Source organism: Promicromonospora sukumoe, from assembly GCF_014137995.1.
Taxonomy (GTDB): domain Bacteria; phylum Actinomycetota; class Actinomycetes; order Actinomycetales; family Cellulomonadaceae; genus Promicromonospora; species Promicromonospora sukumoe.
Genome location: NZ_JACGWV010000001.1, coordinates 338,196 through 395,866, shown reverse-complemented (window position 1 = coordinate 395,866; position 57,671 = coordinate 338,196). Strand labels below are relative to the sequence as shown.

51 protein-coding genes, 1 other RNA gene and 1 pseudogene (2 of these 53 cut by a window edge) are annotated in these 57,671 nt (G+C 68.8%); 25 read left to right on the top strand and 28 right to left on the bottom strand.

The window, feature by feature from the left end; all coding sequences use genetic code 11:
- On the bottom strand, nt 1–490 hold the 5' portion of the coding sequence (locus tag FHX71_RS01810) for an ROK family transcriptional regulator (protein ID WP_182614154.1). 665 nt of this gene lie to the left of the window's left edge; the window shows 490 of its 1,155 coding nt (coding positions 1–490); the start codon lies at nt 488–490; the stop codon falls past the left edge of the window.
- Nucleotides 491–798: 308 nt separating this feature from the next.
- On the opposite strand from FHX71_RS01810, the gene FHX71_RS01805 reads away from it, so the two are divergent.
- Nucleotides 799–1,785: a DUF4349 domain-containing protein gene (locus FHX71_RS01805; protein ID WP_182614153.1), complete on the top strand. Its 987-nt coding sequence runs from the start codon at nt 799–801 to the stop codon at nt 1,783–1,785.
- Between the two features lie 79 nt (nt 1,786–1,864).
- On the opposite strand, the gene FHX71_RS01800 is transcribed toward FHX71_RS01805, so the two are convergent.
- The 5 genes from FHX71_RS01800 to FHX71_RS01780 form a co-directional block, all read right to left on the bottom strand.
- Nucleotides 1,865–2,269 (bottom strand): RidA family protein, encoded by a 405-nt coding sequence (locus FHX71_RS01800; protein ID WP_182614152.1) that lies wholly within the window; start codon nt 2,267–2,269, stop codon nt 1,865–1,867.
- Between the two features lie 32 nt (nt 2,270–2,301).
- The gene (locus tag FHX71_RS01795; RefSeq protein ID WP_182614151.1) at nt 2,302–3,549 is read right to left on the bottom strand and encodes an alanine racemase; all 1,248 of its coding nucleotides are present in this window, start codon (nt 3,547–3,549) and stop codon (nt 2,302–2,304) included.
- Between the two features lie 233 nt (nt 3,550–3,782).
- A complete protein-coding gene (locus tag FHX71_RS01790) occupies nt 3,783–5,417 on the bottom strand; it encodes an N-acyl-D-amino-acid deacylase family protein (protein WP_312876890.1) in 1,635 nt (544 codons plus the stop codon).
- Complete coding sequence (locus FHX71_RS01785) at nt 5,414–7,399, bottom strand: beta-N-acetylhexosaminidase (protein ID WP_182614150.1); 1,986 nt, start codon at nt 7,397–7,399, stop codon at nt 5,414–5,416. Before FHX71_RS01785 ends, FHX71_RS01790 begins: the two co-directional genes overlap by 4 nt.
- Before the next feature lie 147 nt (nt 7,400–7,546).
- The gene (locus FHX71_RS01780; RefSeq protein WP_182614149.1) at nt 7,547–9,427 is read right to left on the bottom strand and encodes a propionyl-CoA synthetase; all 1,881 of its coding nucleotides are present in this window, start codon (nt 9,425–9,427) and stop codon (nt 7,547–7,549) included.
- A gap of 137 nt (nt 9,428–9,564) precedes the next feature.
- Between FHX71_RS01780 and FHX71_RS01775 the strand changes: the two genes are divergently transcribed.
- Entirely contained in the window at nt 9,565–10,314 is a 750-nt protein-coding gene (locus FHX71_RS01775; RefSeq protein WP_220489418.1) for an SRPBCC family protein, read from the top strand.
- A gap of 8 nt (nt 10,315–10,322) precedes the next feature.
- Here the strand turns inward: FHX71_RS01775 and FHX71_RS01770 are convergent, their stop codons facing one another.
- Nucleotides 10,323–10,859 carry a TetR/AcrR family transcriptional regulator gene (locus tag FHX71_RS01770; RefSeq protein WP_182614148.1) on the bottom strand — a complete coding sequence of 179 codons (537 nt, stop codon included), beginning with the start codon at nt 10,857–10,859 and terminating at the stop codon, nt 10,323–10,325.
- 204 nt (nt 10,860–11,063) lie between these two features.
- Between FHX71_RS01770 and FHX71_RS01765 the strand changes: the two genes are divergently transcribed.
- A complete protein-coding gene (locus FHX71_RS01765; RefSeq protein ID WP_182614147.1) occupies nt 11,064–12,416 on the top strand; it encodes an NAD(P)/FAD-dependent oxidoreductase in 1,353 nt (450 codons plus the stop codon).
- Nucleotides 12,413–13,828: a DHA2 family efflux MFS transporter permease subunit gene (locus FHX71_RS01760; RefSeq protein WP_312876889.1), complete on the top strand. Its 1,416-nt coding sequence runs from the start codon at nt 12,413–12,415 to the stop codon at nt 13,826–13,828. Before FHX71_RS01765 ends, FHX71_RS01760 begins: the two co-directional genes overlap by 4 nt.
- A 65-nt stretch (nt 13,829–13,893) precedes the next feature.
- Here FHX71_RS01760 and ssrA read toward each other — a convergent pair.
- The 5 genes from ssrA to ftsE all read right to left on the bottom strand — a co-directional run bounded on the left by ssrA (nt 13,894) and on the right by ftsE (nt 18,038).
- Nucleotides 13,894–14,262, bottom strand: a transfer-messenger RNA (tmRNA) gene (ssrA, locus tag FHX71_RS01755).
- A 136-nt stretch (nt 14,263–14,398) separates the two neighbouring features.
- The gene (smpB, locus tag FHX71_RS01750) at nt 14,399–14,881 is read right to left on the bottom strand and encodes an SsrA-binding protein SmpB (RefSeq protein WP_182614146.1); all 483 of its coding nucleotides are present in this window, start codon (nt 14,879–14,881) and stop codon (nt 14,399–14,401) included.
- 90 nt (nt 14,882–14,971) lie between these two features.
- Nucleotides 14,972–16,348: a peptidoglycan DD-metalloendopeptidase family protein gene (locus FHX71_RS01745; RefSeq protein WP_182614145.1), complete on the bottom strand. Its 1,377-nt coding sequence runs from the start codon at nt 16,346–16,348 to the stop codon at nt 14,972–14,974.
- Entirely contained in the window at nt 16,348–17,259 is a 912-nt protein-coding gene (gene ftsX, locus FHX71_RS01740) for a permease-like cell division protein FtsX (protein ID WP_182614144.1), read from the bottom strand. Before ftsX ends, FHX71_RS01745 begins: the two co-directional genes overlap by 1 nt.
- Nucleotides 17,260–17,261: 2 nt before the next feature.
- Entirely contained in the window at nt 17,262–18,038 is a 777-nt protein-coding gene (ftsE, locus tag FHX71_RS01735; protein ID WP_182614143.1) for a cell division ATP-binding protein FtsE, read from the bottom strand.
- A gap of 197 nt (nt 18,039–18,235) precedes the next feature.
- On the opposite strand from ftsE, the gene FHX71_RS01730 reads away from it, so the two are divergent.
- Nucleotides 18,236–19,279 (top strand): NAD(P)-dependent alcohol dehydrogenase, encoded by a 1,044-nt coding sequence (locus tag FHX71_RS01730; protein WP_182614142.1) that lies wholly within the window; start codon nt 18,236–18,238, stop codon nt 19,277–19,279.
- 48 nt (nt 19,280–19,327) lie between these two features.
- Here the strand turns inward: FHX71_RS01730 and prfB are convergent, their stop codons facing one another.
- The 3 genes from prfB to FHX71_RS01715 all read right to left on the bottom strand — a co-directional run bounded on the left by prfB (nt 19,328) and on the right by FHX71_RS01715 (nt 21,526).
- Nucleotides 19,328–20,437, bottom strand: a complete 1,110-nt coding sequence (gene prfB / locus FHX71_RS01725; RefSeq protein WP_182614141.1) for a peptide chain release factor 2 — start codon at nt 20,435–20,437, stop codon at nt 19,328–19,330.
- A 68-nt stretch (nt 20,438–20,505) separates the two neighbouring features.
- Nucleotides 20,506–20,934: an ankyrin repeat domain-containing protein gene (locus tag FHX71_RS01720; protein WP_376770115.1), complete on the bottom strand. Its 429-nt coding sequence runs from the start codon at nt 20,932–20,934 to the stop codon at nt 20,506–20,508.
- 49 nt (nt 20,935–20,983) lie between these two features.
- The gene (locus tag FHX71_RS01715; RefSeq protein WP_246402120.1) at nt 20,984–21,526 is read right to left on the bottom strand and encodes a hypothetical protein; all 543 of its coding nucleotides are present in this window, start codon (nt 21,524–21,526) and stop codon (nt 20,984–20,986) included.
- A gap of 219 nt (nt 21,527–21,745) precedes the next feature.
- On the opposite strand from FHX71_RS01715, the gene FHX71_RS01710 reads away from it, so the two are divergent.
- Complete coding sequence (locus FHX71_RS01710; RefSeq protein WP_182614140.1) at nt 21,746–23,062, top strand: glycoside hydrolase family 10 protein; 1,317 nt, start codon at nt 21,746–21,748, stop codon at nt 23,060–23,062.
- A gap of 67 nt (nt 23,063–23,129) precedes the next feature.
- Here the strand turns inward: FHX71_RS01710 and FHX71_RS01705 are convergent, their stop codons facing one another.
- From FHX71_RS01705 to FHX71_RS01680, 6 genes and pseudogenes are all read right to left on the bottom strand, one after another.
- Nucleotides 23,130–23,537 carry a pilus assembly protein gene (locus tag FHX71_RS01705; protein WP_220489414.1) on the bottom strand — a complete coding sequence of 136 codons (408 nt, stop codon included), beginning with the start codon at nt 23,535–23,537 and terminating at the stop codon, nt 23,130–23,132.
- 164 nt (nt 23,538–23,701) lie between these two features.
- On the bottom strand, nt 23,702–24,085 hold the full coding sequence (locus FHX71_RS01700) for a TadE/TadG family type IV pilus assembly protein (RefSeq protein ID WP_182614138.1): 384 nt from the start codon (nt 24,083–24,085) through the stop codon (nt 23,702–23,704).
- Nucleotides 24,082–24,285, bottom strand: a complete 204-nt coding sequence (locus FHX71_RS01695) for a hypothetical protein (RefSeq protein WP_182618401.1) — start codon at nt 24,283–24,285, stop codon at nt 24,082–24,084. Before FHX71_RS01695 ends, FHX71_RS01700 begins: the two co-directional genes overlap by 4 nt.
- Nucleotides 24,286–24,351: 66 nt before the next feature.
- On the bottom strand, nt 24,352–25,269 hold the full coding sequence (locus tag FHX71_RS01690) for a type II secretion system F family protein (RefSeq protein ID WP_182614137.1): 918 nt from the start codon (nt 25,267–25,269) through the stop codon (nt 24,352–24,354).
- Nucleotides 25,266–26,123 carry a type II secretion system F family protein gene (locus tag FHX71_RS01685; protein ID WP_182614136.1) on the bottom strand — a complete coding sequence of 286 codons (858 nt, stop codon included), beginning with the start codon at nt 26,121–26,123 and terminating at the stop codon, nt 25,266–25,268. Before FHX71_RS01685 ends, FHX71_RS01690 begins: the two co-directional genes overlap by 4 nt.
- Nucleotides 26,123–27,328: pseudogene (locus tag FHX71_RS01680) on the bottom strand (TadA family conjugal transfer-associated ATPase); the annotation flags it as partial. The pseudogene FHX71_RS01680 and the gene FHX71_RS01685, both read right to left, overlap by 1 nt.
- A 327-nt stretch (nt 27,329–27,655) precedes the next feature.
- On the opposite strand from FHX71_RS01680, the gene FHX71_RS01675 reads away from it, so the two are divergent.
- The 9 genes from FHX71_RS01675 (at nt 27,656) to FHX71_RS01635 (ending at nt 37,855) form a co-directional block, all read left to right on the top strand.
- Nucleotides 27,656–28,210 (top strand): hypothetical protein, encoded by a 555-nt coding sequence (locus FHX71_RS01675; protein WP_182614135.1) that lies wholly within the window; start codon nt 27,656–27,658, stop codon nt 28,208–28,210.
- A gap of 225 nt (nt 28,211–28,435) precedes the next feature.
- Complete coding sequence (locus tag FHX71_RS01670; protein WP_182614134.1) at nt 28,436–29,413, top strand: nucleotidyltransferase domain-containing protein; 978 nt, start codon at nt 28,436–28,438, stop codon at nt 29,411–29,413.
- A complete protein-coding gene (locus FHX71_RS01665) occupies nt 29,410–29,946 on the top strand; it encodes a hypothetical protein (RefSeq protein WP_182614133.1) in 537 nt (178 codons plus the stop codon). Before FHX71_RS01670 ends, FHX71_RS01665 begins: the two co-directional genes overlap by 4 nt.
- Nucleotides 29,943–31,235 (top strand): HesA/MoeB/ThiF family protein, encoded by a 1,293-nt coding sequence (locus FHX71_RS01660; RefSeq protein ID WP_182614132.1) that lies wholly within the window; start codon nt 29,943–29,945, stop codon nt 31,233–31,235. The genes FHX71_RS01665 and FHX71_RS01660 overlap by 4 nt, the downstream gene beginning before the upstream one ends.
- A complete protein-coding gene (locus FHX71_RS01655) occupies nt 31,232–31,696 on the top strand; it encodes a Mov34/MPN/PAD-1 family protein (protein WP_182614131.1) in 465 nt (154 codons plus the stop codon). Before FHX71_RS01660 ends, FHX71_RS01655 begins: the two co-directional genes overlap by 4 nt.
- On the top strand, nt 31,693–32,964 hold the full coding sequence (locus FHX71_RS01650) for an SAVED domain-containing protein (protein ID WP_182614130.1): 1,272 nt from the start codon (nt 31,693–31,695) through the stop codon (nt 32,962–32,964). The genes FHX71_RS01655 and FHX71_RS01650 overlap by 4 nt, the downstream gene beginning before the upstream one ends.
- Nucleotides 32,965–33,647: 683 nt before the next feature.
- Nucleotides 33,648–36,251 carry a tetratricopeptide repeat protein gene (locus FHX71_RS01645; protein WP_182614129.1) on the top strand — a complete coding sequence of 868 codons (2,604 nt, stop codon included), beginning with the start codon at nt 33,648–33,650 and terminating at the stop codon, nt 36,249–36,251.
- A 373-nt stretch (nt 36,252–36,624) separates the two neighbouring features.
- Nucleotides 36,625–36,849 (top strand): hypothetical protein, encoded by a 225-nt coding sequence (locus tag FHX71_RS01640; RefSeq protein ID WP_182614128.1) that lies wholly within the window; start codon nt 36,625–36,627, stop codon nt 36,847–36,849.
- Between the two features lie 16 nt (nt 36,850–36,865).
- Entirely contained in the window at nt 36,866–37,855 is a 990-nt protein-coding gene (locus tag FHX71_RS01635; RefSeq protein WP_182614127.1) for an ATP-grasp domain-containing protein, read from the top strand.
- Nucleotides 37,856–37,878: 23 nt separating this feature from the next.
- On the opposite strand, the gene FHX71_RS01630 is transcribed toward FHX71_RS01635, so the two are convergent.
- From FHX71_RS01630 to FHX71_RS01610, 5 genes are read right to left on the bottom strand one after another with little or no spacing between them, the layout of a single operon-like run.
- Nucleotides 37,879–39,099 (bottom strand): bifunctional folylpolyglutamate synthase/dihydrofolate synthase, encoded by a 1,221-nt coding sequence (locus tag FHX71_RS01630; RefSeq protein WP_312877081.1) that lies wholly within the window; start codon nt 39,097–39,099, stop codon nt 37,879–37,881.
- 16 nt (nt 39,100–39,115) lie between these two features.
- The gene (locus tag FHX71_RS01625; protein WP_182614125.1) at nt 39,116–39,919 is read right to left on the bottom strand and encodes a class I SAM-dependent methyltransferase; all 804 of its coding nucleotides are present in this window, start codon (nt 39,917–39,919) and stop codon (nt 39,116–39,118) included.
- A complete protein-coding gene (locus FHX71_RS01620; RefSeq protein ID WP_182614124.1) occupies nt 39,916–40,413 on the bottom strand; it encodes a dihydrofolate reductase in 498 nt (165 codons plus the stop codon). Before FHX71_RS01620 ends, FHX71_RS01625 begins: the two co-directional genes overlap by 4 nt.
- On the bottom strand, nt 40,413–41,141 hold the full coding sequence (locus FHX71_RS01615) for an N-formylglutamate amidohydrolase (protein ID WP_182614123.1): 729 nt from the start codon (nt 41,139–41,141) through the stop codon (nt 40,413–40,415). Before FHX71_RS01615 ends, FHX71_RS01620 begins: the two co-directional genes overlap by 1 nt.
- 44 nt (nt 41,142–41,185) lie before the next feature.
- The gene (locus FHX71_RS01610; RefSeq protein ID WP_182614122.1) at nt 41,186–42,694 is read right to left on the bottom strand and encodes a coproporphyrinogen-III oxidase family protein; all 1,509 of its coding nucleotides are present in this window, start codon (nt 42,692–42,694) and stop codon (nt 41,186–41,188) included.
- A 747-nt stretch (nt 42,695–43,441) separates the two neighbouring features.
- Between FHX71_RS01610 and thyX the strand changes: the two genes are divergently transcribed.
- The 4 genes from thyX to folP are packed head-to-tail and all read left to right on the top strand — an operon-like array spanning nt 43,442 to nt 47,425.
- Entirely contained in the window at nt 43,442–44,179 is a 738-nt protein-coding gene (gene thyX / locus FHX71_RS01605) for an FAD-dependent thymidylate synthase (protein ID WP_182614121.1), read from the top strand.
- A 48-nt stretch (nt 44,180–44,227) separates the two neighbouring features.
- The gene (locus tag FHX71_RS01600) at nt 44,228–45,493 is read left to right on the top strand and encodes an MFS transporter (RefSeq protein ID WP_182614120.1); all 1,266 of its coding nucleotides are present in this window, start codon (nt 44,228–44,230) and stop codon (nt 45,491–45,493) included.
- Nucleotides 45,490–46,665 (top strand): chorismate-binding protein, encoded by a 1,176-nt coding sequence (locus FHX71_RS01595; protein ID WP_182614119.1) that lies wholly within the window; start codon nt 45,490–45,492, stop codon nt 46,663–46,665. The genes FHX71_RS01600 and FHX71_RS01595 overlap by 4 nt, the downstream gene beginning before the upstream one ends.
- Nucleotides 46,649–47,425 (top strand): dihydropteroate synthase, encoded by a 777-nt coding sequence (gene folP / locus FHX71_RS01590; RefSeq protein WP_312876888.1) that lies wholly within the window; start codon nt 46,649–46,651, stop codon nt 47,423–47,425. The genes FHX71_RS01595 and folP overlap by 17 nt, the downstream gene beginning before the upstream one ends.
- A gap of 87 nt (nt 47,426–47,512) precedes the next feature.
- Here the strand turns inward: folP and pyrE are convergent, their stop codons facing one another.
- Together pyrE and FHX71_RS01580 are read right to left on the bottom strand one after the other, a co-directional pair.
- On the bottom strand, nt 47,513–48,073 hold the full coding sequence (pyrE, locus tag FHX71_RS01585) for an orotate phosphoribosyltransferase (protein ID WP_182614118.1): 561 nt from the start codon (nt 48,071–48,073) through the stop codon (nt 47,513–47,515).
- 101 nt (nt 48,074–48,174) lie between these two features.
- Complete coding sequence (locus FHX71_RS01580) at nt 48,175–48,870, bottom strand: hypothetical protein (protein WP_182614117.1); 696 nt, start codon at nt 48,868–48,870, stop codon at nt 48,175–48,177.
- 1,092 nt (nt 48,871–49,962) lie between these two features.
- On the opposite strand from FHX71_RS01580, the gene FHX71_RS01575 reads away from it, so the two are divergent.
- The 6 genes from FHX71_RS01575 to FHX71_RS01550 all read left to right on the top strand — a co-directional run.
- Entirely contained in the window at nt 49,963–50,469 is a 507-nt protein-coding gene (locus FHX71_RS01575) for a hypothetical protein (RefSeq protein WP_182614116.1), read from the top strand.
- Between the two features lie 163 nt (nt 50,470–50,632).
- Nucleotides 50,633–52,936, top strand: a complete 2,304-nt coding sequence (locus FHX71_RS01570) for a hypothetical protein (protein WP_182614115.1) — start codon at nt 50,633–50,635, stop codon at nt 52,934–52,936.
- A 203-nt stretch (nt 52,937–53,139) separates the two neighbouring features.
- Nucleotides 53,140–53,322 carry a hypothetical protein gene (locus FHX71_RS01565; RefSeq protein WP_182614114.1) on the top strand — a complete coding sequence of 61 codons (183 nt, stop codon included), beginning with the start codon at nt 53,140–53,142 and terminating at the stop codon, nt 53,320–53,322.
- Nucleotides 53,323–53,616: 294 nt separating this feature from the next.
- Nucleotides 53,617–54,720, top strand: a complete 1,104-nt coding sequence (locus FHX71_RS01560) for an EcsC family protein (protein WP_312876887.1) — start codon at nt 53,617–53,619, stop codon at nt 54,718–54,720.
- 166 nt (nt 54,721–54,886) lie between these two features.
- Nucleotides 54,887–55,915: an SHOCT domain-containing protein gene (locus FHX71_RS28755; protein WP_220489410.1), complete on the top strand. Its 1,029-nt coding sequence runs from the start codon at nt 54,887–54,889 to the stop codon at nt 55,913–55,915.
- A 356-nt stretch (nt 55,916–56,271) separates the two neighbouring features.
- Nucleotides 56,272–57,671: the 5' portion of a PT domain-containing protein gene (locus FHX71_RS01550; protein WP_182614113.1), read on the top strand. Its footprint extends 1,195 nt past the window's final position; the window shows 1,400 of its 2,595 coding nt (coding positions 1–1,400); its start codon is at nt 56,272–56,274; its stop codon lies beyond the right edge, outside the window.

Sequence of the window (57,671 nt, the reverse complement as noted above, 5' to 3'; positions counted from 1 at the left end):
CGACGCCGATCACGGGGTGGCCGGCCGCCGCGACGAGGCGGCGGACGAACCGCGTGAGCAGGTCGACGAGCTCGTCGCCGGTGCGCCCGTCGATGTCGAGCTGCCGGCGCACCATGATCTCGCCGGTGAGGCTGAGCACGGCGCCGCGCATGTGGCCGTGCTCGGTGAGGTCCACCGCCACGATCTGGTAGGCGTCCGTCCGCAGTCCGACCAGGATCGCGGGCTTGCCCACGCGCTGGCCGGGCCGCGTGCCGAGCTCCTCGACCAGACCCTCGGTGATGAGCACCGAGACCAGGTCGGAGATGGTCACGCGGGTGAGCGAGGTGGCTCGTGCGAGGTCGGCCCGGGAGGTGGGCCCCTCGTGGAAGAGGTGCTGCAGCACCAGGGACCGGTTGTGCGCCCTGGCGTGCTCGGGAAGCACCTTGGACGTCGCGCGCAGACGTGCGCCGAGCCCTCGCCCGGTGCCGTTGCGTTCTGTCGCCGTCGCCATGTTTGTTAGTAGACCTCCTTAACAGAGTGCCTGTCCATTGCCGGGTGTGACCCGTAACAAGACTGTTACTTGGGTCACTTCACCCCCGGCGGCGGACTTCACCCTGTACGGCTGTGCGGATTACTTCATCTGCCTGACGAATCCGAGCCTGCCCCAACTGGGCGAGAGGAGCACGGCGTGACCGGAACGTGATCAAGAACCACGCATAAGCGGTGAAAAATCGGGTCACCGGGGCCACAAGTTCACAAAGGGATCACAGTTCTCAGGTGAGGCGGCTTCCGGCACTTCCGGACTCCTACGCTCGTCGCATGATGCGCAACCGGTCTGCCCAGGGGGACGCGGGCCCGCCCGCGCGCCGACTCGTCCACGCACTCCTGGCAACGGTCGTCGGCGGCACGCTCGCCGTCACGCTCGCGGCCTGCTCCGGCGGAGGAGCCGGGGACTCCTCCGGCTCGGAGTCCGGCGCCGACGGCGGCGCGGCGCGCAGCGAGATGGCCGCGCCCGACGCCGTGGAGGGCGCGGCCGACGCCGCCACGGGGGCGATCGGCGTCGCCGAGGCCCGCGAGGAAGCGGTGGACCGCGAGCTCATCACCACGGGTGACGCGACCCTCGTGGTGGACGACCCGTTCGACTCCGCGGAGCAGATCGCCGGCCTCGTGGAGGAGGTCGGCGGCCGGGTCGAGGCACGCGACGAGCGGGCCGAGACCGACGACGAGCTGGGCAGCGCCTCGATGACGCTCCGCATCCCCGCCGACCGGGTCTCGGCCACGCTGGACGCGCTCGACGAGCTCGGCGAGGTGCGCGACCGGCACATCGAGACGGTGGACGTCACCGGCACCGCGCAGGACCTCGACGCCCGGATCGAGGCGCTCCGCACCTCGACCGACCGGCTGCGCGAGCTCATGGCCGACGCCGACCGCACCGCCGACCTCATCGAGATCGAGGCCGAGCTCGCCACCCGGCAGGCCGAGCTGGACTCCCGGGTCTCCGAGCGGAGCCGGCTCTCGGACGAGGTGGCGATGTCCACCCTGCACGTCGAGATCCTCGCGGAGGGCACGCCGGCGGCTCAGGCCAAGCCCGGCGGGTTCGTCGGGGGCCTGACGGCGGGGTGGAGCGCGCTGGTGAGCACGTTCAACGTGGTGGTGCTGGTCCTCGGCGCGATCATCCCGTGGCTCGCGCTGGGCGGCCTGGTGCTGCTGGTGGTGGTGGGCGTCCGCCGTCAGGTCGCCAAGACCCGCTCCGGCTCCGGCCCGACGCCGCCCGCCGTCGACCCGGAGCCGGCCCCGGCGGAGTAGCTCTTCCCGCCCCTGGCACGACCACGGCCCTGACTCGCCGCCTCCCGGGCGGTGAGTCAGGGCCGTGGTGCGTGTCAGGTCAGTCGGTGATCGCGAGCGCGTCGATCTCCACGAGCATCTCCTCGCGGGGCAGCCCCGTGAAGACGGTGGTGCGGCTCGGCAGCACGCCACCCGGGCAGTGCTTGGTCACGAACTCGCCGTAGGCCTCGTTCATGATCGGGAAGTCCTCGCGCTTGGTGAGGTAGACCCGGAGCATCACGACGTCGTCGAACGTCGCGCCGCCGGCCTCGACGATCGCCCGGACGTTCTCGAGCGTGCGGGTGGTCTGCGCGGCGACGTCGCCCTGGAACACGTACTCGTTCGTCGCCGGGTCCATGGGGCCCTGGCCCGAGACCTGCACGAACGGCCCCTTGCGCACGCCCTGGTGGAAGGTGTGCGCGGGCGCCGGGGCGTCCGGGGTCGAGATGGCGGTCTTCGCGGTCATCTGGTTCTCCTTGCGGGTATCTCGGTGGTGGGTCAGAAGCTCAGGGTGACCTGCTCGGCGACCTCGTCGCCGCGGGTCACCAGAGCGGTGCGGTACTTGTCGAGCGTGGTGCACGGGTGCGAGATGCCGAACCCGACCACGTCGCCGGGGCGGAGCGGGCCGTCGGCCGTGCCGTCCGCGTCGGCATCGAGCGAGAGGTAGGCGTGCTGGTCGTTGAGGGCGGTCACGACGACGCCAGCCAGCTCGCGGGCCTCGCCCAGGCGGCCGTCGGCGTCGGCCCGGCGCACGACGAGCGGCGTCGGCAGGTCGATGTCGAACGACACGTCGCGGCGGCCCATGCCGCAGATGACGAGGCCGGGCTCCGGCGCGGACAGCACGGACGCCCAGACCGTGATCGCGGGGCGCAGGGGCTCGGCGCCCAGGCGGGTCCACGGGTCGGTGCGCAGGTAGTGGCCGTGGTCGTGGGTCACGTAGGCGCCGGAGCGCAGCACGACGCGGGCCGGGAGGGTCGCGGCACCGGCCGCGTCGCCGCCCGCGGCGTCGTCCGCGGGAACGGGGAGCGGCTCGCCCAGGCGCCGCGTGACGACGTCGGCGAACGCGCTGCCTCCGGCGCTCAGCACCACGGGCCCGTCGACGAGGCCCGCGACCCGCGCCCCCACCTCCCGCAGGCCGTCGCACCACCGGCCGACGGCGGCCAGCTCCTCGGCGCTGGTGCCGCCCGCGACGGGCCCCTCGTAGCCGGCCACGCCGACCAGGCGGAGCCCGGCGTCGTGCACGCGGCCCGCGAGCGCCACGGCGTCGGCCACGGTGCGCACACCGGTGCGGCCGCCGGGGACGCCGAGCTCGACGAGCACGCCGAGCCGCGCGGCGGCCTCCGGGGCGGCGCCGGCGAAGCCGTCGGCGAGCAGCTCGACGCCGTGGTCGGAGTCGACGTAGACCCAGACCTCGTCGGCGGTGCCGTCGGTCAGGGCGGTGCGCAGCCAGGCGATCTCGCGGGGGTCGACGAGCTCGTTCGCGAGGAAAGCGCGGCGCCCGGCGCCGGGGAGGCCCCAGCCGAGCGCCGTCCGGAGCTGGGCGGGGGTCGCGACGGTGGCGCCCCAGGCGCCCGCGGCGACCTGGCGCTCCCAGATCTGGCGGGACATGTGCGTCTTGACGTGCGGTGCGTGGTCCACGCCCGCGGCGGCGAAGGCGCCCGCCACGGTGGCGATGTTGTGGTCGAGGGCGGGCTCGTCGAGCGTCAGCAGGGGCCAGGAGAACGAGGGGTCGTCGATGCGCAGCACGACCCCATCCTGCCGTGCGGGCCGAGGTGCCGACGACCTGGTCCGCCGTCGGGACGGGCCGCCGCTCCCGTTCGAACCGGCCGCTGCTCCCCTGTGGGCCGGATGCTTCTCTCCTTCGAGACCTAAGTTTCTTCGCTTTCCGGAGCCGGAAAGCGAAGAAACTTAGGTCTCGAAGGAGATGGGGGTCACCCGCCTTGGGCGTCGCGCACGGGGCGGGGCCCAGCGAGCCGAGGTCACGGGGCCGGGCGGAGGCCGCGGCCCGGCGTCTCGCCCGTGAGGGCGCCGGCCGCCAGGACCGGGACACCCGCGACCAGCACGTCCTCGATGCCCGACGCCGGGGTGCGGGGCTGCTCGTACGTTGCCTCGTCGCGGACGCGGCCCGGGTCGACGAGCACGAGGTCCGCGACGGCTCCGGGCACCAGCTCCCCGCGCCCGGTCAGGCCGAACCGGCGGGCGGCCCGCGCGGAGAGGTGCTGGGCGGCGTCCCACCAGGTCCACGAGCCGCGGCGCACGTGCTCGTCGAGGAACCGCGCGAAGGCTCCCCAGCCGCGCGGGTGCGGGCGTCCGCCCCAGTAGATCGCGTCGGACCCGGCGAGGTGGCCCTCGTACCCGGCGAGCGCGCGCACCGACTCGGCCGAGTTGGTGGGCGGCTGCGCGAACACGCAGCTCGCGCGCAGCGCGGTGGTCGTCAGGATCTCGACCACGGTGTCGGGGGCCGGGCGCCCGAGCCGGGCGGCGACGTCGGGCAGGGTCATGCCCTCGGCCCACTCCATGCCGGGCACGGAGGCGAAGGTGATGCGGGGCCAGAGGTCCGTCAGGCCGGCGAAGTGGTCGCTCAGGCGGCCCGCCAGTGCGGGGTCTCGGAGGGCGGCGACGGTCGCGGCGGCGTCGGCGAGCGGGAGCCACGTGGGCAGCGCGACCATCGAGAGGATGGAGCATCCGCGCAGGTAGGGGTAGGAGTCGTAGGTCAGGTCGAGCCCCTCGGCACGCGCCGCTCCGACACGTTCCAGCAGGTCGTGCGCGGGTCCGTGCAGGTGCGAGACGTGCGTGGCGACGCCGGACGCGCGGGCGATCCGCACGAGCTCCGCCAGCCCCTCGGCGCCCCGGTCCTCGTACCCGCGCATGTGGCTCACGTGCGGCAGCCCGCGCGCCGCGACCACCTTGGCGAGGGCGACCAGCTCGCGCTCGTCGGCGTACGCGGCCGGCACGTACTCCAGCCCGGTCGAGAGGCCGCAGGCGCCGTCGTCCAGGGCCTGCTCCAGCAGGCGCACCATGGCCGCGATCTCCTCGTCCGACGCCGCGCGCTGCGCCGCCCCGAGCACCCCGTACCGCAGGGTGCCGTGCGGCGCGAGGTACGCCACGTTGAGCGGGACGGTGCGGTGGTACGTCGTCAGCAGGTCGCCCACGGAGCCACCTGCGAAGACGGGATGGTCGCCGTCGATCGCGGCGAAGTACGTGCTCGCCCAGTCGTAGGTCGCACGGTCGGACGGCGCGAAGGACACGCCGTCCTGCCCGGTCACGACCGTGGTGATGCCCTGGCGGAGCATCGCGAGCTGCACGTCCGGGTCGAAGACGGCGGCCTCGGCGTGGGTGTGCGCGTCCACGAACCCGGGCAGGGCGACCCGGCCGTGGGCGTCGAGGGTCGGCGTGCCCGGGTCGCCGGGTCGCCCGGTGTCCGGCAGCCCGACGGCGTCCTGGCCGGTTCCGCCGTCACCCGTGCCGGTGCCGTCTCGCCCACCGCCGGGCCGGGTGCCCGCCCGGGTGATCGCGGCGATCCTGCCGCGCGCGACGTGGAGGTCGAGCGGCTCGGACAGGGACCCGTCGGGCTGCGGCAGCCGGGCGCCGCGCACCAGGATGGTGCCGGTCACGCGTCCCCCTCCGGGGTCCGCTCACCTTCCAGGACCTGCGCGTCCTCCGAGGTCCGGGTGTCCTTCGAGGCCCGCTCGGTCTCCGGCGTCCGCTCCCCCGCCGAGGTACCCGCGCTCGCCGGCGTCCGCTCCCCCGCCGAATCCTCTTCCGGCGCGGGCTCCGGCAGGTTCTCGACGCCGCCGTCCTCCCGCCAGCCGCCGAGCCCCGCCCAGCCGCCGACGGCGGTCTCTGCCGCCAGGTCCCGCGGGTAGCCCTGGACGCCGGGTCGCGTCTGCCAGGGGTGCGGGCCGGCGAGCGGCCGGTACTCCACGCCGTACGCGTCGAGCCGCGGGAGGTGACGCCGCTCCAGACGCTCCAGGAACTCCTTCGACGCCGCCGACCCGGGCTCCCGTTCGCCCCGCGGCGACCAGGCGACCTCGGCGAACGCGGCCAGCCGCGGGAACGCCGCGTAGTCGACACGCCGGGCGCTGTCCAGGTGCTCGGTCCACACCTGGGCCTGCGCGCCGAGCAGCCGCCCCTGCTTTCGTTGAGTGCTGGATATCTGCCCCTCCGAGGCCTGCTCACCCAGCGAAAAGCCCGCACTCAACGAGGGTGGGAGAGGATCGAACGAGTAGACGTCCTCGACCGTGCGCAGGAAGCCGACCGGGATCGGCTCCGCCGGGTGCTCGCCGGCCCGGTGGTCCAGGTAGAGCACCTGCTCGGGCGCCATGACGACGTCGTACCCGGCCGCGAGCGCGGCAGCACCCTGGGCGTACCCGCGCCAGGACGTGACGATGACGTCGCGCGGCAGCATCGGCGAGACCGCCTCGTCCCAGACGACGGCGCGGCGGCCCGCGGCGGACACGTGCTCGGCGAGGCGGGCGACGAACCAGCCGTGGAGCTGCGCGACGTCGACGGCGCCCGCCGCGTCGAAGAGGCCCAGCGACCGGGCGCGCTCCACGATGGCCGGCGACTCGCGCCAGAGGGTGGGCGGCACCTCGTCGCCGCCGAGGCCGATCCACGGCGCGTCGAAGATCTCCAGGACCTCGTCCAGCACGTGCCGGAAGAACGCGAGCGACCCCTCGGACGGGTCCAGCACGTCCTGGCTGATGCCCCAGGTGGTGCGCACCCCGCTGCGGTCCTTGCGTGTGCCGAGCTCCGGGTAGGCGGCGACGGCGGCCTCGACGTGGCCGGGCACGTCGATCTCGGGCACCACGGTGATCCCGCGGTCGCGGGCGTAGGCGACGATCTCGCGCAGGTCGTCCTGCGTGTAGAAGCCGCCGTGGGGGCGGCCGTCGCGCGAACCCGTGCGCCAGGTGCCGACGGTGGACTCGCGGCGCCACGCGCCGGTGCGCGTCAGCTCGGGGTAGCGGTGCACCTGCACGCGCCAGCCCTGGTCGTCCGTGAGGTGGAGCTGCAGCACGTTCAGCCGGTGGGCGGCGGCCAGGTCGACGAACCGCAGCACGTCCGCCTTGGGCAGGAAGTGGCGGGCGACGTCGAGCAGCACCCCGCGCCAGGCGAACCGCGGGTGGTCCTCGATACGGACCACCGGCAGGGCGGGCAGCGTGCTCGCGCCCCGGTAGTCCGCGGGCGCCCGGCGGTACGCGGACGGTCCGGCGAGCTGCCGCAGGGTCTGCGTCGCGGCGTGGGCCCCGGCGAGGTCTGCGGCCTCCACACGTACGACGGCGCCCGACGGCGCACCGTCCACCTCGATCCGGTAGCCCTCGGCGGGCAGGTCGGGTGCGAGCGCGAGGACGACGTCGGCGGGCCGCCCGGCGGAACCGTCGCCGGCGCCCTCATCCGCGCCGACGTCGGAAGGGCCGGTCACCGGCACCAGGTCGATCCCGAAGGCCTCCTCCGTGACCCGCCGCCACCAGCGAGCGGCCGGCCGCAGGGCCGGGTCGGCCAGGACCCGCGCGCCGTCCCGGAGCAGCGCCGAACCGCCCAGCACCTGCGTCGACGCAGGCAGGGGAACAAGGCCAGGATCTCCGGGCGAGTGCACGCCGCACACCCTAGCGCGGCGCCTCCCTTCCAACGCGGCGGCCCGCGTCGAACGTAGAGCCAGTCGCTCTCTGAGCGTTCATGCGGCGACCAACCCTACGTTCGGCAGCTTCGGCAGAGCGTCAGCACCAGCACCCGCGGCACAGCGTCACTCCCGGCGAAGCACCGGCTCCAGCGCCGTCAGCACCGCCGGGTCCTCGATCGTGGACGGCACCACGGGGTGCTCGCCGTCGGCGAGCTGGCGCATGGTGCGCCGCAGGATCTTGCCCGAGCGCGTCTTGGGCAGCCCGGCGACGATCTCGACGTCCTTGAACGCGGCGACGGGACCGATCTGGTCGCGCACCGCGGCGACGAGCTCGGCCGCGACACCCTCGGGGTCCACCCCGGCCTTGAGCACCACGAGCCCGCGCGGCACCTGGCCCTTGAGCGGGTCGGCGGCCCCGATGACGGCGCACTCGGCCACGGCGGGATGCCCCGCCAGGACCCCCTCGATCGCCCCGGTCGAGAGCCGGTGCCCGGCCACGTTGATGACGTCGTCGGTGCGGCCCATCACGTAGACGTAGCCGTCGTCGTCCACGTAGCCGCCGTCGCCGGACAGGTAGTAGCCGTCGAAGGCCGCGAGGTAGGAGGAGACGTATCGCTCGTCGTCGCGCCACAGCGTCTGCAGGGTCCCGGGTGGCAGCGGCAGGCGGATCGCGAGGCTCCCCTCCTGGTTCGGTCCCGCGACCGAGCCGTCCGGCAGCAGCACCTGCACGTCGAACCCCGGCACGGGGACCGACGGCGACCCGGGCCGGGTGGGCATCGGGTCGAGCCCGCGCAGGTTCGCGACGACGGCCCACCCCGTCTCGGTCTGCCACCAGTGGTCGATCACGGGCACCCCGAGGATGCGGCCGGCCCACTCGTAGGTGCCGGGGTCGAGCCGCTCCCCCGCGAGGAACAGGTGCCGCAGGGAGGTGGTGTCGTGGGCGGCCACGAGGATGCCCTCGGGGTCCTCCTTCTTGATGGCGCGGATCGCGGTCGGCGCCGTGAACAGGCCCTCGACCTGGTGGTCGGCGACCACGCGCCAGAACGCGCCGGCGTCGGGCGTGCCGACCGGCTTGCCCTCGTAGAGCACGGTGGTCGCGCCCGCGATCAGCGGCCCGTAGACGATGTAGGAGTGGCCGACGACCCAGCCGACGTCGGACGCGGTCCACCAGACCTGGCCGGCCTCGATGTCGTAGATGTTCCGCATGGACCAGGCCAGAGCGACGGCGTGCCCGCCGTTGTCGCGCAGGATGCCCTTGGGCTTCCCCGTGGTGCCCGAGGTGTAGAGGATGTAGAGCGGGTCGGTGGCCGCGACCTCCGCGCACGGCGCGGGGTTGGTCCGCCCGGCGTGCATCGCGGTCGCCCAGTCGATGTCGCGCCCCTCCACGAGCGTCGCCTCGGCCTGCGGCCGCTGGAGCACCACGCACGACGACGGCGCATGGTCGGCCAGCTCCAGCGCCCGGTCCAGCAGCGGCTTGTACTCCACGATCCGGCCGGGCTCGATGCCGCAGGACGCCGACACCACGACCTTGGGCCGCGCGTCGTCGATCCGGACGGCCAGCTCGTTGGCGGCGAACCCGCCGAACACCACGGAGTGCACCGCGCCCAGCCGGGCGCAGGCCAGCATCGCGATGACCGCCTCGGGCACCATGGGCAGGTAGATCACCACGCGGTCCCCCGGCTCGACGCCGAGGTCGCGCAGGGCGCCGGCGAACGCCGCGACGTCCTGCAGCAGGGTGGCGTAGGTGATGGTCGCCGTGGTGCCGGAGACGGGGCTGTCGTAGATCAGCGCGGCCTGGTCGCCGCGGCCCGCGATGACGTGCCGGTCCAGGGCGTTGTAGCAGGTGTTGAGCCTGCCGTCGGGGAACCAGCGGTAGAAGGGCGCGTGCTCGGCGTCGAGCACGCGGGTGGGCTTGCGGAACCACGAGACCAGCGCCGCCTGCTCGCCCCAGAACCCTTCCGGGTCGGTGAGGCTGCGCCGGTAGACGTCCGCGTAGTCGGCCATGTGGTGCCCTTCCGCTCCAGTTCACGGACCCCGGTGTCCGCGCCGCTGCCAGTGTGCCACCGGTCAGGGACGAATGCCGATGACGCCGGGACGTTCGACCCTGGGGACCCGGCGGCCGCCCGTGGTGTGGTCGGTGCATGGAGCACGACCGCCTCACCGGCGAGGCGCCCGACGGCGGCCACCGGACCGGCCGCGGCCCGCCGCACCGGCGGACCTTGGCCGCGGCGGCCGTGGCGACGGCGGCGGTCGCGGCCACCGTCGCGAGCCGGTCCCGGCTCCGGAACTGGGGCGCGACACCGGAGGAGATAGGCAGCAGGCTGCCGGGCGACGAGCTGCTCGCCGCCGACTCCGCGTCCACCCGAGCGATCACCATCGGTGCCCCGTGCGCCGAAGTCTGGCCGTGGCTGGTGCAGATCGGCCAGGACCGCGGCGGCTGGTACAGCTACGACTGGCTCGAGAACCTGTTCGGCCTGGGCATCCACAGCGCCGACGAGCTGCACGGCGAGTGGCAGTACCTGGCGGTGGGCGACGTCGTCCGGGCCACCCCGCCCGGGGCGATGGGCCTGCCCGAGGGGTACGCGTTCCGCGTCGCCGTCGTCGAACCGCCCCACGCCCTGGTGCTGCGTCAGCGACCGCCCGAGCACCCCTGGAACGCCACCTGGGCGTTCGTGCTCGCCGACGACGAACCCGACCGCTGCCGGCTGCTGGTCCGCAGCCGGTCGGTGCGGTCCCCCGGCCTGGCGGGCCGCCTGAGTGCGCTGGCCGGAGAGCTGATGGACCCCGTCGCGCTGCTCATGACCCGGCGGATGCTGCTCGGCATCCGCGACCGCAGCGAGCGGGCGCACGCGGTGGGGCTGCCGTCGTCGGTCACCCGGAGGAGATCCTGAGCCGGCCCCTACCGGTCCGGCAACGGGTGGACGGCGCCCATGGCGAGGTCGAGGAGCTCTGCCACGGAGCGTCCGCCGTCGCGGGCGACCCACTCGAGGCGGGCGTACTCGAAGCACGAGACGGCTGCGGCGGCGAGGGCGCCCGCGCGCAGTCGCTCGTCGTCGGACGGTGTCGTGGCGAGCCGGGCGGTGAGCGCGGCGGTGAGGAGCTCGTTCCACTGCGCCTGCTTGCGCAGGTGGCCGCCGTACAGCACCGGGGTGTCGTAGATGAGCCGCATCATCGGCAGTGACCGACCGGGATCGTCGAGCATCTGGATCACCTCGTCGAACGACCGACGCAGCGCGAGCCAGGAGCCCTCGTCGGACGGACGAGCCTCGAGGCGGTGGGCGATACCGCTGCCGGTGTCGTCGATCATGTGGGTGAAGACGGCTTCCTTCCCCGTGAAGTAGCGGAAGAAGCTGCGCGGCGACAGCCCCGCCGCCGAGGCGATCTGGTCCACGGTGACGGCTTCATATCCGTCTCGGAGGAAGAGGTCGATGGCCACTGCCATCACCTCCGCACGCACCACCTGCCGCTTGCGATCTCGCAGGCTCGGACCTTGTCGCTCCACGCCCCGACCATAGCAGACAGCGTTACTTACGGCAGTAAATGTTGGTTCTGGCAGTCACTGCCACTTTGCGTTACGGTGGCGACCCGAGCAGGGAGAGAACGACTCCCCTGACAGCGACGCACGAGAACCGAGGTGGACATGACTCCTGAGACGATCACCGTCGACTACCTGATCATCGGCGCGGGTGCCACGGGTATGGCCTTCGCGGACGCCCTCCTCAGCGAGAGCACCGGCACGATGGCCGTCGTGGACCGCAACCACGCCCCGGGTGGCCACTGGACGATGTCGTACCCGTTCGTCAGGCTGCACGGCCCGTCGAACGTCTACGGGGTCCACTCCCGGGCGATGCCGAGCGACTCCGTCGGCGCGAGCCTCGCCTCGCGCAACGAGGTGCTCGACTACTACGACCGCATCATGCGTGACGTGCTGGTGGCCTCGGGCCGCGTCACCTACCTGCCGATGCACGACGTCGCCGACGTGCGCGCCGGCCGGCCGGCGACCGCCCGGGCGCGGTCCCTCGTCACCGGCGCCACCACACAGATCGTCGTCAGGAAGCGGATCGTCGACGCCTCCTACGTGAACGTCACCGTGCCCGCGATGATGCGCCCGGGCTACGACGTCGAGGACGGCGCGCCGGTCGTACCGGTCAACCGGCTCGTGGAGCTCGGTGGCGCACCCGAGCGGTTCACCGTCGTCGGGGCGGGGAAGACCGGTCTCGACGCCTGCCTCTGGCTGCTGAACCAGGGCGTCACCCCGGACCGCATCCGCTGGATCGCCCCGCGCGACGCGTGGCTGGTCAACCGCAGCCACGAAGGAGCCGAGTCGCAGTTCCGGGAGCTGACGAGACTGCACGAGCACGACTCGGTCGACGGCGCGACCGGGGCGCTGGAGGAGCTGGGCCTCGTGCTCCGCCGGGACCCCGCCGTCACGCCTGGTGCCTTTCGCTGTGCGACGGTCAGCTCCACCGAGCTCGACCAGCTGCGACAGATCGAGGACGTGGTGCGGCTGGGGCGCGTACGCCGCATCGACTCGGCCGGTGCACATCTCGAAGGCGGCACCATCCCGACACCGCACGGGACGGTCTACGTCGATTGCTCGGCCGACGGGCTGACGCAGAAGCAGCCCCGGCCCGTCTTCGACGAGGGCACCATCACGCTGCAGCCGCTGCTGCCGTGCCTCGTCGCGCCCAGCGCCGCCGTCATCGCGAAGCTGGAGTCGCTCGACCTCGACGACGCCACCCGCAACCACCTCGCGCCGCCGGCCCAGAACCCCCGTACCGCCAGAGACCTGCTGTCGTTCTACGGCACCCGCATGGAGCGCCTGCACCGGTGGTCCTCGTCGCCCGCACTCTTCGAGTGGCTGGTCGGGTCACGCCTCTCGGCAGCGCTCTTCGACCTCCACGAGATGGCCGACCCGGACAACCGAGCCACGGTCGCGGCGCTCGCCGGGCACCTGGACGACGTGCTGAAGCGGGACGACGACCCCGCGTGACCACCTCAGCGACCCAGACCGGGCACGCGCCACCGAGCCGCCCCGGCGTGCTGATCGGAGTCCTGGTCAGCGCCGCGTTCGTGATGATCCTCAGCGAGACCGTCCTCACCGTCGCGCTCCGTGAGCTGAGCGTCGAGCTCGCCGTCCCCGCCACGACCGTGCAGTGGTTGACCAGCGGCTATCTGCTGACGATGGCCGTGGTCATCCCGACGACCGGCTACCTGCTCGACAGGTACACGCCGCGTCAGGTGTTCCTGGCGTCGTCGTGGATCTTTGTCGCGGGGACCGTCATCTCCGGTGTCGCGCCCGGGTTCGAGGTCCTGCTCGCCGGACGCATGGTGCAGGCGGTCGGCACCGCGCTGATCCTTCCGTTGCTGATGACGACGTCGTTGCGACTCGTCCCCGAGAAGAGCCGTGGCGCCACGATGGGCACGATCACCGTCGTCGTCGCCGTCGCGCCGGCGATCGGTCCGACGATCGGCGGCGCGGTGCTGTCCGGGCTCAGCTGGCGCTGGATGTTCTGGCTGGTCCTCCCGCTGTCCTTGGCCGCGCTCGCGGCGGGTGCGCGATGGCTGCACCTCGACACCGTCAGGCGTCCGGCACCGCTGGACGTCACGTCGGTGCTCCTCGCGGCGATCGGGTTCGGCGGCCTCGTCCACGGCCTGTCGACGATCGGCAAGGGCAGTGGTGGCGGTGTCCCCCCATGGATCACCGTCCTTGCGGGCCTCGCGGCGCTCGCGCTCTTCGTGGGCCGCCAGCAGCGGCTGCAACGGCACGACCGGGCACTGCTCGATCTGCGGCCCTTCGGACGACGCCCGTTCGTCGTCGCGCTGGCGCTGACCGTCCTGATGCTGTTGACCCTGATCGGCGTCGCATCGGTCCTGCTGCCGCTCTACCTGCAGACGGTGCTCGGCGCGAGTCCGCTGGTCGCGGGACTCTCCGTGCTGCCGGGAGGGCTCCTGCTCGGCCTGCTCGGTCGGCCGGTAGGCGCGTTGTTCGACCGGCACGGAGCCCGGCCGCTGGTGGTCCCGGGAGCGGTGCTCATGGCGTTCGGCCTGGGGCTGTTCTCGATGATGGGTCCCGGGACCCCCCTGCCGGCCGCGATCGGGTTCCACCTGGTGCTGATGCTCGGGATGTCACTCATGCTGACGCCGCTCATGGCAGAAGCACTGGGATCGCTGCCGGCCGAGCTGTATGCGCACGGCAGCGCGAGCCTGTCGGCGACGCAGCAGGTGGCCGGCGCGATGGGTACCGCCCTCTTCGTCTCGGTCGCCACCCTGGGCTCGGCTTCGGGCAGCCTGTCCCCCGACGCCGCGGGGATGCAGGTGGCGTTCACGGCCGCCGCCGGCGTCGGGATACTGACGGTGCTCGTGTCGCTGCTGGTGCGGCGCAGGCCCGCTCCGGCAGATTGAGGAAGACCGCGACCCGGACATGACGAAGCGAGGCGCACCCCGTGGGGTGCGCCTCGCTTCGTGGAGGGTGGAGCTGCCGGGAATCGAACCCGGGTCCGGTATCGCTTTTCGAGGACTTCTCCGGGCGCAGTCTGCTATGGATTTTCTCGGCCCCCGCGCTCGCGCAGACACGTTCGCGGACAGGCCCAGCCATCTAAGTGTTCCCGTAGCCCCGATGACGAGAGCTACGAGCAGAGGCTTCCTAGATGACGCCGGCTACTGGGACGGAAGCGTCTCCCAGGCCGACGGAGTTCGGGCTCGCTCAGGCGGCGAGGGCGAACTCGTTGCGCGAGTTATCGGCAACTATTGGTTTACAGGCATCGTTTACGAGATAAGCCTGCATCCTCGGCCCGCTTCTCCTCGAAGTACGACCACCGTCGAAACCGATCAGCCCCTATGGTGTTGTCAATCGTCCTGCTCGTCCCGTCCGGGCCAGGCCCGTGCGGAACATCTCCAGCGTAGTTGATCAACGCCCCGTTCGGGAACGTTATTTCCGTAACAGCCGGACAAGGGCCGACGGGCGGCTCAGACCTAGCTGAGCATCTCCTTCTGCCGTATCGCCCGCTGCGCCTCCCGCATGTCCTGCTGCTCGCGCAGCGTCTGGCGCTTGTCGTACTCCTTCTTGCCTCGGGCCAGGGCGATCTCTACCTTGGCGCGGCCGTCCAGGAAGTACAGCGACAGCGGGATGAGGGTGTGCCCCTTCTCCCGGGACTTCGACTCCAGGCGCGCGATCTCCTCGCGGTGCAGCAGCAGCTTGCGCCGGCGCCGCGGCGCGTGGTTGTTCCACGTGCCCTGGAAGTAGGCGGGGATGTGCACGTTCTCGAGCCAGGCCTCGCCACGGTCGATGTTGGCGTAGCCGTCCGTCAGGGACGCACGGCCCATCCGGAGCGCCTTGACCTCGGTCCCGGACAGCACCAGCCCGGCCTCGAAGACGTCCTCGATCACGTAGTCGTGACGGGCCTTCTTGTTGTTCGCCACGATCTTGCGCGGATCATCGACGTTCTTCTTGGCCATGGTCTCCCTCCGGGTTCTGCGAGCGCGCGGAACCCGCTGCGGGTGGCGCGACGTCCCAGTTTACGCGCCCGGTCCAGCGGGACCAGGCTTTTAGAGCCAGGTCATCGGGTCGACGGTCGAGCCGTTGATGTAGAGCTCGAAGTGCAGGTGGCACGCCGTGGACGTGCCCGTGGTGCCCGAGTAGCCGATGAGCTGGCCGCGCGAGACCCGCTGCCCCGCCGAGACGGCGAACGACGTCAGGTGGTTCGAGCTGCTCATCACGCTGGACCCGCTCGACGAGTAGCCGTGGTCGATCAGCACCTGGTTGCCCAGGCCGGCCAGGGTGCGCGCGTACAGCACGGTGCCGTCGGCGGCGGCCAGGATCGGCGTGCCGCAGTAGGCGCGGAAGTCGGTGCCGGCGTGCAGGCGGGAGTAGTTCAGCACCGGGTGGAAGCGCATGCCGTACGGCGAGGTGATGAACGGGTTCGCCGTCGGGTAGCTGAGGAACGACATGGTCCCGGCGCCGCTGTTGCCGCCACCGCCCTCGCCGCCCGACGAGCCGCCACCACCGGAGGAGCCGCCCGAGGAGCCCCGGTCGTCCTGCTGCTGGGCCAGTCGCTCGTCCCGCTCCTGCTGCTTGCGGATGATCGACTTCAGGTCGGACTCGATGGAGCTGAGCTCCTGCTCGTTCGACTGCATGCTCTCCAGGGCGGCATCCTTGCGCCGCTCGATGCGCGCCTTGAGCCGCTCCTGCTCCGCGATGAGCCGCTCGATCTCGGCCTTGCGCTCGACGGCGGCCTGCTTGGCCGCCTCCTTGGACTCCACGTTCTCGTCGGCGAGCCGCTTGAGCTCCGTGACGACCTCGCGGATGGCGGTCAGCCGCGCCTGGAGGTTGCGCGCCGTCGCCTCGGCGTCCTGCAGCTCGGCGAGCGTGCGCGCCCGGATGCGCGCGGCCGACGACGACACCGAGTACCCGTCGATGAACTCCTCGGTGCTCTGGGCACCCGTCACCAGCCCGATGGTCGAGTTGCTGCCGGACCCCCGGAACTCCTCCCGGGCCATCTGCGCGATGTCGCCGCGCGCGGCGTCGACCTTGCCGGAGCCGTCCTGGAGCTTCTGGGTGACCTGCGCCTCCTCGAGCTGGGCGTCGGCGAGCCGCTGGGCCAGGATCGCGGCCTCCCGCTCGGCCCGCTGCAGCTCGGCCTCGGCCACCGCGAGCTCCGCCTCCGCCACCGGCAGCCGGCCCTCGACCTGGTCCAGCTCCAGCACCGCGTCCGCGAGCTGGGTGTCCGTGTGCTCCAGCTCGGACTCGAGGCTCTCGCGCTCCTTCTCCTTGGCCGCCTGCTGCCGCTCCGCGGCGGCCCGGCGGTCGTCGAGGTCGTCGGCCTGGACGGCGGACGAGCCCCCGAGCAGGAGCACGACCGCGAGCGCCGCGGCGACGGTGCCGCGGACGGAGACCCTGGGCTGGAGGTTTCGGGGAGTGGGCATCAGATCCTCGTGTACCGGTTCAGCGTGAAGAAGGACGAGAGGGCGGCGAGCGCGACCGCCACGACGACGAGCAGCGGCGCGACGCGGAACACGTCGACCTCCGAGACGTAGGCGACCCAGTCGACGGACCGTTCCAGCCAGTCGCTGACCATGAACCGCACGGCGAGCCACAGTCCTCCCCCGGCGAGCAGCGAGCCCAGCACGGCGGCGAGCGCGCCCTCCAGCAGGAACGGGAGCTGGATGAACAGGTTGGAGGCGCCCACCAGGCGCATGATCTCGGTCTCCTTGCGCCGCGAGACGGCGCTGAGTCTGATCGTGGTGGTGATCAGCAGCACCGCGGCCAGGAGCATGACGCCGGCCAGCCCGGCCGCGAGCAGGGTGGCGACGTTGAGCGTGCGGAACAGCGGCTCGAAGACGGCCCGCTGGTCCTCGACAATCTCCACGCCGTCGCGCCCGGACAGGACGTCGCTGACGACGGCGAACTGCTCGGCGTCGGTCAGTTTGAGCCGCAAGGAGGCCTGCATGTCGTCGGCGGTGAGCTGCGTGCCCTGGTAGCCGTCGGGGTAGCGCTCGCTGAAGGCGTCGAACGCCTGCTGCTTCGACTCGAAGTAGACCTTGCTGACCTGGCTGGACAGCTCGGTGTCGATGACCTGGCGCACCGCGTCGATCTGGCCGTCCGTGGCCTCGCCCGTGGCGCAGGTGGGCGACACCGAGCCCTCCGGGCAGAGGAACACGGAGACCTCGACGAGGTCGTACCAGTCGTCCTTGAGCTTGCCGATCTGCGCCTGGAGCAGGGCCGCGGCACCCACGAAGGTCAGCGACACGAAGGTCACGAGCACAACGGCCACGACCATGGTGGTGTTCCGGCGCAGGCCGCTGAAGACCTCGCCGAGCACGAACTGGAAGCGCACGGTCAGGACCCCCGCACCGTCTGGACGGGCGCGCGGGTTCCACTGCCGGGGGCGTCGAGCACGGGCGAGGCTCCGACGTCGGGCAGGATCGCCTCCCGCTCGCCGTAGCCGCCACGCGCCTCGTCGCGGATGACGACGCCGTCCGAGAGCTCGACGACGCGGCGGCGCATCTCGTTGACGATCTCGTCGTCGTGCGTGGCCATGACGACGGTGGTCCCGGTGCGGTTGATGCGGTCCAGCAGGCGCATGATGCCCAGCGAGGTGGTGGGGTCGAGGTTTCCGGTCGGCTCGTCGGCCAGCAGGATCTGCGGCCGGTTGACGATGGCGCGCGCGATCGCGGCGCGCTGCTGCTCACCGCCGGAGAGCTCGGTCGGCATCCGCTTGCCCTTGCCCGCGAGGCCGACCATGTCGAGCACCTCGGGCACGGTGTCGCGGATGACGTGCCGCGGCTTGCCGATCACCTGGAGCGCGAACGCCACGTTCTCGTGGACGGTCTTGTTCTGCAGCAGCCGGAAGTCCTGGAACACCACGCCGAGCTGGCGGCGCAGGGTGGGCACGCGCCAGCCGGAGAGGTTGGCGACGTCGCGCCCCGCCACGTAGACGCGGCCGCGGGTGGGCCGCTGCTCGCGCAGCACGAGGGAGAGGAACGTCGACTTGCCCGAGCCCGAGGCCCCCACGAGGAACACGAACTCGCCACGCTCGACGTCCACGGAGACCTGGTCGAGGGCAGGCCGAGCGCCGCGCGCATAGACCTTCGACACGTTCTCGAACCTGATCACGAGCCCGACCCTAGGTGGCACATCCCGTGGCGTGTCGGGCAGACACGCCGACGAGACCCACCCCGTACGCGCTCGGTGCGCGCAAAATCCATGCAAATCACTCGGAAACGGCAAACTGCCGCGCACGTCCCCGTGCCGGTCCCGGGCCGATGGGTTCTCATGGAGGAACCGGCCCCCGGCAACAGGAGCGTGAGCTGATGCGTGCTGTCGTGTTCGAGAAGTTCCAGACCTTCCCGACCCTCAGGGAGGTGGAGCGGCCGAGCCCCGGCCCGGGCGAGGTGCTGCTGAAGATCGCCGGCTCCGGGGCGTGCCACTCCGACGTCGCGCTGTACAAGGAGTTCGCCGAGGGGCAGCCGGGCTCCTTCGCGCCGCCGTTCGTGCTGGGCCACGAGGCCTCCGGGTGGATCGAGGAGCTGGGGCCGGGCGTCACCGGGTTCTCGAAGGGCGACGCGTTCCTCGTGTACGGGCCCAACGGCTGCGGGCACTGCAAGGCCTGCTCCCGCGGGCAGGACACCTACTGCGAGAACGCGGCGACCATGCCGTGGGCGGCCACGGGGATCGGCCGCGACGGCGGCATGGCGGAGTACATGGTGACCCCCGCGCGCAACCTGGTGCCGCTGGGCGACGCCGACCCGGTGGCGGCCGCTCCCCTGGCCGACGCCGGCCTCACGCCCTACCACGCGATCAAGCTGTCGCTGCCGAAGCTGGCGGGCGGCGGCAAGTTCGCGCTGGTCGTGGGCCTGGGCGGGCTGGGGCAGGTGGCCGTGCAGATCCTGACGGCGCTCACCGGCGCCACCGTGATCGCCACGGACATGAAGCAGGACGCCATGGACCGCGCGGCCGCCAACGGCGCCGTCACCGTACCGGGCGGGCCGGACCAGGTGGAAGCGATCCGCGAGATCACCGGCGGCCGCGGCGTCGACGCCGCCTTCGACCTGGTGGGCGCCGCGCCCACGATCAGGACGGCGCAGGCGTGCCTGGCGCAGCGGGGGCGGCTCACGGTGGTCGGGATCGCGGGCGGCGTGACCGAGTGGAGCTTCTTCACCAACCCGTACGAGGCCGAGACCACCAACACCTACTGGGGCACGATCGAGGAGCTCTACGAGGTCGTCGCGATGTACCGGGCGGGGCAGATCGTGCCCGACGTCGAGCGCTACCCGCTCGACCGCTTTGACGAGGCGTACCGGAAGCTGGAGTCAGGACAGCTCTCCGGGCGGGCGGTCATCGTGCCGCACGCCTGACGCGCGCCGGCCCGGACCAGAGCGGGCGGCCGTCCTGGCCGCCCGCCGTCAGTTCCCCGAGCCGCCGCGGCGCCAGCGGATGCCGGCCTCGATGAACTCGTCGATGGCGCCGTCGAACACGGCCTGCGGGTTGCCCGACTCGTGCTCGGTGCGCAGGTCCTTGACCATCTGGTAGGGCTGGAGCACGTAGGAGCGCATCTGGTCGCCCCAGCTCGCCTTGATGTCGCCGGCCATCTCCTTCTTCTTCGCGGCCTCCTCCGCCTTGCGGAGCAGGAGCAGGCGCGACTGGAGCACGCGGTACGCGGCGGCGCGGTTCTGGATCTGCGACTTCTCGTTCTGCATCGCGACGACGACGCCCGTGGGGATGTGCGTCATGCGGACGGCGGAGTCGGTCGTGTTGACCGACTGACCACCCGGGCCCGAGGAGCGGTACACGTCGATCTTGAGCTCGGAGTCCGGGATGTCGATGTGGTCGGTCTGCTCGATGAGCGGGATCACCTCGACGGCGGCGAACGACGTCTGGCGGCGGCCCTGGTTGTCGAACGGCGAGATGCGCACCAGGCGGTGCGTGCCCGCCTCGACGGACAGGTTGCCGAAGGCGTAGGGCACGTTGACCTCGAAGGTCGCGGACTTGAGGCCCGCCTCCTCCGCGTACGACGTGTCGCCCACCTTGGTGGGGTAGCCGTGCCGCTCGGCCCAGCGCAGGTACATGCGCATGAGCATCTCGGCGAAGTCGGCGGCGTCCACGCCACCGGCGCCCGCGCGGATCGTCACGACGGCCTCGCGGGAGTCGTACTCGCCGTTCAGCAGGGTCCGCACCTCGAGGGCCGCGAGGTCCTTGCGGATCTTGGCGACCTCTTCCTCGGCCTCGGTCAGCGAGTCGGCGTCGTCCATCTCGTTGCCGAGCTCCACGAGGGTCTCGACGTCGTCGATGCGCGCGCCGAGCTTCTCCACGCGGCTGAGCTCCGCCTGGGCCGCCGACAGCGCGGAGGTGACCTTCTGGCCCTCCTCCGGGTCGTCCCACAGGTTGGGCGCCGACGCCTGCTCCGACAGCTCGGCGATCTTCGCCTCGAGCGCGGTGGGGTCGCTCACGGCCTCGATGGACTCGAGGGTCGTGCGAAGCGCCTTGATCTCTGCGGGAAAGTCGTTGGTGGCCACGATGTTCAAGGTTACCCGCGCATCCCGGTGCCCGACGCCGGAAAATCTCGCACCGGCGGCCGTCCGGGTCAGCGAGCTCCCGGTTCGGGCAGCTCGCGGCCGAACATCTGCGCGGTGGCGCGGGCGCTGGGCGTACCGGCATCCGGGTCCGCGCCGTGCTCGACCAGCACCCGGATCACGTCGGGCTCGTTCTTGAAGACGGCGCCCGCGAGCGGGGCCTGGTGGTTGCCGTTCAGCCGGTTCACGTCCGCCCCGCGCTCGGCGAGACCCGCCGTGAGGGCCGCGTGACCGTGGTACGCGGCGAGCATCAGGAGCGTGTTGCCCGCCTGGTCGGCCAGCTCGACCGGGAGGCCCGCGTCCACGAGGTCCAGCAGCACGTCCGCACCCTGGCGGGCGAGGTCGAAGACCTGGTCCGGCTCCAGGCGGGTGCCGCCCTGGTCGGTGGATCCCTGGTCGTCGCCGGTCCGCGCGCCGGTGCCGTGCTCGCTCATGGGCACAACCTAACCCGGGTCACCGACACCGCTCCCAAGGACGGCCTAGTGCGCCTCACCAGGCGCGGGCCGTCGACGACGCCGAGAGCGGGACCCCGCCGCCGAACGCGTCGGTGAACCAGCGCAGCAGAGGCGGCCGGGACAACGCGGCGAGCGTCACCCGCGCCGAGCGGCCGTCCGGCGACGACGCCCCGGTGACCGCCACGGGCAGCCCGGGCGGGTGCTCGGCGAGGTACCGCTCGACGGCGGCCCGCACGGCGGCGTCGGACAGGATGAGCGGGGCACCGTCGGCCGGGGCGCCCACGCCCGCGTAGAAGGAGTCCGGGGACATCGCGTCGGCCGCGTCCGCCGCGGCGAGGTCCGCGACGTCGTAGAGCGCCTTGCGGTCCAGGTGCACCGCGCTCGCGGAGGCGACGACGGCGACGAGCATCAGCGCGAACGCGACGAAGGCCGAGGTGAGCAGCATGATCCGGCCGCTCTCCCGGTCCGCTGCCTGCTCGCGGTCCGCGGCCCGCTCCCGGTCCGCCGTCCCAGCCCGGGACCGAGGTGCGGCGGAGGGGTCGGCGGGCCCCGCTGCGGAGGGGTCGGCGGGGCTCATCGGCCCATTGTGCGCGGGCCGCGCGGACCCGGCCCGGCGGGCCTGTGGACAGGCCTGACGTGGCTGGTCACGGCCTCAGGCGGTACCTAATCGTTTAGATCGGCCCGATCTTCGAAAACGTTTAGCGAAACCCCTTGACACCCGACATGCCGGATAGAAATCCTTTTCAATGCCCGACGGGCCAACGGCGGCCCGTCCTTCACGAGGGGATCAACGACGATGACCCGAACGCTCACCCCACCGCGCCGACGGCGCACGCTGCGAGCCGTCGCGCTCACCACCCTGACCGCCGTGGTGCTCAGCGGAGGCATCGCGGCCACGACGGCCCAGGCCGCCGGCAGCACGCTGCAGGCGGCCGCCACGGAGTCGGGCCGGTACTTCGGCACGGCGATCGCGGCGAACAAGCTGTCCGATTCGGCGTACACGACGATCGCGAACCGCGAGTTCAACATGGTCACCGCCGAGAACGAGATGAAGCTCGACGCCACCGAGCCGAACCAGAACCAGTTCAACTTCACCAACGGCGACCGCATCGTGAGCTGGGCCCGGAGCAACGGCAAGCAGGTCCGCGGGCACACCCTCGCCTGGCACTCGCAGCAGCCGGGCTGGATGCAGAACATGAGCGGCTCCGCGCTGCGGTCGGCGATGCTCAACCACGTCACGCAGGTCGCGACGCACTACCGCGGCCAGATCCACTCCTGGGACGTGGTGAACGAGGCGTTCGCGGACGGCTCCTCGGGTGCCCGCCGCGACTCGAACCTGCAGCGCACCGGGAACGACTGGATCGAGGCCGCGTTCCGAGCCGCCCGGGCCGCCGACCCGAACGCGAAGCTCTGCTACAACGACTACAACACCGACGACTGGACGCACGCGAAGACGCAGGCCGTCTACAACCTGGTCCGCGACTTCAAGTCCCGCGGGGTGCCGATCGACTGCGTGGGCCTCCAGTCCCACTTCAACGCCCAGAGCCCGGTGCCGAGCAACTATCAGACCACGCTGTCGAGCTTCGCGGCACTGGGCGTCGACGTGCAGATCACCGAGCTCGACATCGAGGGCTCCGGCTCGGCCCAGGCGGACAACTACCGCCGGGTGGTCCAGGCCTGCCTCGCCGTGGCCCGCTGCACCGGCATCAGCGTGTGGGGCGTCCGCGACACGGACTCCTGGCGGGCGAGCGGCACACCGCTCCTCTTCGACGGCAACGGGAACAAGAAGGCCGCCTACACCTCCACGCTCGACGCGCTGAACGGCGGCACCACGACCCCGCCGCCCACCGGCAGCTGCACGGTCTCGGTCACCCGCGGACAGGAGTGGTCCGACCGGTTCAACGTGTCGCTCGCGGTCTCCGGCACCTCGACGTGGCGCGTGTCGATCCAGACCCAGGGCAGCCAGAGCCTGCAGAACTCCTGGAACGCGACGGTCTCCGGCAGTACCGGGACGCTGACGGCCACACCGAACGGGAACGGGAACTCGTTCGGCATCACGCTCTACAAGAACGGCAACACCTCGCTGCCCACGGCGACGTGCTCGACCACGTGACGGTCTGACACCCGCGGCACGGCGGCGGCTCGCACCTTCGGGTGCGGGCCGCCGTCGGACCTGGGGCCTACGGCCGCACGGCGGCGTACTCGTCGACAGTTCCCGTGCGCGAGGCCTCCACCGGCACGGACAACGGCACCCAGCCGCGCACGGCGTCGGGCAGCAGGGGCAGGGGCACCTCGACGCGGACGACGGCGGCCACGGCACCGCCCGGCGTCAGGCACGGGGACTGCGAGCACTCCAGGGTGAGCGCGCCCTCGTCGCCGGCGAAGCCCTGGTCCGTCAGGGCAATCCGCACCGCGGCGTCGGCCCGGGCGGTCCCGGCCGCGGCCGACTCGGCCGTGACCAGCGCTCGGACGGCACTCGTCGCCGCGCCCTCGGCGGCGAACGCGCCGGCCTGCACGCGGCCGAGCGTGACCACGAGGTAGACCAGCGGGATCAGCAGGATCAGCGCGACGCCGAGGAACTCGACCATGGCGGAGCCCTCCTCGCCGCTGCGACCCGCGCGGCGCGGTCGCCCGGGTGAGGCCCGGGGAACAACCACCGCAGCGGGAGGGGTAACGGAGACGTAGCAGTGCGCGCTCAGCGTTACCCCCTCGGCTGCGTGAACACTTCCCCGGGCTCTCTGGCGCAGTCGGCTCACCCTTCCTCCTCCAGGGCGTGGCCGCGCACCGTGAGCGTGCCGCCCGGGCCCAGCAGGCCCACGACCGGCAGCGGCGTGCGGACCGTCACCTCGGTCACCGCCACGCCGTCGCGTGTCACGCGTCCCGCCGTGACGTCGCGGGCGTAGTCGCCGGTCAGGGCACCGGCCAGGAGCGCCCGGGTGCGGGCGACGCCGTCGGCCGGGGTCCGGTCCGCGCGGGCCGCCACGCGGGCGCCCTCGGCGGCCGCGTCGATCGCGAGCGAGCGGACGTGGACAGCCAGCGCCACCTGGACCACCCCGAGCAGCAGCGCCAGGACCAGCACCGACACCAGCAGGAACTCGACCGCCGCGGAGCCGTGCTCCTGCCGGCCGGTGCTCACCCCTGGCCCGTGACGCTGCTGATCGCCTGGCGGAACGCACCTTCGAGCAGCGGGCCGGCCACGGCCCAGAGCGCCACCACCAATCCGGCAGTCATCAGAGTGACGAGCACCCAACCGGGTACGTCGCCCCGTTCGGCGTCCGTCGCGGCGTTGGTCAGGCCGGCGGCCCCGGTCTCGGCGGTCAGGTCGGTCCGGTTCATGGTCGTGGTCCCTCGGTCGTCGCGCACAGCGCTTCCTTTCGTCGGCGAACCCCTCGCGGGGCCCGGTCAGAGCCCGATCCGGAGGGTGGCCAGGCTGGGGAAAACAGCGAAGACGACGGTGACCGGCAGCACGAGGAACACGACCGGGACCATCATCAGGATCTCCTTGCGGCCGCCCGCCTCCAGGAGGGAGCGGCGGCCGGCCTCGCGCACGTCGCGGGCCTGCGCGCGGAGCACGTCCGCCAGCGGCGTGCCGCGTTCCAGGGCGACGACGATGCCCTCGGCGAACCGGGACAGCGGCGGCAGCCCGGACCGGTCGGCGAGCGCCGTGAGGGCCGCGGTCACGGGGGCGCCGGCGCGCACCTCGGCGATCATGCGCCGGATCTCCCCCGCGAGCTCGCCGCGGGCCGTGGACGCGACCCGTTCGAGGGCGGCCTGCGGGCTCTCCCCCGCCGCGACGGCCAGGGCGAGCAGCTCCGCGATGGTCGGCAGCTCGGCGAGGAGCCGTTCCTCGCGCCGCCGGACCCGCAGCGTGAGTGCCTGGTCGCACGCCACGTACCCGCACCCACCGGCGACGATCACGAGCGCGACCAGCGGGACGACCGCCGCGCCGCGGGTCGCAGCGAGCAGCAGCGCGAGGCCGAGCCCGGCCGCAAGCCCGGCGACCGTCCACACGACCTGGCGGGCGCGGAAGTGGTCGACGGACTCGGCGGAACCGGCCCGGTCGAGCCGTCGTCGGACCTGCTCCCGGGGAGCGCCGAACCGTTCGAGGCGGGCGCCGATGTCGTGCAGGCCGAGCAGCCGCACCACCGCCGACGTGCGGCTGACCTCGCGCAACAGGGTCGAGGTCGCGTCGCGTGGGCGCAGGTAGGGGGCCAGCCGCTCGTCGAGGCTGACCGCCCGCGCCCGGAGGCGGGACAGCACGACGAGCACGCCCAGCGCCACGCCGAGGCCTGCGAGCGCCCCGGCGGCCCAGCCGGTCACCGGAGCACCCTGCGCTCCGCGGGCAGGCGACCGATCCGGAGCATCGCCCGGTAGGCGACGAGGGCGCAGAGCCCGCCGGTGACGAGCACCGTGATCCCCGCGGGCGAGTCGTAGGCGCGGGCCGTCTCGGGCCGGGTGGACAGCAGGGCGAGGACGACCCACGGTCCGGCGACCGCCACGCGGGCGCCGTTGACGGTCCAGCTCTGCCGCGCCTCGAGCTCGCCCCGGGTCGCGGCGTCCTCGCGGAGGAAGCCGCTGAGGGTGCGGAGCAGCCGGCCCAGGTCCTGGCCGCCGACCTCGCGGGTCAGGCGGAGGGCCTCGACGATGCGGTCGGCCACCGGGTCGGCCAGGCGCTCCTTGAGCGCGTCGAGGGCGTCGCCGAAGCGTCCGCCGGCCCGGTAGTCCTGGGCGAAGCGGCCGAACGGCTCCCGCAGCTCGACGGGGCCGCGGTGCGCGAGCTGGGCGACGGCCTCGGGCAGCGACAGACCGGCCCGGACGCCGGACGCGAGGTGGTCCACGACCTCGGGCCACACCTCCCGCAGCGCCCGACGCCGGTGCCGCGCGCGTGCCCGGACCAGCACCACGGGGCCGGGGGTGGCGAGCACGGCGAAGCAGGCCGCGATGGCGGGCGAGCGGGTCAGGGCGAGCGCCACGAGCAGCGTCACGACGCCGAGCCCCACGCAGGAGCCCACGAGCATCGCGGGCGTCACGGAGGGCGCTCCGGCCTGGGTCAGCAGGTCGCGGGTGCGCATCTGCCAGGTCACCCGGCCCGAGGCGCGCGGCGTCGGCGTCCAGAACGACCACCACACGCAGAACAGGCCGGCGCCCAGGAGCAGGCCCACCACGACACCCATCAGCGGGTCGCCCAGGGGCTCGTTCCGGCGCGGGTGCTCACGCCGGCCCACGGGCCGGTGGCGGCGGAGCGCGCGCTCCGGCCATCTGCCGTCAGCGGCGCGCCCGCCGCCAGTGCGCCGCCCGCCGGCGCGCCCACCGCGCGGCCGCTCGTCGGCGGCCCGCCCCAGGGTGCCCCGTCCGGCGACAGCGCTCGCGGGTCGGCGAGCAGCGCGTGCACGTCGAACCCGGCGCGCTCGAACCGGTCCTCGCCGGGCGGCATCCCGTCGCCGCGGCGCAGGTCGCCGTCGGCGTCCCGGTCGAAGATCCCGGCGGTCTCGATGCGCCCCTCCTCGACCCGGCCGGTGACGGCGACGATCTCGCGGACCTGGCGCCGCACCACGCCGTCCGCCGCCCGGGTCAGGCCGAGGTGCACCACGAGGTCCACGGCGGAGGCGACGGTGGGCACCACGAACCGGTCGGACACGTTCTCGCCGGCGAGCAGCGGCAGCGTGGTCATCTTCGCGACCGCCTCGCGGGCGGTGTTCGCGTGGAGCGTGCACATCCCGGGCACGCCGCTGTTCAGCGCGATGAGCAGGTCGAACGCCTCGGCCTCACGGACCTCGCCGATGACCAGCCGGTCCGGGCGCATCCGGAGGGCCTCCTTGACCAGACGGCGCAGCGGCACCTCGCCGGTGCCCTCCAGGTTGGCCGGGCGGGTCTGCAGCGCCACGTGGTCGCGCACCGGGAGGCGCAGCTCCCAGACCTCCTCGGCCGAGATGACGCGCTCGTTCCCCGGGATCGACCCCGCCAGCGCGTTGAGCATCGTCGTCTTGCCCGCCTGCGTCTGGCCCGACACGAGCACGTTGAGCCCGGCCCGGACGGCGGCGTCGAGGAAGGTCGCGGCCTGCGCCGTCAGGGAGCCGAGCCGCACCATGTCGGCCAGCGACCGGGCCCGCACCACGTGCTTGCGGATGTTCACGGCCCACGCCGCCCGCGTGATGTCGGGGATCACCACGTGCAGGCGCTCCCCGCCCGGCAGGCGCGCGTCGACGAACGGGCTCGACAGGTCGAGCCGGCGGCCGGAGGTCTTGAGCATCCGCTCGACGAGGTCGCGCACCTGCTCGTCGGTCAGCACCGTGCTGGTCAGCTCGGACACCCCACGCCGCGCGACGTAGACGTGGGTGGGATCGTGGGATTTCTTCTCCTCTATTCTGCTATTAGTAAAGCGATGTAAAGATCATTGAAGACCTGTTATTGGTGGCCAGATCGTCCTGAATGGCCACACCGTGTCAGTGCCTCGAGGAGAAGACCCGCTCGACGCGGATCCGCACAGCCCGCCACCGCTTCATGCACTAGGCGTGCAAAGCATTGCAGCTCAGCCATTGAGCCCGCCCTCCCAAGGACGACATTCCCAACCCTGGCCCGAACACTGCCGGTTTCCGGGAGGCGAGCGTCGAAGCGACCACGCAGCGGACAAACCCTGCCCCCACTACTTGTCTGCAGTTCGCCAAGCTGGCTTGACGGAGCGCCATGCGTCAAGTGAACTTGACGCATGGCGGACGATGACGCGATGGCACCTGACCACCTCCAGTTCGACGTACTCCGGCTCGAAGAACTCACACGCGAGGTCGACCCGCGAGAGATTCCCGGAGAGCCGGAGTACCTACGTGCCGCCGGGCCCTTCACCAGCCAGTACCTCGAGGTATGGGAGACCTACGAAGTGCGGGCCATGCACACCCGAGCGCTCGAACAACCGAGGTTTCCGGATCCGGACGCCGACGCTGCCCTACGTCGCCGGCTCGACGAGATGCCCATGGTGCCTGCGCTCTACGCGCTCGGAGCCAACGCCGCCGTCGTCCAGGACCTGATCGACGGCCGCTGGCAAGCGATGCAGGCCGCGCGTAAGGACGGTGCCACCTGGGAGCAGATCGGCCGGGCCCTGCGGATCACGAAGCAGGGCGCCCAGGACTTCTACAAGCGCGGGGAAGCTGACCCCGACGCGCCTCCTGCGGAGCCTTATCTCGAACCTACAGACGACGGCTACAGCGCCGTGGAGCAGCCCCGCGAGCTCGACGCGGCCGATCATGACGGCAAGCGGGCGACCTAGGGACCGGGCGCGGCCTCTTCGCGGCGTGATCTCTACGTGGTCCGCTTCGTTAACTGCCAGACGAACCGCTGCGTGGCGGACATTTGCCGGGATGCGCAGCGCGCTCAGTGGTAAGGAGCCGGTGTCAGTGGTCCCACGTAAGGTCGCGGATGTCGGAGCCATGCCGAACGTGTTCTCGGGAGGGGCGGCCCCGGGTAACTTACGGCATCAGCAGAGCGAGGGTCAGTGAACACCAACGATGCGTTCGGCCGCTATCAGTCCTATGTGGATGCCGACCCGGCATCGGTGAAGGAAGCACGCCGGCGAGGTAGCGTCTTCAAGAGTGCTTTCGAAGGGCTGGATGGGGTCGATGAGGTCTTCATCTCCGGGTCCCTCGCACGCAAGACGCACAGGAAGCCCATCAACGACGTCGACGTCGTCATCGTCTACAACCGCGAGGCCCACCCGGAATGGGGGAAGCCGGGGGCCTCCGCGGAAGAAGCACTCAGTTACACCGGTACCAAGGTCAACGAACTCCTCGGCGCCACGAACGGCACCCACGAGTGCCTGGTCCGCCTCGCTCGTCCTGGCAACCACGCGGTCAAGTGCTTCATCGACGCCCCGGAGGATCCAGACGAGTTCACGGTGGACGCCATGCCCGCGTTCCGGACCGATACCGGTCTGCTCATCCCGGAGAAGACCTCCACGGACTGGGTGCCCGCCAATCCCGAGTACCTGATAGATCAGGTTGCTGCGCGCACCGAGGACTGGAGCAAATACCCTGGGACGGTTCGGATGCTCAAGACGTGGGGTAAGGACCAGCGCGGCATCGAGATCAAGTCCCTGGTCATGGAGGTCCTCGCCGTCCAGTTCCTGCGCTACGACGGCACCATGCAGCCGACCGCCGCCAAGGAGTTCTTCGTGCGAGCTGCCAACTACATCGAGGAGGGATACGAGGTCACCGACCCAGCGGGGATCTGCGGTCCCATCCAGAACAGCCTCGACTACGACACGCTGGCACAGTGCCTCCGGGACGCCGCTACCACGGCAGGCAAGGCGTGGTCCAAGCAGGCGCTCGGTGACCACGCCGGGGCGATCCGCCTGTGGGGCGAGGTCTTCGGGGACGGTTTTCCGTCCGCGCCTCAGGTGCCCGGGAAGCCGGGCATCGTCCCGCCCGTCGTGCCGGACGCGCCGCGCCCGGTGAAGGACACACCTCAGGGATGAGCGAGTCACGTGCTCCCGTCTTCTGGCCGGATGCGGAACCTCAGATCCTGGAACGCGACCTCGCTGACATCACGGCCTTCGCCCCAGACCTCGTGTACGAGCCGCCGGAACTGGCGGGCGGGCAGGTGGTCCATCACGGGCGTTGGGTAGGACGGCTGCCGATCTGGCCCTTCGACCGTGTCATACCGGAGGGGCTCGGGAGCCTTGCACCCGAAGGGGTATCGGTCGTGATGTCGTACTCGGCCGCCCACCCGGTGCTTCCCCCGCGAGTCAGGGTGCTCGATCCGGAACCGGAACTCGAGGAGCGGACGCAACACAGGTGGCACGTCGCGCCCGGTGGTTCGCTGTGCCTGCTGCAGACCGAGGGCGATTGGACACCCGAGACAAGCCCGGTCGAGCTCCTTCTCAAGGCAGCGGGGTGGCGTATCGAGTACGCGCTCATGAAGGCTGGGGTCGTCGAGTCCATGACGACGAACGGCATCGTCAGCGACCCCGCCCGTGACCACCTGATCGCAGAGGCGGCCGCACGATGAACGCCGAGCACCCTTTCGTCGTGCTGCCGCGTGAGGCGGCCCGACGCATCGAAGATGCCGACACCAACGTCGGCGAGCTCGACCTCCACTACCTGCCCTCGGAAGACATGTACGTCGTCAGACGAGTCGCCAAGAACAACGTGGGCCTCAAGATCGCTCTGCCGAGCTACCAGACCCTTAACTGGGATGGGAAGGTCTTCGCCGGGCAGTGGATGAAGACGCCTGCCTCCGGCATCAACGAGTCCCACCTCGACACGCTGCGACGAGGCGCCGACGTGTACGCGCCCTACCCAGAATTCAAGAAGTTGCTGCCGTCGTTGTCAGACCCTGGCACGAGGACCGGCCTCCTCGTCACCTACGACCCGGACGTCCCCGCGGAATGGCTCGCACTGGGAGCACAACGCTTTGCCGCGTGGCTCGTCAGCCGCGACAGCGTCAAGCCTGTGCCGCTAGCTGTCGAACCTGTGGCGTTCGGGCTCGGCCAGCTCGATGGCAGGTGGCCGGTGGCCGACCTCCAGCGCGCGAACATCGCCGTCATCGGTGTCGGCAGCATCGGTGGGGCCGCGGTGCAGGCACTCGCCCAGTACGGCGTCGGCGACGTGGAGCTCGTCGACCCTGATCGGTTCCTTTGGCACAACATGGTTCGCCACGTTCTCGGCCCCGACGCCGTCGGGCGCTACAAGGTCGACGCGATGAAGGCCGTGCTCGAGAAGCGATGGCCGGAAACGTCCGTTGACGCTCATCGCCTGGACGTGGTCGAGGATGCGCACCTCATGCGCTCGCTCTTCGCGGAGGTCGACCTCGTTCTCTGCGCCGCCGATGGCATCGCACCTCGCCGTGTCGTCAGTCATCTCGCCCGGCGGGCCGGCAAGCCCGCCATCCTCGCCTGCGTACTGGACGACGGGGCCGTCGCGGAGGTCATCCGGCTCCGCCCCGGTCCGCGACATGGCTGCCTGCTCTGCCTGCGCAAGAGTCTTCGCGACCAAGGAGCCCTTGACGCGGAGGCAGCTCAGGAGCTCGACTACGGCACCGGCTTCGTGCACCGTCCCATGACCGCTGTCGGTACCGATCTGCATCTCGTCGGACAGTTCGCGGCAAAGGCGGCGGTCGCGACGCTTCTCGAAGCGCAACACGGTGACCACACCCAAAGGCTCCCCGATGACTACGCCACCATCGGTCTGCGGCCGCCCGGAGACATGGCGGCCCCCTTCGACCTCGATCGCGCCCTGCAAGTGAACTGGGCCGGCGTTCCTCCCCCGCGCCCCGATTGCACGACGTGTCACCCATGAGTCCCGCGATCCACGTGACCACTGCAGCGTGGGACACCATCCGAAGGGAAGTTGCCGCAGGACCGAGTCACCTCGAAACCGGTGGGATCCTCCTCGGCCACGATTTCGGCGACCTCCTCCAAGTCACCGTCGCAGGTGACCCAGGACGAAACTCGCAACGCAGCCGCGACCGGTTCCTCCGCGACAGTGACCACGCCGCGCAGCTCGCTGCCCGTGCGTGGGAAGCAGACCGTGCGCAATGGCTAGGCGAGTGGCACACGCATCCGGCTACGCCACCCGCCCCCAGCTCGATCGACCTGGCCTCCTACGCTCGCCACCTGCAAGACCCGGACCTGAGTTTCGACCGCTTCCTGAGCGTCATCATCGGACTGGACGATCAGCGCCAAGCACTTGTTGCCGCCTGGATCATCACTCGTGACGTCGTGACCCCCGTGCCTATCGGCCTTGGAGACCCTCAATGACCGGAACAACCGAGTTCGATCACACTGATCCGGTCTTCATCTCCTACCGCCACAGCGACGGCACCCAACCCACTGCCGAGCTCGCTTGGCTCCTGCGCGCGGCAGGCATCCCCGTGTGGCGTGACATCGATGACCTCCCTCCCGGCGACACCAACGAGCGTCTCAAGCAGGCCATCGACTCCGGGCTCTCCGGCGCCGTCCTTGTCGTCACCCCTGACGCCGAACACAGTCGCGTCATCCGCGAGGTCGAAGCACCGCGCCTCATCAACCTGCACCGGGCCTACGACGACTTCGCCCTCGGTATCGTCAACGCCGTCCAGAAGGGCTCCGGATCTGTCGACTACGGCGCACCCGACCGCGTACTTGGTCAGAGCGCCGTTTCCCTCACAGGCGTCGACCAGAAGGACAGCACGCGCGAAGGCCTCATCGCACTGGTACGGGGCATGGTGTTCCACCGCATCGCGCATCGGCGCTCCGCAGTCCAGTCGAACGATGCAACGTTCAACCTCACGGTCCAGACCCGCAACACTCCGCAGGTCTACGACCGCACGGGCAGTGAACTCGACATCCGCGTCCGCCCCTCAACGCACGAGCGGCTGCCGAGCAGCGACGGCCTGACAGATCTCGCCGATGTCATCCAGCTCCTCCCGACCGCCGTCACTCGAGCGGGTGCCAAGCGCGTCAGAATCACCGGCGGCGCCCACCTCACGGTGGCTCTCGCCCTCGGCATGGCGCTGCCAACTTCGCGTATCGGCCAGCTTGAGGTGATCGACCAACGCGGGCAGGCGTGGACTGGTGACGGCATCGCACGGATGCCCGACACACCGACCCTTGCCGTCGCAGCAACCGGTGCCAGTCACGAGCTCAACAGCCTCGCCGGCCGCCCCCGCGTCGCGGTCTACCTCGACCTGATGTCCCCACGCAGCGACACCGCCTTCCAGAGATACGTCGACGAGAACCAGTCCGCCCTGGCCACATGGACACACCTGCGACACATCACCGACGGCCCTCTCGACCCGGCCAGGGCCGGCGAGCTGGCTGCCGAAGCGGCCTACCGCATCCGTGAGTTCTCCAGCGCCAACGCCAACGCCGCGGTCGACCTGCTGGTCCGCGGCCCGTTTGCCATGGCGATCCTCGTCGGATCTCTCCTCAACACCGTACGTGTCACCGCCTACGAATGGGACGACACCCAACGCCCCTCTTACGTCCCTACCCTCCGACTGCTCTCGTCGACGACAGGAGGCGCCGTTCGAGAGGTGCTCCTCTGACAGCACCTCGACGTGATGGCTCCGCCTCGGCCGCGGACCTGGGTCCCGCGCTTCACTACGCCTCCCACCATACGGGTCAGATCTCGATCGACCACATAAGGTTGGTTCCAGGCAGTAGGCACGACCGTGCCGAATAGCATTCCGGGTTGCTGCCTCCGAAAGGCCGTCTCCTCAGGAGGCGGCCTTTCGATTAGCCCCCAGCTCGCGACAGTCACCAGATCTACGGCGGCTCGCACTGGGTTCCAAGTCGAGAGATGCGCGCCCTAGCCGACCACCAAGGAACACCGAGAGCGGACATCGCTACGGATGAGAGCCTCCCCGGCGTCACGCGAGGCGGGCGCCGTGCGACGTTCATGATTCGCGATCTCCATGCAAGCCGTCGGCGGCGGCCCCTTGTTCGTCGACTCGGCGCCTGACGACCAGGCCAGGACGTGCCGCACCACGGCCAGGGTCGACTGCTGGGGACTGGTACACCGATGAGTCAGGTCGCACATGAGGTTCGCCGTGATCCACCAGGCGAGCAGGACTGCGATGGACCAGCAGGTGGTCATGGCCCTACGCGAGAACGACCGACCGCCCGACACGCTGACCAAGCAGGCTACATGCACAAGCATTTAATTGTCATTGATGCATCTGTGGTCATTTTCATTGCCATTGATGTCCGCTTGGCGTAGATATGTCGTATGGATGGGTTGCGTCTGCGCCCCGGGTGGTGGTTGGTGGCGGCCGGGTTCGCGGCTCTGGCGGCGGGGGTCTTCGCGATCGCGGAGGGCAGCGTGCCGTTGCTGGTCCTGGGTGTGCTCACCGGGAGCGTCTCGGCGGCCGCTCCGTTCGTGACGCGGTGGTGGCATGCCCGCCAGGCACGGCAGGCCGCGCGGCGGGCCGTGATCGAGTCGTCCGCGCTGCTGCGGCGTGAGGGCGGCCCGGCGAGCCTGCTGACCCCGGACCGTCAGGTCGTCCCGTTCCAGGGCAGGACCGGTGAGCTGGAGGCGCTGGTGCGCTGGTGCCTCGAGGACGGTTCTCCCCTGCGTCTTGTCACCGGGCCGGGCGGTGTCGGCAAGAGCCGGCTGGCGGCCGAGCTCAAGGAGCTGATGACCCGGCAGGGCTGGGACTGTGTCGCGGTCGGCGAGGAGCAGGAGGCCACGATCCTGGCACGGGTGCGCGACTCGACCACCGCACCGGTGCTGCTGATCGTCGACTACGCCGACACCCGTCACGAGCTCGATGACCTGGTGCGGCAGGTCGCCGCGGACCCGTCCGGTGTGCGGGTGCTGCTCATCGCACGCAGCGCGGGCGAGTGGTGGCAACGCCTGGCGGTCGGTGAACCGCATGTCCGGGAGATGCTCCAGGACGCGTACGACGGGATCGACCTGCCCGTGCAGATCGACTCGGCCGTCACCGACCGGCAGATCGTCCGCGAGGCTGCGACCGCGTTCGCCGGCCAGCTCGGCATCCCTGCACCGCAGGTCCAGCTCGGCGGTGGGGAACACGGGCAAGGTCGCGTCCTGGACCTGCACGCGGCAGGTCTGGTCGCGGTTCTGCGCACGCAACGCTCACAGGACAGCACCACCGGCGAGGGACCGTTGGCGGTCGACGTTGCCGATGTGCTGACCGACCTGCTCCGGCACGAGCAGCGGCACTGGGTCGGCACCGCCGACCAGGTCGGGCTCCTGGAAGGGCCAGAAGGCCTGACCGTCGAGGTGCTGCGCCATGTCGTGGCCGCCGTCTACCTCGCCCCGCCGTCCGACGAGGCCGAAGCACGCCGGCTCCTGGCCCGGGTCGATCCCGGGGCGGCCACCGTCAAGGTGCTGCGCTGGTTGCGTGACCTGTACCCGGCCCGCGACACCGAGCACTGGGTCGGGACCCTGCAGCCGGACCGCATGGCCGAGCTCCACCTGGTCACCGAGCTCAGCGCGTCGCCCACCCTGACGGCGAGCCTGCTGGAGGACCTCGACGGACGCAACGCACGCCACGCCGTCGCTGTCCTGGCCCGGTCGGTGGCCGATCACTTCTCCGATCAGGCCGTCCGTGCCCGCGCCCTGCACCTCTTGGACCACGCGATCGGTGCACTCCCAGACGACCTGGAACTGTTGCGGTCGGTCTCCGCGGTCATCCCCTACCCCTCCGAGGTCCTGACCCAGTCCGACCTGACCGTCCTGTACCGGATCCTGCACCTGATCGACCCTGCCGACACTGCCGCCAGGTCCTGGGTCCTGCACGACATCGGGATGCGCCTGTACCGGCTCGGGCGCCTGGCCCAGGCCATCGGACCCCTCTCCGAAGCCGTCGACGCACGCCGTGCACTAGCAGACGCAGATCCCGCCCGGCACGAGGCCCAGCTCGCAGCCTCCCTGCGCTACGCCGGCGTGGTCCTGTCCGAGCTCGGTAGAGCACATGACGCGCTGCCCCCGACGCTCGAGGCCGTCGAGATCGAGGAACGCCTGGCCCGCAGCGACCGGACCACCCACCTGCCCCACCTCGCCCGGACCCTGTGCGACCTCGGCACCAGGTACCACGAGGCCGGTCTCCCCCAGCAAGCCATTGCCCCGCTGCAAGAGTCGGTGAACCTGAACCAGGACCTGGCCCGCAGCGAACCCGAACGCGCCACACCACACCTGGCCCGGTCACTGATGAACCTCGCCATCGCGCAGAACATGCTCGGCCAGCCCGCCCAGGCACTACCCGCGATCCAGCACACCGTGCAGATCCGCCGTGCCCTGGCCCGCGAGAACCCCGACGCCGAGCTCGTCTTCCTCGCCCGAGCCCTGACCGAGCTGTCCTCCTGCCTGGTCAACAACGGCCAACCCCAGGACGGCATCGCACCCGCACAGGAATCGGTCGAGGTCCGTCGCCGGCTCGCCGAGACCAACCCCGAACGTCACACCCCCGACCTCGCCAAGTCCCTCCGCCAGGCCGCCACCGCACACCGCGACGCCGGCCACACCACCCAGCCCGACCACGCCTACCGCGAGGCCATCACCATCGAACGCGACCTGGTCAGCCAGCACCCCGACCACAACACCTTCACCGCACTGGCCGAATCCCTGGCAGGCCTGGCCCGCATGCAGCTAGCGTCCGGGCAGCCCGCCGACGCGCTCGCCCCGGCACAGGAAGCGGCACGTCTCTTCGACTGGCGCACCAGCGACACCCGGCCCGAGAACCTCCTGCCCGCAGCACGATCGCTCGCCACCGTGCTGCACACCATCGCCGATGTCCTGGACGCCAACGGTTACCGAACCGAAGCCCAAGCACGCAGGGGCGAGGCCGCAGCGCTGTTGCAGGGCTGAACCATGACCCTACGAAGTTCCCCGAAACGGAACTATCAGGGTCGGCGGAGCTGCGCTCTCTCGCATGGCCGCCCCGGGAGCACATGCGCCGCATGCTGCATCAACCGGCCCCTGCCGGGCGACGGATCCCTGGTGGGGCGTGGTCGTGATGCCACCAAGACCGCACCGAATCCAGCAGATCCTGACGAAACAACCTCACGAGGTCGGTCCGATCCTTCACCGGTCGGTCCAGCACTGACAGACGACGCGGTCGGCGTCCTTGCTCGTCTGGGTGCTCGTGCGCGCCACTCTGACACCCTTGCTGCCACCTACACGATGCCCTAGCCTTGCTTACCGTAAGAAGGGCTACTCTTTCAATCCGAAGGAGCAACACATGGCAGTCTCGAAGTCAACCTTCTCCACCGTCGCATCGCACCTCACCGAGCACCCTGAGCTCGCCGGGTCGTTCAAGGCGTCGCCGGTTGCGACGCTGGATGCCGAGGGAATCCTTCTCTCGGACGCCGCGATCTCGAGCATCGAGGAGTTCCTGGCGACGAACACGTTCTCGGAAGACGCAGACGTGGCCGCGGACCAGGCCAAGCTTCTCGCTGTCCTCTGAGACACAGAACCAACCGATGTCGGCCAAGTATCTCGGCGTTGACATACTGTTGACCGCTGATGGCTCACCAAGAGTGATCGAGATCAATGATCGCCCGGTCGGCATTGCGAGACTGGAGCCCCGCTCCGAGACAATCGAAGCAATTCGAGGACTCGCAGCGGGGTTCCAGTCTGTCGAGATATTTCTTCCGCTCGGCTACGAGATAGAACAGGGAACGACGTCCGATCCTCTCGTCGCCTCCAACGTCGCGAGCTTGTCCGATTCTCGGGTCCGGCTCCTCCTGGAGGATATAGGGCTCATCAGCGAGTCACTTCAAGGAATATGCGAAGTGACCGTCACAGACATTCGTCATATCGCCAACCGGCTTGAGACGGTCCCCGAGCGAGCGCTTGTCTGGGATCGGTCGGGCCGTGTTCCCGACCTTCAGCGAGGATTGCAGAACGTCAACGCGCGCGCGGTCCGCGAGATCTGCGTAGACAAGTTGAAGACGGAGCTGGTTCTGGCAGAGGCAGGAGTGCCGCACGTAGAGTCGATCGACGGTTTCGTCCCGGGTGGGCATGAGTACCTCATCACCAAGCCGGTGGCAGGCTCGAGCAGCGAAGGCGTATTGCGGGTGAAAGCGTCGAACTTCGTGGCCGACCCAGCAATGATGGTCCAGCCCTGGCTTGAGCCCTCGCAGATCGAGATCAGCGGACGCCACTATCACTACGATCTTCGGGTCTACGTCGCAGCGGGCGTCGCTCTTCCGCCGCTCATAAGGATCGCCTCGGTCCCTGCCGAGAGAAGTCCAGACTCGAAGGGAGCATGGCTCACTACTACCGGTCCAGTTCGTACGGCCAGCAAGTTCTTGCCGGTGAGCCTCGTCGAATCGTGCCAGGCCCTCGCGCTCCGAGCAGCCTCAGCCATTGATGCCGCAAGCCGGACCCGCCCAGGAGCGGCCCATTCTGAGGTCACCGACTCCACCACCAGGTGGCCCAACCCCATCGTTCTCGCGACGACGACGTAGGACCTCGTTTCGAACGATCCGGCTCAAGCATTCCTTCGCGTTCGTTCATCCGCCCAGACAATCGCTTCGGCCGCCAGATAGAGTGAGCCCGCCACGAGGCCCTTAGGCGAGGGGCCTTCGAGCGCCCATTGGAACGCAAGTGGAGCGGACGGCTCGATGTGAAGCCTGATTCCACGATCGGCCGCAATGGCGCCTACACGCAGTGGATCGGCCGCGCGCTTCATTCCACCCAGCCGTGACCGGTAGGCAGTGACCGCCATTGGTGCCCCCATGGAGGAGATCGCGTCCAGCATCCCGGCTAGCTTTTCGTCTGTCGTGTCGGTAAACGCTAGTGCGATCCGGAAGTCTTCCAGCTGGCTTGACGCTATTCGAGCGCCCAGGGCTCGCAACTCATCCTGGTTGTGCGCACCATCGACGAGAAGGCCAGAGCCTGGCGCAACTTCTGCGAAATCGAATCTACCAACAGGGGCCGGCAGCACTGGTCCAGGCGTAGCGTCGCTCGCGCGCCCAAGTTGCTCCAGTGCGTGCGCAGCCCCGGCCGCCGCAAGAAGATGGTTCCGCCGATCGTAGTTGCCAGGTAGCCGCGCCTCTCCCTGCACGGGCACGATCCTTACCTCCGCACCTCGAGCGACGGCCACGCTTTCGATCGTGCTCAGCACCGAGGAGGACTGTTCAATGACGTAGACACAGTTGGCCGGCTGCGCTATTCCGGCCTTTTCGGATGCAATCTCCTCGACCGTGTCCCCGAGGATTTCGGTGTGATCCAAGCTGATCGCAGAGATGAGGCCGATCTTGTCGGGCCTCGTTATGGTGTTGGTCGGGTCGATTAGCCCTCCCAGGCCGACTTCGACAACAGCACACTCGACCTGCTCGCGCTCAAATATCCAGAACGCTAGGGCTGTCGTCACCTCGAAATAGCTGACCCGCATATCGCCGATCGAGTCCAGTCGCGATAGGAAGTTCTCGAGGTGCGTCTCGAAGCTCGCGACCTCCAGCAGCTCGCCATTGATCTGGAACCGCTCTCGGATAGTCAGCACGTGAGGCGAAACCATCAGCCCCGTCCTGATCCCGGAGTGGCGTAGTATCGATTCCGTAAACGTGCAGGTCGTAGATTTCCCCGAGGTACCTGCGACGTGCACGCTCAGGTATCGATCTTGCGGGTTGCCTAGGCGAGCGAGCAGCGACCTGATCGCGTCCAGATCGTATTCGCCTGAGATTACGGCGGGAAATCGCTCCGAAAGCACATCCTCGGCCGTTGACCTATGCGTCACGAGCTAGCTCCAGCAGATCGTCGATCAGATCAAGCTTGATCACTCCGTCCGACCACCGTGTGCTCAGGTAGTCACTGAGCTCGAGATGCAGTCCCGGTGCCATCGGCAGGTGGAATGGCAGCGCGGTCATCCAACACACCAGCGCCGCGAGGTCTTCGTTCTGTGATGCGGCGGGAACGTTCTCAATCTTCGGGGGCGACTGGCACGGGATTTCTAGTGTGGACTTGATTTCGGTGCTTGAACAGGTGACCGCGGCCTGCCGAGCGAATCTCTCGATGCTGCTCGAGGTGAATCGCGGAGGTGTCCCCTCGCGAGCACGTACCAGGGCACGGAGTCGGAAAGCGTCGCATCCTGGGTTTCGCATGACGATACTGACCGAGCCCGCTGGGGCGAGTCCTTCCAGCGCGCTGTGCATCCATCCGGACAAATCTGTCACGTAGAAGAGGACGTGAGCAGCAAGTATCGCGTTCGCGGGCCGGTCGCTCACGGCAGCCTTGATGTCAGACCTCCGCGAAGCCTGGTGCCCCCTTTCACGAAGGTCCACCAGTGCCCGAGCGGCGAGCTCATCCTCGGGCTCAACAACCGTTACCCGTGCGCGAGTTCCGATCTGTCGCAAGCAGTGAGCGAGCAGCTGCCCATCACCTGCACCGAAATCTACGATGTGCGGATTCTCGGTCCCCGCCAGCCGGCCGGCCCACAGCGCTGTGAGAGAACTGATGGTCTTGGCTCTTGTATCCGAATACCGGTGAAATAGCGACAGCGCCATGTCATTGTTTTCGACAGGCCCGCTCATCTGTCACCTCGAACGTAGTCGATGAACGAGATCTTCCGATCGACCCCATCGACTGCAGAGAGCGTCTCGATGCGGTCCGTCTCGTGCCAGACGCGCAAATCAATCGCCGGGAAGAACGTGTCACCTGGATAGTCTGCGTCGATGTGAGTCAGACGCAGCGAGTCAGCTATGTCGAGGCCCGCGGACCACACTTCCGTTCCCCCGATGAGGCAGACATCGGTCTCGTCGTCGACCGCAGCCAGCGCTTCATCTAGCGAACCCGCGAGGACAGCCCCGGCCGCCGAAGCAGTCCTCTCCCTGGCGAGGACGATGTTCCGCCGGCCGCCAAGCGGCCCGTCCAGGGACTTCCAGGTTCGGTAGCCCATGACCACCGCCTTGCCCAGAGTAAGTTGCCGGAATCTGCGCAGGTCGGCGGGGGCATGCCATGGCATCCTCCCGCTGAGGCCGGCGACGCGTCCGTTCGCGACTGCTCCTATGACGATGATCGAACGCACTAGGCGGCCTTCTGAGGAGAAGGCTGGGCGTACGCTTCAGACACCGCACCGAAGATTGCTCGCATCAGCCTCCTGCGGGAGGAGATCATCTTGCTCCAATCGAGGTAGAGGTCGTCTCGTAGGTAGAGGTCGCGACGCACCTCCAGCTGAATCGTGTCGATGGCTTGCTCCGTTCGGCCACGACGGACGATCTCGCCTCCTTTGAAGGTCTCGTTCACGCCCACGCGGAATCCTTCGCCGTGGAGAGCCCGCACCAGATGCCGTGTCAGGCGTCCGCCGGTCCTGCCATTCAGGTCTCCGACCTCGATCTCGAATGGCATGGGCGGGCAGCCTGCCGTGTGCCAGTCGGTCGATGGGAACGAGTGGAGGTTCAGGTGGACGCCCCATCCGTGCTGGGCGATCGTCCGCCTCCGTGCCGTATCAACGTTCTTGTGGTAGGCATCCCACAGTGTGAGTCGCTTTCGCGCAGCATCAACGCCGACGTCCGCCTGCAGTTTCCGTCCATCGAGAGTCCTCCGGCGAAAGACCCCCGACCCGGCATCGCGTGGGCGGTTCACGTCGAGGTATGAGCGGCCGACCCGGGAGACGGTCGTGTATCTCGCGTGGTCCATGAGTGGGGCGAACAAGACATCGACCAGCCGGTCCTCGGTGAGCGCCACCGCGTTCGGCTCCACCAGTGGTTCAAAGTCTGACGGGTAGATGCGGCCCGCATGGGGGATGTCGACCACCAGTGGCAGCGTGTCACTGCCACTGGTGGTCGTAGTTCTCTGCATCAATCCGACAGCCTCGCACGAGCGCGCCTGCGCGAGACATGCTCGGACTGGACCTGCTCCCAGAGTTCGCGCATGGCAGGCGAAGCTGCCTGATGGTCACCACGAACCGCGGCGATCAGTTCACCCACTTCATCATCGCCGATTCCTGTGGCCACCCGACGGACCGTCGTGTCAGGCGTTTCGACGACTTCGTTGTACAGCGCCGGATCATTTCGAAGGATTCGTACAAGTGATGACATCCTGGGGTTGAGGGTGTTGCTACTCGGATCCTCAGGCTCTCCCTCGTCCCGCAGCCAGGCCTCGGCGTCGAGCTCGGACAGCTCACGCATGACCTGCCCGGCGTCGAATCGCTGGCCTGGACGCAGCTTCACCCGTCGTCCGTCGAAATCGACGCGGCCCTGGTCGGCCTGGTGTCTCAAGAGCTCCATCAGCTGCGCCGAACCTCCGGATCCTCGAAGCACGGCCGGTGATTCGAGGTCAACCTCCAGAAGCCAGAGCCCGAGTATGACGTTCCGCTTGAACGCCTCGGCCGGGCTGAGATCAATACCACGACGACGCGCTGCCCAAGATTCCTGCTGTGAGTACTGGTGCACGTAGGAACTGTTGTGCCAAACGGTGTCGTTGGCTCGGCCGAACGAGGACGGCCCAATCGGTAGAACGGCTCCCCCGCTGAACGTGTCAGTGAGGTAGGTCGCCTTGTACCCGGGACGGGCCCATTCAGTGAGCGTGTACTGCTCATACCCCGCCTCGTGAAGTATCGCCTGCGCCAGATCGTGCATCTCGCGGAAGCGCGCCGTCTGTTCCGGCGTCTCCTCATCGGGACGAGGTACCTGTCCTGACCGGTCGACCGCACCGTACTTGAAGACGTAGAGCTTGTATGCCGACACGTGAACGAACGGCAGCTCGACCGCGCGCCTAAGCGTCTTCTCCCAGTCCCCTACGCTTTGCCCCTGCAGCCCATACATTAGGTCGAGGTGCAGATTAGATATGCCTGCCGAGACCGCGTCATCAATGAGACGCAACGAGTCAGCGACGGAGTGCTTCCTCGTTATTCGAGCAAGCTCATCATCATTGAAGCTCTGTGCACAGACACTGATGCGGTTCACGCCCGCCACCCGGGCGGCGGCAAGCGCATCCGAGCGAATCGTGCCCGGCTCGCACTCCAGCGTGACTTCGGGGATCTCCTCGACGGATCCGATCCCGCGAAACTCGTCCAGGATCGCGGCCATCGTGTCGCCAGGCATGAGCGAGGCGGTACCGCCTCCGAAGAACACACTACGCAGGCGAGACTTAGAGAAGTCCGCCCACTCACCGAACTGCCTGATCTCAGCGGTAGCTGCTGCGCCGAACGAACTGACGCCACGCTTGTTAATGAGTCGCGTCTCGTAGTTGCAGAAGTCGCAGATGCTTCGACAGTACGGGAAGTGCACATAGGCACTGAAATCTGGCCACACCATCGAGTCCGGCAGCTCCTGCGTCCATCGCGACTTCGGGGGCCAGTGATACATGGGATGCTCGTACATCTCTACCTGTCTCTCGCCGACGACTCAGGTGCGGACAAACGCGCTGGTGCCAAGGCAGGACTGTAGCATCCGTCACAGACCAGCCCTAGGGGTAGATTCGGCACTATCCGGAGACAGCCAAGACTTGTACTTGACCTGCCTTGGCTGGCCGGTGGCTGGCCAACAGCGCGTCCTGGCCGCGGATGGCATACGCGAGCGACGATGGTCGAACACGCCCGAGTCCCTGGGGTGCGCTCCGGGCAGATCTCGAGCAACGCGCAAGAGCCACACCAGGCGCCTGGACAGGTTCCCTCCCCGATCGTGGGAGATGCTCGATTGAACGCTCGTTCCGCACGCGCCGTGCGAGCAGGACCGTCGCCAGGGCCTGGCCTCGGTCATCCCGAGAGCTTCCCCGTGAGCATGATTCCCGACTGGCGCCAGACGGAGGTGTTCGTCGGACGCGTCGCCGCTCGGAACGTGTGGTCCGCGCTGCACGAGGCCACAGCGCAGTCCCACGCGCTCGCGCTGCCCTGACGACAGCCGGCGTAGCGGCACCCGCCGACAGGGGCATCGAAAGCAGCGCCAACACGCACGGACCTAGGCAGCAGCCGGAACGATCCCACGACTAGTCATGCCCGCTCCGCGCCCTTGCCGCTACCATGGGCGCCGGCTCGCCTAGAAGATGTCCAGGGCTCCCACGTCTGCTCGAACGCCGTTTTCCCAAGCACTTCAACCGGAACCAACAGGAGTCCCGTGAACACAAGCGAAAAGTCCGCAAGCATCAGCGTCCGCAGCGATATTACGGCACAGCTGGTCCGCCATTCCGCCCAAGACTCTGACGTAGCATTCGCGGCACGTGTCTCTACGCTGGGAGATCGATCTCTCGACGACGTCAACTCGGACGCCGAACGCTCGAAGGGACTGATCAATTTCCTGATGAGGGACCGTCACGGGACTCCGTTTGAGCATAACTCGATGACCTTCTTCATCAGTGCACCGATTTTCGTTTTCCGCGAGTTTCACCGTCACCGTGTCGGATTCTCCTACAACGAGGAGAGTGGGCGGTACCGTGAGCTCGAGCCGGTGTTCTACATGCCGAACGAGGAACGCAACCTCGTGCAGGAGGGCCGTCCCGGGCGATACCACTTTTCGCCCGGTACCGATGATCAGCACACAGTAACCCGCACGGCGCTCGAACGCTCGTATGTGACCGCGTACGAGGCGTACCGCGAAATGCTCGACGCCGGTGTCGCGAGAGAAGTTGCCCGATCGGCGCTCCCTGTGGGCCTCTATTCGTCGATGTATGCGACTTGCAACGCGCGGGCCCTGATGCACTTTCTGTCCCTTCGGACAACCCACGCGGAATCCACTGTCCCCACCTTCCCGCAACGCGAGATCGAAATGGTGGCGGAGGCGATGGAGGCGCAGTGGGCTGAGCTCATGCCCTTGACCCACGCGGCCTTCAACAGCAACGGACGCGTAGCACCCTAACCCTACCTAGGCACTATCCCTTCACTCATCAGTTACAGAGGAGTGCCAATGGCGGGACCACGCAGAAAACTCAAGGACCTCCCAAGAAAATACTGGCGTCTGTGGATCGCCACGACGTCCAATGAGCTCGGCGACGGCATGATGGCGGCCACGACGCCACTGCTCGCTTTAGCTCTTACCCGCGACCCGTTCGAAATCGGCCTCGTAACGGCGTCAGCCTACCTGCCGTGGCTCCTCTTCTCCTTGCACGCCGGTGTGCTGGTGGACCGTTGGAACCGTATGCAGATCATCAGATGGACCCAATCGGTTCAGATGCTAGCTGTGGCCATCATCGCGGTACTGTTGGCGACAGGCGCACTGGAGATCGGCCTCCTAGTGGTCCTGGCCTTCATCATCGGCACGGCAGACGTTCTGGCGGGGAACGCTTTCCAGGCGGTGCTGCCGCAGATGGTTTCGAAGGAACAGCTTCAGCAGGCAAACAGTGCTCAGTACACTGCGCAGACGGTCGCCAGGTCGTTCGTGGGCCCACCTCTCGGCAGCGCTCTATTCTCAGTCGCCGCGATCGTTCCTGTCGTCGGTAACGCAGTCACCTATGCCGTGTCAATTCTCAGTCTCGGACGGCTTCAGGTGCCGACGTCCGAAAGAGCGTCGCGAGGAACGTTCCGGCAAGAAATCGGCGCGGGGATCAAGTACCTGGTACGCGATCGCCTCCTTCGCACTCTCGCGGTACTGCTCGGCGCAAACAACTTCTGTAATCAGTTCGCTGCCGTCACTCTTGTGCTAGTTGTGACCACCTCGCTTGGTCTACCTGCTCACATGTTCGGCATCGCACTCACAGCGATCGCTGCCGGGAGCATTCTCGGGGGCATCGCGAACAACCGGATCGTTCAATCAGTTGGCGAGGGTGCCACACTCATCGGATCTTTGACGGCTACAGGTCTCAGTTTCCTGGCGATCGGCTTCGTGGACGACTTCGCATCGCTCGCCGCATTGCTGATCGTAGTGGGTTTCTCGTCGGTCCAGTGGAACGTCCTCACCGTCACGATTCGCCAGGAGTCCGTTCCGTCCGAGCTGTTCGGCCGGGTGAACAGCGTGTATCGCCTGATAAGTTGGGGCACGATCCCACTGGGCGCGGCCGCAGGCGGCCTTACCGCAGCGCTAATAGGTATACGCGCCACCTATCCCATAGCAGGGGCACTTCGGCTGCTCCTGCTCGCGATCACTGCTCACCTGCTCATTGCGGGTCTACGCTCGCTTCGCGCCACGCTGGCCACGGCTGATACCGCAGTGGACGGGAGCCGTGACAAACCATGAGGGAGCAACGGAGCCTCCTGAGCACAGAGCTTGATTCTGGATGGGCGACGTTCGGCGACAACATTGCTTTTGGCGTCCTTGAGTGCATCGATGTGCTCGCTGCCCCGGAAAAGCTCGGTGAGGGAAACTGGTTCGTGGTGGGGACGTTCGAAGGGACGATCAAGGCGTGGCGGTTCGAGAGCATGTCGAGATCGGCGGGCGAACCACCGTGGACTAAAGAACCCACTGGTCGGCACGAGTGGGCTGGTCCCAGTCCGGAGTCATGGAACTCGTCCATGGACCGGGCCGAGTACATAGCGGCCGTGGCGAGGGTCCGCGACTACGTCCGTGCCGGCGAGGTGTACCAGGCGAACATATGCCGCGTGCTCTCCGCGCCGCTTCACGGTGACCCCGAGCCAGATGCGTGGGCGTTAGCGAAGCTGCTCGCCCAGGGAAACCCCGCACCACACTCAGCCGCCATACATGTTCCGGCATCTACAGGGGTCGATCCGGTATGGGTAGTCAGCGCCTCGCCAGAACTCTACTTGTCGATCGATCCGACTCCGTCCGGGACCGTCGTATCTTCGAGCCCTATCAAAGGAACCGCACCGACGGTTGCAGAGCTCGCTGATAAAGATCGGGCAGAGAACGTCATGATCGTCGACCTCGTGCGGAATGATCTGCACACCGTCTGCGAACCCGGCACCGTCGAAGTGACGTCCCTGCTTGGTATCGAGCACCATCCGGGTCTCGTTCATCTTGTGTCGCGAGTCCAGGGTGTGGTTCGCCGCAAGGTCGCGACGTCGAGCGAGATGTGGCGTGTGTTGCTCGAGGGAACTTTTCCGCCCGGCTCAGTGTCAGGGGCGCCCAAGTCGTCCGCGCTCCGGATCATCTCGGAACTTGAGCCAGTGGAACGTGGACCGTACTGCGGCGCAGTGGGGTGGGTTGCGGACGGCAGAGCTTCAATCGCGGTAGGAATTCGCACGTTCTGGTGGTCTGACGGCCTGCTCCGGTTCGGCACAGGAGCAGGGATCACATGGGGGTCGGTGCCGTCTGTGGAGTGGAGCGAGACCGAGCTCAAGGCATCACGGCTCGTCGCCCTCGCGTCATCTGAGACACCCTGTCGCGGCTCAGCAGGGTACGCAGCGCAGGCCCATGACCGGGTAGGAGATCATCGTGACTGTGGACTGTAGCGTGATGGGGATCTTGAACGTCACTCCGGACTCCTTCTCGGATGGGGGCGATTGGCGAGATCACGGTGAGGCCATTGCCCGTGGGCGCGAAATGTTCGAGCAGGGAGCAGCGATCGTCGACGTTGGCGGCGAGTCCACACGGCCTGGAGCACTGCCCGTGCCAGAGCAGGTCGAGCTCCGACGTGTGGTTCCGGTGGTGGAAGCCCTCTCGGAGTACGGCACCGTTTCTATTGATACAAGACATCCCATTGTTGCCAAGAGCGCCGTCGAGCATGGTGCGAAGATGATAAATGACGTCTCTGCGTCGTTGGGGGAATTGGCTGGTCGGCTCGGTGTCTCATGGGTTGCGATGCACATGCAGGGAACGCCCGGCTCGATGCAGGTGAGCCCACACTACGAAGACGTCGTCTCGGAGGTCCTCACCTACCTCCTGCGGGCCGCAAACCAGGCAATGGACTGCGGCGCCCCAGAGGTGTTGATCGATCCCGGGATCGGCTTCGGAAAATCTGTCGCGCACAATATCGAGCTCCTACAAGGCCTCGATCGCTTCGTGAGCACCGGATTCCCGGTACTCGTCGGCGCCAGCAGGAAGCGGTTCATCGGCGAACTGACGGGTGAACCCAGGCCGAAGGAGCGCCTCGGTGGTTCGGTAGCGGTTGCACTCGAGTGCGCGCGGCGTGGCGTCGGCATAGTCCGGGTGCACGATGTCAAAGAGACACGACAGGCCCTAGATCTCGTATCCGCGCTTGATCATCAATGACAGCAGCCGACATTGTTGCGCGGGAATTTCGATGTCCACCTTTTTCCAGGCTACCTGGGTGCAGATGTCCGGGGAACATCATGGTCCTCACCTGCGGGGCACGAACACATCGTCAAGGTCGGCGCGTGTCAGCACCGACCGGACGATCACATGGACATCGGCGAGGGGACTGGTGTCGCTCGGGCTTCGGTCGATCGCGCACACGACGGTATCCACCACAGCACCAAGCTCTCGCAGCGCGCGTGCCGCGGCGCGGACTGCTCCACCGGTGGTGATGATGTCCTCCACGAGTGTCACGCGTCGTCCAGCGACGGGCGGGCCTTCGGCGAGTTTGGCCGTTCCGTAGCTCTTGGCGTCCTTGCGGACGAACAGCGCGCCCACGCCGGTGAGCGAGGACAACACGGTCACCAGGGGAATGCCGCCGAGCTCCAACCCGCCCAGCAGGTCCGTCCCGTCCGGGACGAGAGGAACCATCTGCCGAGCGACTCGAGCCAGCAGCACGGGATCGGTCTCGAACAGGTACTTGTCGAAGTAGGTGTCGGAAACCTGCCCCGACCGCAGATTGAATGCGCCCGTCAAGCGGCACGCGACGTCGATGTCGCGGGCGAGGACGGGGTCGGGTTCGGCGGCGGGGTCGGTCGTGGTCATGATGACCATCATCTCTGCCGACGGGTCACGTTCGTATCCAGTGACCATCGGGACTGTTGCGCGGATGGGCGACACCTGACTCGTGGCGCAGATCAGCTGCCTCAGCGCAGGATGTACTCCAAGCCCGCAAGGACCGACGCGACCACGGCCGATGCGACGGTGATGACACCGGCGACCTCGCCCACGAGCCGCAGGGTTTGCCGCAGCGTTCGAAGTTTGCCGACCTCGTAGGTGTTCGGGTTGAAACCGCTGCTGGTGGCTGCATCGAGCAACGAGCCCCGAACGATGTCGTGGATCTCCTCGATCGCGGTCGGCGTGAGCTCGCCGGCGAGGATGTCCAGGATCCGCTGCTCCTGCCCGGACAGCTCCAGACCGTTGCGGCGCCCTTGCGCCGCCCACCGTCGCGTCAACCGCAGGCACCTCTCCTTGACCGCCAGCCGCTGAGTGACAGGGGGACGGATCCATCGCAGGATCCGAGCAGCCGCGTCCCCGAAAGACTGATAGCGGTCGAGCAAGCACATCACCCAGTACGCCGTCCGTGCACCGCCGAGCCCACCCACCCACACCCCTAGGCCCACGCAGACGAGAGCCACCAGGACTGCTTCGAGAAGCCCGGCGGACGAGGACCACCGACCAAGGAACACGACGGCTCCGAGCACCACACCGTAGCCGAGCCCGAAGAGCATGAAGCCGAACTCATAGGTCGACACGGTCCACTTCGCCAGCCGCCGCTGCTCGAGGACAAAGAGGCGCGCGAGGTCGTCCTCGGTGAACCCGAGCTGCAGCAGCTGCCTCACGTCCCGCCGACGCCGCCCCCGGCCCACTCGTGCTGTACGCATACCCACTCGACTCCCCCACCTCGACGCTCGACGACCATCGCCTGCTCGCGCACGCTAGCGAGGGTGTCTGACATCGACGGACCAGTACGCGCCGTGGACCCAAGTCCTGGCCGACTCGCGGGGCATGTCGCTCTGCGGCCACCGGTGTGACACGGCTGGAGCGTGAACGGGACACCCAGCAGTCGCGCAAGAGACTCCTGCCGGACATCGCATGCGAGTTGCGCGCTCCCGCGTCAAAGTCGTGTCTTCTCGGTGTCCCTCCGGATCACCGGTAACGACCTCGGATTGCACGGTTGCCCCCACAACGGGCGGCCCGCACGCGAACCAGGCACTCCACGGGGTCCTGCGGTACTCGCCGTCATGGACGGTGGGACCCAAGCCCGGCCAGAACCTCGAGCCGGGCAGCAAGCCACGGTCGACGAGACAGGACGTGACATCATGCGCAAGGCCCTACCCGCAACCAGCAAGCCCGACGTTCCGCCTACCGCTCACGCAAGCCGGCGAAGCGAGCCCGACGAGCTGTGGAAGCACGCATCAAGAAGTTCGTCGACGACCGCCCCCACTTCTCGACAAGCCTCGTCATGGCGATCAATCGAGCACTGAACACGCCGCCTGAACGCCGCTGAGCAGAGTGACGCGAGTCAGGACACCCCGTTGCGAGAAGAGGTTTGCAGCTCGCGATGGGTCGCGGGATTTCTTCTCCTCTATTCTGCTATTAGTAAAGCGATGTAAAGATCATTGAAGACCTATTATTGGTGGCCAGATCGTCCTGAATGGCCACACCGTGTCAGCGACTCGAGGAGAAGACCCGCTCCACGCGGATCCGCACAGCCCGCCATCGCTTCATGCACTAGGCGTGCAAAGCATTGCAGCTCAGCCATTGAGCCCGCCCTCCCAAGGACGACGTTCCCAACCCTGGCCCGAACACTGCCGGTTTCCGGGAGGCGAGCGTCGAAGCGATCATGCAGCGGACAAACCCTGCCCCCATTACTTGCCTGCGGTTCGCCAAGTTGGCTTGACGGAGCGCCATGCGTCAAGTGAACTTGACGCATGGCGGACGATGACGCGATGGCACCTGACCACCTCCAGTTCGACGTACTCCGGCTCGAAGAACTCACACGCGAGGTCGACCCACGAGAGATTCCCGGAGAGCCGGAGTACCTACGTGCCGCCGGGCCCTTCACCAGCCAGTACCTCGAGGTATGGGAGACCTACGAAGTGCGGGCCATGCACACCCGAGCCCTCGAACAACCGAGGTTTCCGGATCCGGACGCCGACGCTGCCCTACGTCGGCGGCTCGACGAGATGCCCATGGTGCCTGCGCTCTACGCGCTCGGGGCCAACGCCGCCGTCGTCCAGGACCTGATCGACGGTCGCTGGCAAGCGATGCGGGCCGCGCGTAAGGACGGTGCCACCTGGGAGCAGATCGGCCGGGCCCTGCGGATCACGAAGCAGGGCGCCCAGGACTTCTACAAGCGCTGGGAAGCCGACCCCGACGCGCCGCCCGCCGAACCCGATCGCGAACCGACAGACGACGAGTACACAGCCGTGGAGTAGCCCCGCGAGCTTGCCGAGCACCAAGCCAGATCAGACAACCAGATCTGGCCCTGCTCCTCGCGCCATAGGGGATGAGAACTGTTCCGATGGAAGGTCGCCGCACGCACGGCACAACACCGAGGCTGCGCCGGTCGGGCCAAGCGGACTCCTACCTGATATTCTCTTGCCGCCGATCGTACGGACCTCCGGTCGCGGCCTGGCGCCGCGCGAGCTGAACAGGCTCTGGTGCTCTCGATCTTTCACCTGCGGGTGGCAGATCCTGGGCGAGGGGTGGGGAACGTCGAAGAGCGCGCTCGAAGCCGTAGACGCGTCTCACCCAGATGGTGCGACACAGGAGCTTCCCGTCATCAGACGGGTCCACTACGGCCCTTCCCATCGGGAGGGCCTCTGTCATGCAGAGCCCTCCACGACCCCTGAAGGGCGATTACCTGCCATGACACCCAACCCCACCTTCACGATCCCTGGCGCCGACACCGAGGACATCAGCGAGACTGAACGTCCGGCCCTTGCTACGGGCGAGCTCATCGCCGAGCTCGGCGACATGCAGATCACGGCACGACTCCGGCCGCGCCCGACGATCCACAAGGTCCGCGCTCGGCCCGGGCAGCTCCTCAGCCGGTCGCTCGACAAGGCCACCGCCGGCGTCGCGTTCACGGCACCGCGTGAGGCTGGGCGAGTCATCTCACGAACCACGGACGACCCGGCTACCGCGGATGCACAGATCGCCGGAGCTTTCCGGGTCGCGACCCCGGAGGGTGAGCTTCTCGCGGCGCACTACGAGGCCTCCACGCCGATGCTTCTGCCCGGTCCGCAGCCGCGCGGCATGTCGGTCACCCGGGCCGGCGACCCGCTCTGGCCTTCACCGACCATCCGTGAGGGGATCCCCTGCTACCGCTTCACCGACGTGGCCACCTACCGGGCCACCACGTCGGGTGACATCGCCCGCACCGTGCACGATCTGCGTGCGCGCAAGCGGCCCGCAGAGATCCTCGCGACCGGTGTTCGACAGGAACTGGCCACGCACCTCGCGATCCTGACCTTCGACGACGGTACACCCGACCAGTTCGTCGTCCTGATCCGGGACGGCATCACCCGGTGGACCGCGTGCATGATGCTTGGCCTCGGCATCGCCGACGGCGAGCGGCTGACTGCGAAGCAGGTCTCCGAGCGGATCATCGACCATCTGCTGCCGACGGTGCGGGTCTCGCCAACGACCCGCGATGACGCGTTCCAGACCGCGCAGCACGCGGTCCGCACCGCGTGGCTGCGCGAGTACGAGGCGGACCAGCTCCCCGCCCGGGGCCAGGAACCGCCCAGCCTGGGGCAGCGGGCAATCCACCTGAACCAGATCCTCGTCGTGCCGACCCGCCTGTACCTGCCCACCGAGGTCAACGGCGAGATGATCGGCGCGATCGACCGCATGGTCGCCGACATCCACACCGGGCAGGAGAAGTGGGACGACGACGACCAGTTCTTCAAGCAGACGCTCGACATACTCCACGCGATGCATCGCCAGGGCGTCCTGACCGACGATGAGCTCGCACTGGTCATCGACGTCGACGACGACCTGCACGCGCTGGATCGCGCCGCCCGGATCTGCAAGCTCCTGCTCCACGACAAGTACGCCCTGTTCAAGGCTCAGATCCGGCGACAGGGCGCCTACGGCGCCGTCCACCTGCACCACGCTGTCGAGATCCTGGCCGCTGCGCTTTCACGGCCGTGGGCCGGGATCAAGCCCCTCGGCTCGGCGTGGACGTACAAGGGTGTGCTCGACCCGAACCTGCCGCACAATGCACTCGTCCTGCGCTCCCCGGACTCCTACCTGGAGCTCGTCCCCCTCGCGCTCGAAGGCGACCCTGACGCCAAGGCGGAGTTGCGTCTGGTGGGTGCGATCGCGCTGGTAGCCAACGGACGCGTCAGCACCACGCTCCTAGGCGGTTCTGGCGGCGCGAAGAAGAGCGTCCGCCGCATCACCTTCCTCGAGCTGTTCAAGGGCCTGCTCGCCACGCGGAAGGGCTTGATCCAGCTGGCGCTGGCGGCGGACTGGTTCCACGCGGGCTACGAGCCGTCCAGCGATCCCCTGCCGGCCGTCGACATGGGCGCCAAGAGCTTCGCGTCCCTGGACGCCAACGGGCACGTCCGCGGTGCCTCTGTCGGTGGAGTCCAGACGGCGGACCTGGTGGATCTGGCGCTCGAGGGGCTCCAGATCTCTCCCGACGACGAGCAGGACAACGACGGCGACCCCGTCGCGCGAGCCCGCGACGAGATGGAGACACGGCTCAAGGACCTCGCTGACGACGCCGAAGCGCTCAACACGCTCGTCGCGTCCATCAGCGAGCTGCGCGGGCGGGCACAGATGGTCGGTCAGGACATCACGGGCATGGCACCGTGGCAGGAGACCCTCGACCACCTCATGCAGGCCCAGGCCGGCATGTTCACCTTCCGCCCGACCGGGACATCTGCATGAGCGCCGTGTCACCGTCGCTCGCCGCCGCAGCCAGGGACTGGCAGGCCTGGGTCACCTCACGCGGGCTGTCCGACCCGGCCGCCATGACCGCCTACCCCGTCGCTGACCTCGCAGCGGGTCAGGGCCCTGGTCTTCGCGACCCTCGAATCTACTGCGCCATCAGCACGCTCGGAGTGCCCTGCTATGTAGGACAGACTCGTCGGATGCTCGCCAAGCGTGTCGCTGAGCATGTACGCACAGGAAACGCCCGCGACTGGGCATACGTCGTCAGCGTGGCCGCAACCGACTCCACGTCGCCCGAGCTGGATGCCCTGGAACGCTCGGCCTACGTGTGGATGGTGCCGGCGAGCCACCGCCGCTCCCACAAGATGCCCGCCATTCGCTGATCCACCGAGAAATGCAGGGTCTCGCCGCCGGACGAGACCCTGCATCAGACCCACCACAGCGTCCGGGGGAGTGTCGTCCACCGCCGCCGCGCTCGGCGGTGCCGGAGTGGTTCTCACCATGTCGGTCGGCTGGTACCTCCCCCGGAGCCCGACACAGATGCCGTGCCTTCCTCGTTCACCACGTCGTCGATCGTCCACGGGCCCTCGGCCGTGCTGAGGAGCTTGCGCACACAAGCGGGTGATCTCTGCGGCGTACTAGGTCACGACGCAGGCCGCGGTCGTACTGTCTGATTTGTGCCTGAACCGTCCAAGTACGAGCGTCGTGCCTGGGACGCGCTCGAAACCGCTCACGCGCGCCCGCTGACACGAGCGTCACGGGCCGTCGGAAACGCGACATCCCGCGCGGTCGGATGGGTCGGCGACAAGGTCGGGCAGGCCGTCGAGAACAGCCCGCGCCTGCAGAAGGTCCGAGACTCCGCAGCGGCCACCGTGAAGCAGGTGGGTGAGGCAATGCCGGAGGCGTTCGAACGATGGACCACGGACGCGGTCGACAGTGCGCAGGTCTTCCTCGCCCGCGTGTCGCACTTCGGCCTGTCACCTGAGCGCACGACAAGGAAGTACGTCGAGGCAGGGCACGACATCAGCACGCTCGACGACGTACGCGCCCTCGACCTTGAGGTCGTGGACACGATCCGTGGGCGGAACCTAGACCTTGGCTACGCCGGTGCCGCGACGGCGACGGGTACCGGGACAGCCCTCGTCCTGACCGGTGGCACCATCGTGGCAAGCAGCGGCGCCGGGGCCGCGCCAGGGACGCTGACCGTAGTCAGCGCGATGGCTGCGGACGGTGCGGCAGTCCTCGGGATCGCCTCGCGCGCGGTGGGGCACGTCGCCCTGTCCTACGGGTACGACCCTGACGACCCTGCGGAGAAACTGATCGTCCGGTCCGTGATCAACGTCGGCACGGCCACCACGGCCACTACCCGAGGCGCAGCGCTCAAGGACCTGTCGAAGCTGACCCAGCTGCTCTATCGGGGCGCACCGTGGGCGCAGCTGGACACGTCCATCATCTCGCGCGCGTTGACCGAGTTCGCCAAGCAGTTCGGCATGAAGTTCACCAAGTCCACGCTGGGCAAGGTGGTCCCGTTCGTCGGCGTCGGCATCAGCGCCACGATGAACTGGGCAACCATCGAGACGATCGTGGACGAAGCCAACCGTGCCTACCGCCGCCGCTTCCTCGTGGAGAAGTACCCACAGCTGGGCGCCGGCGAGATGATCCTCTACTCCGCACCGGAGCCACCGGACCAGGCAGACACCGCGCAGGAGATCAGCATCGTCGAGATCGTCGAGGACGTCCTCGACGCGAACGAACAACCACCGAACGAGACCACCACATGACAGCATCACCACCCACTACAGCTATCGAGGTGGCCAGGGTCGACCCGGCTGCGATACAGAGCGGAGCACTCACTTCACCCGTTCGCACCCCGGTACTTCGGGCGACGCACGTCGTACCGTTGACAGCCCGATCGCAGACACGACGTTCCCGCCACGGAGGATCTCGATGACGTACTTCTCCGTCAGGTGGAAGCCCGACAAGGCCGCACGGAGACTTAGCGTCGCCACGGCAGCGCTGCTTCCCGGCGAGGACGTCTGGTACCTCGGGGGCTGCAACAACCGGACGCCCCTGATGAACGAGATCGCCGTCACCCCGCTCCGGGTCGTTGGACTCCTCGAGCGCGAGATCAGGTACGAGGCCCGCTACTGGGGCATCCGGTCGATGACCTTCAACGAGAACAAGGGCACCCTCGACATCGTCGGGAACAACGGGCACTCGATGACCTTCAAGCAGATCCCCGCACACGACGTGGGGGCCATCGAGCACTACGCCCGGCACGGCCAGAACACCCCCGCCCCGCCCGAGTTGGTGGCCGCACTGAACGCTGCAGACGCGACACTGGTCGCCGCGACCAAGCGCATGGAGGCCGCGCGGAACATCGACTGGCCGCACACGATCATGCGGGGCCAGCCCTCACGCAAGGCAAGCGAGGCCATCCTTCGCCAATGCCACCAGGACGAGCACCCCTGGCTCATCCTGACCTCGGGAAACGCTGGAACCCTCGTGGCGTTCGAAGACCGCCTGGCCATCATCAAGACCGGCGGGATGACCGGATTCATGGCAGGCACGCTGGGCGGTGAACGGTCCGCGACCTTCCACTACGTCGACATCACCGGCATCGAGTACAACTCCGGCTTCGTTACCGGTGTCCTGGAAGTCCTCACCCCGAGCTACCAGGGAACCGCGAACAAAGACTACTGGAGAGGAAGCAACCGGTCACGCAACTCCGACAGCAACGACCCCTGGACGCTGAGCAACACGCTGCCCTTGAGCAAGTTCGAGTTCAACAGCTACCTCACCGATATCGATGAACTACGACGCCGAATCGGCAGCGCCAAGCAAGTGCGGGTCCAACTCGCTCCACCAACTCCGGCAGGGCTCACCGAGCAACTGGCCAGCCTCGCGCAGCTGCACCGTTCAGGTGCGCTCACCGACGAAGAATTCACGGCCGCCAAGACACGCCTACTGGGCTAGACCATCTGCCAGCAGCATGTCGCTGGCCTGAAAGCCGGACTCCGGCTGCTCGATGCTCCTCACAAGGGTCCAAGCGAACCGTGAGGGACTGCTATCTCATCGGTCTCGCGCGCCGCATTGTCTGCTCAGCCCCCTTGCCCCGTGTACGCGGACCCCATACGGTTTGCCCGGCTGCAGGGGCGGTGGAGGGGGCGCGAGTGGTGGCAGTGCAGGAAGAAGACCGTGTAACAAGACCTAACCAGAAGCAGCGCTCAGATGCGCCCAGGGAGTGGTGGCAGCATCTCGCCGAACATCGTTCAGGGTGGTTGAGTCGGCACCCACGCCTCGTCCGAGTACTCGCGGTAGCGCGGACGGTCGTGCTGGCCGGATCCTTGGCATGGCTGGCCGGGCTGTGGCTGTTTGCACCAGAGCTCCGCCTTGGGATGCGCGCCTACCTCGGATGCCTCTGGGTTGTGATCGCGTGGTTCGCGCTGGCGCGTACCAAGACGCTGACCTGGTCCGGATTCTTGGGTTTCTTCACCTTGTGCGTACCGTGGTCGGTGGGAATCGGGCTGATCACCACAACGCTGGCGGGCCAGGTGGCACAGCTCGACATGTTCGCCGTCACTGAGACCGGAGCCCAGGTCGCCATCGCCGGCATCGCCGAAGAGGCTGGCAAGCTCGTTCCCGTCGTGGTCCTGGCCCTTCTCGCACCGCGGCGGGCGGCTCGGTTCGCGGTCGTCGACTGGGTCCTGCTCGGCCTTGCCTCGGGCACGGCGTTTCTCGCCGTGGAGGAGTCGGTGCGGCGGACCGCGTTGGCGACTGGCAACGCGGGTTTCGGATCACTGCTTGGCCTGACGCCCGACGGTGTGCTGCCGCCCGACTATGTCCGGTTCGCGCTGGTCCCGATCCCGACCCCGATGAGCACGGGCGGGGCGCTGCTTGCTCCGACCACGGTCGCTGAGTTCGGCGGGCACGCCATCATGACCGCGCTGGTCACCGGTGTGGTCGGCCTCGCGGTCGCAGCCTGGCAAGCACGCCATCGGCTGATCGGGCTCGCCTTGGCCGCGATGTCGGTGGTGGTGCTGTGGTCCACGGTCGCCGACCACGCGATGTACAACGCCGGTACGGACCTGTTCAGCGCATTGCCCGGCGACGATGGCACCCCGGCCTGGCTCGACCCGGCGTCGACGACCATCCCGTGGTGGCTACGCATCCCGTGGTCGCTCCTGGGCCACGGGCACGGGCGCATCCCCGTGTTCCTGCTCCTGGTCGTGATGAGCCTCCTGGTCGACGCGACCCGCCTGGCCGCCCGCCCTGCAGCCAACCTCACCGGGCGTCCTGCGCCCACCTGGGCCGTCCGCCCCCTGCCCCACGCCCCCACCATGGTGAACACCGTCGTCGATGCGGTCACCAGCCTGATCTGGATCGTCACGCGGGACCTTGCACAAGCCATCGCCGGGCACGCACGGCGGCGACTCGAGACCACTAACCCCGCACCTTCACCATCACCATCCCCTCGGCTGCAGCACGTCGAACCGACCGAGCCGCGGCGGGCCGCGGCCGACCGCGGTGCGGCGCTGGTCTCGGGGCAACGCGCACTGCGGGAACTTGCCTACGAGCACGCTGCTGCTCGCACGCACCCGTGGGCGCGACGCCTGGCGGCCGTCGCGGTCCTGGCCGGGGTCGGTTGGCTGGTGTTCGCCGCAGCGCCCGCGACAGCCCGCGAGATCGGTACCTCGACCAACGATCAGTTCGAGCTTCCAGCGCTACCCGA

Excerpts from the sequence above, each read along its gene's own strand:
- FHX71_RS01595 (WP_182614119.1), top strand. The coding sequence starts at position 45,490 with ATGAGGGAGCAACGGAGCCTCCTGAGCACAGAGCTTGATTCTGGATGG.
- FHX71_RS01695 (WP_182618401.1), bottom strand. The coding sequence starts at position 24,285 with ATGAACCGGACCGACCTGACCGCCGAGACCGGGGCCGCCGGCCTGACC.
- FHX71_RS01730 (WP_182614142.1), top strand. The coding sequence starts at position 18,236 with ATGCGTGCTGTCGTGTTCGAGAAGTTCCAGACCTTCCCGACCCTCAGG.
- FHX71_RS01805 (WP_182614153.1), top strand. The coding sequence starts at position 799 with ATGATGCGCAACCGGTCTGCCCAGGGGGACGCGGGCCCGCCCGCGCGC.
- pyrE (WP_182614118.1), bottom strand. The coding sequence starts at position 48,073 with ATGACCACGACCGACCCCGCCGCCGAACCCGACCCCGTCCTCGCCCGC.
- FHX71_RS01780 (WP_182614149.1), bottom strand. The coding sequence starts at position 9,427 with ATGGCCGACTACGCGGACGTCTACCGGCGCAGCCTCACCGACCCGGAA.
- FHX71_RS01765 (WP_182614147.1), top strand. The coding sequence starts at position 11,064 with ATGACTCCTGAGACGATCACCGTCGACTACCTGATCATCGGCGCGGGT.
- FHX71_RS01650 (WP_182614130.1), top strand. The coding sequence starts at position 31,693 with ATGACCGGAACAACCGAGTTCGATCACACTGATCCGGTCTTCATCTCC.
- FHX71_RS01660 (WP_182614132.1), top strand. The coding sequence starts at position 29,943 with ATGAACGCCGAGCACCCTTTCGTCGTGCTGCCGCGTGAGGCGGCCCGA.
- FHX71_RS01685 (WP_182614136.1), bottom strand. The coding sequence starts at position 26,123 with ATGGGTGTCGTGGTGGGCCTGCTCCTGGGCGCCGGCCTGTTCTGCGTG.
- smpB (WP_182614146.1), bottom strand. The coding sequence starts at position 14,881 with ATGGCCAAGAAGAACGTCGATGATCCGCGCAAGATCGTGGCGAACAAC.
- FHX71_RS01705 (WP_220489414.1), bottom strand. The coding sequence starts at position 23,537 with ATGGTCGAGTTCCTCGGCGTCGCGCTGATCCTGCTGATCCCGCTGGTC.
- FHX71_RS01675 (WP_182614135.1), top strand. The coding sequence starts at position 27,656 with ATGGCGGACGATGACGCGATGGCACCTGACCACCTCCAGTTCGACGTA.
- FHX71_RS01625 (WP_182614125.1), bottom strand. The coding sequence starts at position 39,919 with ATGAGCGGGCCTGTCGAAAACAATGACATGGCGCTGTCGCTATTTCAC.
- FHX71_RS01600 (WP_182614120.1), top strand. The coding sequence starts at position 44,228 with ATGGCGGGACCACGCAGAAAACTCAAGGACCTCCCAAGAAAATACTGG.
- FHX71_RS01710 (WP_182614140.1), top strand. The coding sequence starts at position 21,746 with ATGACCCGAACGCTCACCCCACCGCGCCGACGGCGCACGCTGCGAGCC.
- FHX71_RS01715 (WP_246402120.1), bottom strand. The coding sequence starts at position 21,526 with ATGAGCCCCGCCGACCCCTCCGCAGCGGGGCCCGCCGACCCCTCCGCC.
- FHX71_RS01640 (WP_182614128.1), top strand. The coding sequence starts at position 36,625 with ATGGCAGTCTCGAAGTCAACCTTCTCCACCGTCGCATCGCACCTCACC.
- FHX71_RS01655 (WP_182614131.1), top strand. The coding sequence starts at position 31,232 with ATGAGTCCCGCGATCCACGTGACCACTGCAGCGTGGGACACCATCCGA.
- FHX71_RS01665 (WP_182614133.1), top strand. The coding sequence starts at position 29,410 with ATGAGCGAGTCACGTGCTCCCGTCTTCTGGCCGGATGCGGAACCTCAG.
- FHX71_RS01610 (WP_182614122.1), bottom strand. The coding sequence starts at position 42,694 with ATGTATCACTGGCCCCCGAAGTCGCGATGGACGCAGGAGCTGCCGGAC.
- FHX71_RS01800 (WP_182614152.1), bottom strand. The coding sequence starts at position 2,269 with ATGACCGCGAAGACCGCCATCTCGACCCCGGACGCCCCGGCGCCCGCG.
- FHX71_RS01635 (WP_182614127.1), top strand. The coding sequence starts at position 36,866 with ATGTCGGCCAAGTATCTCGGCGTTGACATACTGTTGACCGCTGATGGC.
- FHX71_RS28755 (WP_220489410.1), top strand. The coding sequence starts at position 54,887 with ATGACGTACTTCTCCGTCAGGTGGAAGCCCGACAAGGCCGCACGGAGA.
- FHX71_RS01775 (WP_220489418.1), top strand. The coding sequence starts at position 9,565 with ATGGAGCACGACCGCCTCACCGGCGAGGCGCCCGACGGCGGCCACCGG.
- FHX71_RS01565 (WP_182614114.1), top strand. The coding sequence starts at position 53,140 with ATGCTCGCCAAGCGTGTCGCTGAGCATGTACGCACAGGAAACGCCCGC.
- FHX71_RS01575 (WP_182614116.1), top strand. The coding sequence starts at position 49,963 with ATGGCGGACGATGACGCGATGGCACCTGACCACCTCCAGTTCGACGTA.
- FHX71_RS01745 (WP_182614145.1), bottom strand. The coding sequence starts at position 16,348 with ATGCCCACTCCCCGAAACCTCCAGCCCAGGGTCTCCGTCCGCGGCACC.
- FHX71_RS01645 (WP_182614129.1), top strand. The coding sequence starts at position 33,648 with ATGGATGGGTTGCGTCTGCGCCCCGGGTGGTGGTTGGTGGCGGCCGGG.